54 protein-coding genes and 2 pseudogenes (1 of these 56 only partly in view) are annotated in these 55,167 nt (G+C 73.1%); 28 read left to right on the plus strand and 28 right to left on the minus strand.

The genetic code is table 11. From position 1 onward, the window contains the following. The first annotated feature begins 277 nt into the window (after window positions 1-277). The 3 genes from ABZ404_RS00005 (at window position 278) to ABZ404_RS00015 (ending at window position 4,418) form a co-directional block, all read left to right on the plus strand. Complete coding sequence (locus ABZ404_RS00005; RefSeq protein WP_358837788.1) at window positions 278-703, plus strand: nuclear transport factor 2 family protein; 426 nt, start codon at window positions 278-280, stop codon at window positions 701-703. A gap of 42 nt (window positions 704-745) precedes the next feature. Next, window positions 746-1,066, plus strand: coding sequence for a nuclear transport factor 2 family protein (locus ABZ404_RS00010; RefSeq protein WP_358837789.1), 321 nt, complete (start codon window positions 746-748; stop codon window positions 1,064-1,066). A gap of 82 nt (window positions 1,067-1,148) precedes the next feature. Continuing rightward, window positions 1,149-4,418 (plus strand): BTAD domain-containing putative transcriptional regulator, encoded by a 3,270-nt coding sequence (locus tag ABZ404_RS00015; RefSeq protein ID WP_358989873.1) that lies wholly within the window; start codon window positions 1,149-1,151, stop codon window positions 4,416-4,418. On the opposite strand, the gene ABZ404_RS00020 is transcribed toward ABZ404_RS00015, so the two are convergent. The 7 genes from ABZ404_RS00020 to ABZ404_RS00050 all read right to left on the minus strand — a co-directional run bounded on the left by ABZ404_RS00020 (window position 4,411) and on the right by ABZ404_RS00050 (window position 9,747). Further along, window positions 4,411-4,728 (minus strand): AzlD domain-containing protein, encoded by a 318-nt coding sequence (locus ABZ404_RS00020; protein WP_358837934.1) that lies wholly within the window; start codon window positions 4,726-4,728, stop codon window positions 4,411-4,413. The genes ABZ404_RS00015 and ABZ404_RS00020 overlap by 8 nt on opposite strands. Continuing rightward, on the minus strand, window positions 4,725-5,453 hold the full coding sequence (locus ABZ404_RS00025) for an AzlC family ABC transporter permease (RefSeq protein ID WP_358989876.1): 729 nt from the start codon (window positions 5,451-5,453) through the stop codon (window positions 4,725-4,727). The genes ABZ404_RS00020 and ABZ404_RS00025 overlap by 4 nt, the downstream gene beginning before the upstream one ends. After that, window positions 5,450-6,412 carry a branched-chain amino acid transaminase gene (locus ABZ404_RS00030; RefSeq protein ID WP_358989879.1) on the minus strand — a complete coding sequence of 321 codons (963 nt, stop codon included), beginning with the start codon at window positions 6,410-6,412 and terminating at the stop codon, window positions 5,450-5,452. The genes ABZ404_RS00025 and ABZ404_RS00030 overlap by 4 nt, the downstream gene beginning before the upstream one ends. Then, window positions 6,409-6,879, minus strand: a complete 471-nt coding sequence (locus ABZ404_RS00035) for a nuclear transport factor 2 family protein (RefSeq protein WP_358837450.1) — start codon at window positions 6,877-6,879, stop codon at window positions 6,409-6,411. Before ABZ404_RS00035 ends, ABZ404_RS00030 begins: the two co-directional genes overlap by 4 nt. A 48-nt stretch (window positions 6,880-6,927) precedes the next feature. Further along, window positions 6,928-8,196, minus strand: coding sequence for a DUF6421 family protein (locus ABZ404_RS00040; protein ID WP_358837449.1), 1,269 nt, complete (start codon window positions 8,194-8,196; stop codon window positions 6,928-6,930). Next, on the minus strand, window positions 8,193-8,774 hold the full coding sequence (locus tag ABZ404_RS00045; protein WP_358837448.1) for a bacilysin biosynthesis protein BacA: 582 nt from the start codon (window positions 8,772-8,774) through the stop codon (window positions 8,193-8,195). Before ABZ404_RS00045 ends, ABZ404_RS00040 begins: the two co-directional genes overlap by 4 nt. 478 nt (window positions 8,775-9,252) lie before the next feature. After that, window positions 9,253-9,747, minus strand: coding sequence for an FBP domain-containing protein (locus ABZ404_RS00050; RefSeq protein ID WP_358837447.1), 495 nt, complete (start codon window positions 9,745-9,747; stop codon window positions 9,253-9,255). Window positions 9,748-9,829: 82 nt separating this feature from the next. Between ABZ404_RS00050 and ABZ404_RS00055 the strand changes: the two genes are divergently transcribed. Then, window positions 9,830-10,399 carry a WHG domain-containing protein gene (locus ABZ404_RS00055; protein ID WP_358989882.1) on the plus strand — a complete coding sequence of 190 codons (570 nt, stop codon included), beginning with the start codon at window positions 9,830-9,832 and terminating at the stop codon, window positions 10,397-10,399. A gap of 173 nt (window positions 10,400-10,572) precedes the next feature. Here ABZ404_RS00055 and ABZ404_RS00060 read toward each other — a convergent pair whose 3' ends face one another. Further along, on the minus strand, window positions 10,573-11,856 hold the full coding sequence (locus ABZ404_RS00060; RefSeq protein WP_358837478.1) for a serine hydrolase domain-containing protein: 1,284 nt from the start codon (window positions 11,854-11,856) through the stop codon (window positions 10,573-10,575). Window positions 11,857-12,092: 236 nt separating this feature from the next. Here ABZ404_RS00060 and ABZ404_RS00065 point away from each other — a divergent pair, with 236 nt between their 5' ends. The 4 genes from ABZ404_RS00065 (at window position 12,093) to ABZ404_RS00080 (ending at window position 16,450) form a co-directional block, all read left to right on the plus strand. Beyond that, entirely contained in the window at window positions 12,093-12,521 is a 429-nt protein-coding gene (locus tag ABZ404_RS00065; RefSeq protein WP_358837477.1) for a DUF4440 domain-containing protein, read from the plus strand. A 145-nt stretch (window positions 12,522-12,666) separates the two neighbouring features. Beyond that, the gene (locus tag ABZ404_RS00070) at window positions 12,667-14,499 is read left to right on the plus strand and encodes a choice-of-anchor A family protein (protein WP_358837476.1); all 1,833 of its coding nucleotides are present in this window, start codon (window positions 12,667-12,669) and stop codon (window positions 14,497-14,499) included. A 176-nt stretch (window positions 14,500-14,675) separates the two neighbouring features. Then, on the plus strand, window positions 14,676-15,926 hold the full coding sequence (locus tag ABZ404_RS00075; protein ID WP_358837429.1) for a hypothetical protein: 1,251 nt from the start codon (window positions 14,676-14,678) through the stop codon (window positions 15,924-15,926). 59 nt (window positions 15,927-15,985) lie between these two features. Continuing rightward, window positions 15,986-16,450 (plus strand): hypothetical protein, encoded by a 465-nt coding sequence (locus ABZ404_RS00080; protein ID WP_358837430.1) that lies wholly within the window; start codon window positions 15,986-15,988, stop codon window positions 16,448-16,450. Window positions 16,451-16,493: 43 nt separating this feature from the next. Here the strand turns inward: ABZ404_RS00080 and ABZ404_RS00085 are convergent. Continuing rightward, window positions 16,494-16,661, minus strand: a pseudogene (locus ABZ404_RS00085) (transcriptional regulator); the annotation flags it as partial. Between ABZ404_RS00085 and ABZ404_RS00090 the strand changes: the two are divergent. Next, window positions 16,656-16,844, plus strand: a pseudogene (locus ABZ404_RS00090) (DUF4188 domain-containing protein); the annotation flags it as partial. The pseudogenes ABZ404_RS00085 and ABZ404_RS00090 sit on opposite strands and share 6 nt — an antisense overlap. Before the next feature lie 44 nt (window positions 16,845-16,888). Here the strand turns inward: ABZ404_RS00090 and ABZ404_RS00095 are convergent. Beyond that, a complete protein-coding gene (locus ABZ404_RS00095) occupies window positions 16,889-17,791 on the minus strand; it encodes an aminoglycoside phosphotransferase family protein (protein ID WP_358837431.1) in 903 nt (300 codons plus the stop codon). Window positions 17,792-17,952: 161 nt separating this feature from the next. Between ABZ404_RS00095 and ABZ404_RS00100 the strand changes: the two genes are divergently transcribed. From ABZ404_RS00100 to ABZ404_RS00110, 3 genes are all read left to right on the plus strand, one after another. Further along, on the plus strand, window positions 17,953-18,939 hold the full coding sequence (locus ABZ404_RS00100) for a GDSL-type esterase/lipase family protein (protein WP_358837432.1): 987 nt from the start codon (window positions 17,953-17,955) through the stop codon (window positions 18,937-18,939). 273 nt (window positions 18,940-19,212) lie between these two features. Next, entirely contained in the window at window positions 19,213-20,067 is an 855-nt protein-coding gene (locus tag ABZ404_RS00105; RefSeq protein ID WP_358989885.1) for an ATP nucleotide 3'-pyrophosphokinase, read from the plus strand. A 130-nt stretch (window positions 20,068-20,197) separates the two neighbouring features. After that, window positions 20,198-20,773 (plus strand): dienelactone hydrolase family protein, encoded by a 576-nt coding sequence (locus ABZ404_RS00110; RefSeq protein ID WP_358989888.1) that lies wholly within the window; start codon window positions 20,198-20,200, stop codon window positions 20,771-20,773. 9 nt (window positions 20,774-20,782) lie between these two features. Here the strand turns inward: ABZ404_RS00110 and ABZ404_RS00115 are convergent, their stop codons facing one another. The 3 genes from ABZ404_RS00115 to ABZ404_RS00125 are packed head-to-tail and all read right to left on the minus strand — an operon-like array spanning window position 20,783 to window position 22,330. After that, window positions 20,783-21,604: a hypothetical protein gene (locus ABZ404_RS00115; protein WP_358989891.1), complete on the minus strand. Its 822-nt coding sequence runs from the start codon at window positions 21,602-21,604 to the stop codon at window positions 20,783-20,785. Then, on the minus strand, window positions 21,588-22,178 hold the full coding sequence (locus tag ABZ404_RS00120) for a sigma-70 family RNA polymerase sigma factor (protein ID WP_358837160.1): 591 nt from the start codon (window positions 22,176-22,178) through the stop codon (window positions 21,588-21,590). The genes ABZ404_RS00115 and ABZ404_RS00120 overlap by 17 nt, the downstream gene beginning before the upstream one ends. After that, on the minus strand, window positions 22,175-22,330 hold the full coding sequence (locus ABZ404_RS00125; RefSeq protein ID WP_358837159.1) for a hypothetical protein: 156 nt from the start codon (window positions 22,328-22,330) through the stop codon (window positions 22,175-22,177). Before ABZ404_RS00125 ends, ABZ404_RS00120 begins: the two co-directional genes overlap by 4 nt. Window positions 22,331-22,815: 485 nt before the next feature. Between ABZ404_RS00125 and ABZ404_RS00130 the strand changes: the two genes are divergently transcribed. The 3 genes from ABZ404_RS00130 (at window position 22,816) to ABZ404_RS00140 (ending at window position 25,932) form a co-directional block, all read left to right on the plus strand. Next, window positions 22,816-23,982, plus strand: a complete 1,167-nt coding sequence (locus ABZ404_RS00130) for a phospholipase D-like domain-containing protein (RefSeq protein WP_358837158.1) — start codon at window positions 22,816-22,818, stop codon at window positions 23,980-23,982. Window positions 23,983-24,152: 170 nt separating this feature from the next. Continuing rightward, a complete protein-coding gene (locus ABZ404_RS00135; protein WP_358837157.1) occupies window positions 24,153-25,424 on the plus strand; it encodes a hypothetical protein in 1,272 nt (423 codons plus the stop codon). A gap of 58 nt (window positions 25,425-25,482) precedes the next feature. After that, window positions 25,483-25,932, plus strand: a complete 450-nt coding sequence (locus tag ABZ404_RS00140; RefSeq protein WP_358837156.1) for a hypothetical protein — start codon at window positions 25,483-25,485, stop codon at window positions 25,930-25,932. Window positions 25,933-26,030: 98 nt separating this feature from the next. Here the strand turns inward: ABZ404_RS00140 and ABZ404_RS00145 are convergent, their stop codons facing one another. Then, the gene (locus ABZ404_RS00145) at window positions 26,031-27,179 is read right to left on the minus strand and encodes a citrate synthase/methylcitrate synthase (protein ID WP_358989894.1); all 1,149 of its coding nucleotides are present in this window, start codon (window positions 27,177-27,179) and stop codon (window positions 26,031-26,033) included. Between the two features lie 101 nt (window positions 27,180-27,280). Between ABZ404_RS00145 and ABZ404_RS00150 the strand changes: the two genes are divergently transcribed. Next, window positions 27,281-28,504, plus strand: coding sequence for a citrate synthase (locus tag ABZ404_RS00150; RefSeq protein WP_358989897.1), 1,224 nt, complete (start codon window positions 27,281-27,283; stop codon window positions 28,502-28,504). Between the two features lie 37 nt (window positions 28,505-28,541). Here ABZ404_RS00150 and ABZ404_RS00155 read toward each other — a convergent pair whose 3' ends face one another. The 3 genes from ABZ404_RS00155 to ABZ404_RS00165 form a co-directional block, all read right to left on the minus strand. After that, the gene (locus ABZ404_RS00155; RefSeq protein ID WP_358989900.1) at window positions 28,542-30,404 is read right to left on the minus strand and encodes a M1 family aminopeptidase; all 1,863 of its coding nucleotides are present in this window, start codon (window positions 30,402-30,404) and stop codon (window positions 28,542-28,544) included. A gap of 270 nt (window positions 30,405-30,674) precedes the next feature. Then, a complete protein-coding gene (locus ABZ404_RS00160) occupies window positions 30,675-31,046 on the minus strand; it encodes a MerR family transcriptional regulator (RefSeq protein ID WP_358835403.1) in 372 nt (123 codons plus the stop codon). 26 nt (window positions 31,047-31,072) lie between these two features. Continuing rightward, window positions 31,073-31,843, minus strand: coding sequence for an SDR family oxidoreductase (locus tag ABZ404_RS00165; RefSeq protein ID WP_358835402.1), 771 nt, complete (start codon window positions 31,841-31,843; stop codon window positions 31,073-31,075). 426 nt (window positions 31,844-32,269) lie between these two features. Here ABZ404_RS00165 and ABZ404_RS00170 point away from each other — a divergent pair, with 426 nt between their 5' ends. Then, a complete protein-coding gene (locus ABZ404_RS00170) occupies window positions 32,270-34,198 on the plus strand; it encodes a helix-turn-helix domain-containing protein (RefSeq protein WP_358835401.1) in 1,929 nt (642 codons plus the stop codon). A gap of 75 nt (window positions 34,199-34,273) precedes the next feature. Here ABZ404_RS00170 and ABZ404_RS00175 read toward each other — a convergent pair whose 3' ends face one another. After that, entirely contained in the window at window positions 34,274-34,885 is a 612-nt protein-coding gene (locus ABZ404_RS00175; RefSeq protein ID WP_358835400.1) for a TetR/AcrR family transcriptional regulator, read from the minus strand. Window positions 34,886-35,190: 305 nt separating this feature from the next. Between ABZ404_RS00175 and ABZ404_RS00180 the strand changes: the two genes are divergently transcribed. Next, window positions 35,191-35,838 (plus strand): hemerythrin domain-containing protein, encoded by a 648-nt coding sequence (locus tag ABZ404_RS00180; protein WP_358835399.1) that lies wholly within the window; start codon window positions 35,191-35,193, stop codon window positions 35,836-35,838. A gap of 106 nt (window positions 35,839-35,944) precedes the next feature. On the opposite strand, the gene ABZ404_RS00185 is transcribed toward ABZ404_RS00180, so the two are convergent. Continuing rightward, window positions 35,945-36,808: an NAD(P)H-binding protein gene (locus ABZ404_RS00185; protein WP_358835398.1), complete on the minus strand. Its 864-nt coding sequence runs from the start codon at window positions 36,806-36,808 to the stop codon at window positions 35,945-35,947. Window positions 36,809-36,848: 40 nt separating this feature from the next. Then, window positions 36,849-38,429 carry an FAD-dependent monooxygenase gene (locus ABZ404_RS00190; protein ID WP_358835397.1) on the minus strand — a complete coding sequence of 527 codons (1,581 nt, stop codon included), beginning with the start codon at window positions 38,427-38,429 and terminating at the stop codon, window positions 36,849-36,851. A 232-nt stretch (window positions 38,430-38,661) separates the two neighbouring features. Here ABZ404_RS00190 and ABZ404_RS00195 point away from each other — a divergent pair, with 232 nt between their 5' ends. The 6 genes from ABZ404_RS00195 to ABZ404_RS00220 are packed head-to-tail and all read left to right on the plus strand — an operon-like array spanning window position 38,662 to window position 42,268. Beyond that, complete coding sequence (locus tag ABZ404_RS00195) at window positions 38,662-38,973, plus strand: antibiotic biosynthesis monooxygenase family protein (RefSeq protein ID WP_358835396.1); 312 nt, start codon at window positions 38,662-38,664, stop codon at window positions 38,971-38,973. Further along, entirely contained in the window at window positions 38,970-39,449 is a 480-nt protein-coding gene (locus ABZ404_RS00200; protein ID WP_358835395.1) for a nuclear transport factor 2 family protein, read from the plus strand. The genes ABZ404_RS00195 and ABZ404_RS00200 overlap by 4 nt, the downstream gene beginning before the upstream one ends. A 4-nt stretch (window positions 39,450-39,453) precedes the next feature. Further along, window positions 39,454-39,969 carry a nuclear transport factor 2 family protein gene (locus tag ABZ404_RS00205; protein WP_358835394.1) on the plus strand — a complete coding sequence of 172 codons (516 nt, stop codon included), beginning with the start codon at window positions 39,454-39,456 and terminating at the stop codon, window positions 39,967-39,969. After that, window positions 39,950-40,411 (plus strand): nuclear transport factor 2 family protein, encoded by a 462-nt coding sequence (locus tag ABZ404_RS00210; RefSeq protein WP_358835393.1) that lies wholly within the window; start codon window positions 39,950-39,952, stop codon window positions 40,409-40,411. Before ABZ404_RS00205 ends, ABZ404_RS00210 begins: the two co-directional genes overlap by 20 nt. After that, entirely contained in the window at window positions 40,408-41,184 is a 777-nt protein-coding gene (locus tag ABZ404_RS00215; RefSeq protein WP_358835392.1) for an SDR family oxidoreductase, read from the plus strand. Before ABZ404_RS00210 ends, ABZ404_RS00215 begins: the two co-directional genes overlap by 4 nt. Before the next feature lie 28 nt (window positions 41,185-41,212). Then, entirely contained in the window at window positions 41,213-42,268 is a 1,056-nt protein-coding gene (locus tag ABZ404_RS00220) for an LLM class flavin-dependent oxidoreductase (protein WP_358835391.1), read from the plus strand. 100 nt (window positions 42,269-42,368) lie between these two features. On the opposite strand, the gene ABZ404_RS00225 is transcribed toward ABZ404_RS00220, so the two are convergent. Both ABZ404_RS00225 and ABZ404_RS00230 read right to left on the minus strand, forming a co-directional pair. Beyond that, complete coding sequence (locus ABZ404_RS00225; RefSeq protein ID WP_358835390.1) at window positions 42,369-43,838, minus strand: FAD-binding protein; 1,470 nt, start codon at window positions 43,836-43,838, stop codon at window positions 42,369-42,371. A 55-nt stretch (window positions 43,839-43,893) separates the two neighbouring features. After that, complete coding sequence (locus tag ABZ404_RS00230) at window positions 43,894-44,967, minus strand: phosphotransferase family protein (RefSeq protein ID WP_358835389.1); 1,074 nt, start codon at window positions 44,965-44,967, stop codon at window positions 43,894-43,896. Window positions 44,968-45,159: 192 nt separating this feature from the next. On the opposite strand from ABZ404_RS00230, the gene ABZ404_RS00235 reads away from it, so the two are divergent. Continuing rightward, complete coding sequence (locus ABZ404_RS00235) at window positions 45,160-45,702, plus strand: flavin reductase family protein (protein WP_358989903.1); 543 nt, start codon at window positions 45,160-45,162, stop codon at window positions 45,700-45,702. 65 nt (window positions 45,703-45,767) lie between these two features. Here ABZ404_RS00235 and ABZ404_RS00240 read toward each other — a convergent pair whose 3' ends face one another. The 3 genes from ABZ404_RS00240 to ABZ404_RS00250 all read right to left on the minus strand — a co-directional run bounded on the left by ABZ404_RS00240 (window position 45,768) and on the right by ABZ404_RS00250 (window position 48,648). Further along, window positions 45,768-46,727, minus strand: coding sequence for an MBL fold metallo-hydrolase (locus ABZ404_RS00240; protein WP_358989906.1), 960 nt, complete (start codon window positions 46,725-46,727; stop codon window positions 45,768-45,770). Window positions 46,728-46,869: 142 nt separating this feature from the next. Further along, a complete protein-coding gene (locus ABZ404_RS00245) occupies window positions 46,870-47,814 on the minus strand; it encodes a zinc-binding dehydrogenase (RefSeq protein ID WP_358837537.1) in 945 nt (314 codons plus the stop codon). A 96-nt stretch (window positions 47,815-47,910) separates the two neighbouring features. Beyond that, complete coding sequence (locus ABZ404_RS00250; RefSeq protein WP_358837538.1) at window positions 47,911-48,648, minus strand: SDR family NAD(P)-dependent oxidoreductase; 738 nt, start codon at window positions 48,646-48,648, stop codon at window positions 47,911-47,913. A gap of 216 nt (window positions 48,649-48,864) precedes the next feature. Between ABZ404_RS00250 and ABZ404_RS00255 the strand changes: the two genes are divergently transcribed. Beyond that, a complete protein-coding gene (locus ABZ404_RS00255) occupies window positions 48,865-49,701 on the plus strand; it encodes an AfsR/SARP family transcriptional regulator (RefSeq protein WP_358837539.1) in 837 nt (278 codons plus the stop codon). Window positions 49,702-50,229: 528 nt separating this feature from the next. Beyond that, entirely contained in the window at window positions 50,230-51,462 is a 1,233-nt protein-coding gene (locus tag ABZ404_RS00260) for a transposase (RefSeq protein WP_358837508.1), read from the plus strand. A gap of 31 nt (window positions 51,463-51,493) precedes the next feature. Here ABZ404_RS00260 and ABZ404_RS00265 read toward each other — a convergent pair whose 3' ends face one another. From ABZ404_RS00265 to ABZ404_RS00275, 3 genes are all read right to left on the minus strand, one after another. Next, window positions 51,494-52,675, minus strand: a complete 1,182-nt coding sequence (locus ABZ404_RS00265) for a serine hydrolase domain-containing protein (protein ID WP_358837507.1) — start codon at window positions 52,673-52,675, stop codon at window positions 51,494-51,496. 165 nt (window positions 52,676-52,840) lie between these two features. Continuing rightward, on the minus strand, window positions 52,841-54,424 hold the full coding sequence (locus ABZ404_RS00270; protein WP_358989908.1) for a glycerol-3-phosphate dehydrogenase/oxidase: 1,584 nt from the start codon (window positions 54,422-54,424) through the stop codon (window positions 52,841-52,843). Next, a complete protein-coding gene (locus tag ABZ404_RS00275) occupies window positions 54,421-55,020 on the minus strand; it encodes a TetR/AcrR family transcriptional regulator (protein ID WP_358837692.1) in 600 nt (199 codons plus the stop codon). Before ABZ404_RS00275 ends, ABZ404_RS00270 begins: the two co-directional genes overlap by 4 nt. Before the next feature lie 98 nt (window positions 55,021-55,118). On the opposite strand from ABZ404_RS00275, the gene ABZ404_RS00280 reads away from it, so the two are divergent. Then, window positions 55,119-55,167: the 5' portion of an FAD-binding oxidoreductase gene (locus ABZ404_RS00280; RefSeq protein ID WP_358837693.1), read on the plus strand. Its footprint extends 1,568 nt past the window's final position; the window shows 49 of its 1,617 coding nt (coding positions 1-49); its start codon is at window positions 55,119-55,121; its stop codon lies off the right edge, out of view.

The following is a 55,167-nucleotide window of genomic DNA, read 5'->3' on the forward strand; positions in this document are numbered from 1 at the left end:
CGAGTGGCATCCGTAGGTTGCCATCGGTGACAACACTGATCCCTTCGCCTCGGACAGCTCTTGCCAATCGACGAGCAGGAAGGCCAACGCCCGCCCGCCGGACCTGCCCGGCATCCGCTCCGGCCCCGCCGGGCCGTGGGGGGCCGTGCCTCGGCTCCCGCGTGCGGAGCACGGCGGCACTTGGCCGGAAAGCGGCGAGCGACTTACGCTCGCCGCTTTCCGCGCACCACACTGGAGCCTCACGCCCAGGGAACAGTACGGACGAGGAGTTGGTGAGATGTCCACGCAGGCCGCCGAGGGCGCCGCGCAGGCCACCCGAGCCGCGATCGACGCCTATCTGGCCCGGCTCTCCGACCGGGATCTGGACGCCGCCGTGCAGGTCTTCGCCGAGTCGGTGGAGTTCAACGCTCCGGGCTCACCGGCCGTGCCGTGGTCGGGGCCCCGCACCGGGCGGGAGGGGGTCATGACGTTCTTCACCACCCTCCACGAGTACCTGAAGCCCGAGGAGTTCACGGTGACGCACATCGTGGTCGAGGGTGAACAGGGGGTGATCATCGGCCATCTCCGGGACACCGTCAAAGCCACCGGAAAACCGCTCTTGACCCCCTTCGCCGCGCATGTCACGGTCGTGGACGGCAAGATCGCCCGCTACCACCTCTTCGAGGACACCCACGCCCTGCACCGGGCCGTGACCGAGGACTGAGCCGGCGCCGGACCGCCACCCACCGCTCCAGAGAGGCACCAGATGACTCCGCCCGGCATGCCCTCCCACCCGGTCGTCCGCGCGTTCGTCGACGCGGTCAACGCCCAGGACCCGCAGGCCCTGTGGGCCGTCCTTGCCAAGGACGCCACAGTGATCGACGTCGGAACCGAACGCGATCCCCAGGCGTGGGTGGAACGGGAGCTGTTCTCCTCGCACGCCCGGATGGAGGTGGTACGGGAGTCGCCCGACGGTCTGTCGGTGACGGCGCGTTTCCACAACGACATCTGGGGGGACATCGACACCGCGTGGGAGTTCACCGTCTCCGGCCCGGTCATCCGGGGGTTCGTCACCGGCCCCGGCTGAGCATCCCCCGCCGGACGGAACCGCGCACACGCGGAAGAGGTACGCGGAACGGCAGCGGGAACAGGGAAGCAGAGGCAATGGTGTGAGCCGCACCTCGGGGCCCAGGGCTCAGCCGGCACCGAAGGAGTCGGTCCGGATCCGCCTGCTGGGCCCGGTGAGTGTGGAGGTCCAGGGCCGGCACATCGGCCTCGGGCCGCAGCAGCGCGCGCTCCTCGCGGTCCTCGCCCTCGCGCGGGGCCGCCCGGTCAGCACGTCCCGGCTCTCCGAACTTCTGTGGGAGGGGGACGCGCCGGACGGCGCGGTCAGCGCCCTGCGCACCCACGTCATGCATCTGCGGCGCATCCTGGAGCCGGGCCGGCGCGCCACCTCCGGCTTCGAGCTCCTGCTCAGCGCGGGCGCCCGCAGCAACACCAGCTACACGCTCCAGGTCGCCGACGAGCAGGTCGACGCCCTGCACTTCGTGCACCTGACCGACCAGGCCCGCAAGGCGGCGGCAGACGACGACGCCGAGGCCGCCGTCGCCCTCCTCGACGAGGCGCTCGCCCTGTGGACCGGACCCGCGCTCGAAGGCGTGAGCGACCGCAGCTTCGCGCTGGCCGAGGCGGACCGCCTGGAGGAGCTGCGCCTGGTCGCCCGCGAGGACCGGCTGGACGCGCTCGTCGAGCTGGGCCGCTACGAGGAGTCGGTGCCGGAACTGAGCACATTGGTGGCGCAGTTCCCGCTCCGCGAGCGGCTGCGCTGCCAGCTGATGCTGGCGCTGTACCGCTCGGGGCGTCAGGCCGACGCGCTCGCCTCGTACCGCGACTACTACCAGCTCCTCGACGACGAGCTGGGCATCGAGCCGGGCCGCCCGCTCAAGGAGCTCCACCAGCGCGTCCTGGTGGGCGACCCCGGGCTCGCCGCCCAGCCCTCGCCCCCGGCCGCGCCCCCGCCCGCCGCGCTCCCCGTCCCGCGCCAGCTCCCGCCGGACGTCGGCAGCTTCACCGGCCGCGCCGGGTATCTGCGCGAGCTGGACGCCCTGCTCTCGCAGTACGCCACCGGCCCCGGACAGACCCTGGTGATCTCCTCGCTGTCCGGGATGGCGGGCGTGGGCAAGACCGCCCTCGCCGTGCACTGGATGCACCGGGCCGCCGACCGCTTCCCCGACGGACAGCTGTACGCGAACCTGCGCGGCCACGCCGACGAGCCCCCGGCCACGGCCGACGACGCCCTCGGCCAACTGCTGCGGGCCCTGGGGGTCGGCGCCGGGCACCTGCCGGAGAACACCGACGAGAAGGCCGCCCTGTACCGCTCGCTCCTCGCGGGCAAGCGGATGCTGATCCTCCTCGACGACGCGGCCGGGCTCGAACAGGTGCGCCCGCTGCTGCCCGGCTCTCCGAGCTGCTTCGTCGTCGTCACCAGTCGCAACGACCTGCGGGGCCTGACCGCGTTCCACGACGCCCACCGGGTGAGCGTGGCTGCCTTCAACGACGAGGAGGCTCTCGCGCTGCTCGCCCGCGTCATCGGCGCGGACCGGGTACGCGGCGAACCCGAGGCCGCCGCCGAGGCCGTCCGGCTCTGCGGCGGCCTGCCGCTCGCCGTCCGGATCGTCGCCGCGCACCTCATCGGCGACCAGCACCTGCCGCTGGCGGAGGTGGTCCGCGCGCTGCGCGGCGAGGACCGGCTGGACGACCTGGCCCTCGACCAGGAGCAGCACACCGGCGTCCGCAGCGCCCTCGCCCTGTCCTACCGCTCGCTGCCCGCGCCCGAGCGGCAGCTCCTGCGGCTGCTCTCCCTCACCCCCGGCGCGGAGGTCTCGGCCCCGGCCGTCGCCGCGCTGGCCGGGGCACCGCCGGCCGCGACGGCCCGGCTCCTTGACCAGCTGGTCTCCCGCAGCCTGCTCCAGACGCACCGGCCCGGCCGCTTCCATCTGCACGCCCTGGTACGCCTGTTCGCCCGTGAGCGAGCCCGTGCCGAGGACCCCGCCGAGGTACGGGAGGAGGCCGTCGACCGGCTGCTCACCTGGTACCTGGCGACCGCCGAGCAGGCCGGGCACCTGCTCTACGGCACCTTCTACTCCTGGTACGCGGCGCCACCGCCCGAACCGGACGGCTCACCCACCGCGCCGCTGACCTTTACCGGCCCGCCCGCCGCGCTGTCCTGGCTGGAGGACGAGCGGGCCGCCCTGCTGGCCTGCGCCCAGTACGCCCTGGGGCACGGTCCGCGTGCCTTCGCCTGGAAGTCGGCCCTGGCCACGCACGGCCACCTCATGGAGCACGGCCAGCGCACCGCCTGGCTGCGCGCCGCGGAGACGGGACTGCGCGCCGCCGACGCCGAGCACGACGACCGCGCGCGCGCGGTGATGCACTGGAGCCTGTGCTACGTGCTGTGGGAGCTGGCCCGCCACGACGAGGCGCTGCGGCACAGCGCCCGCGCCGACGCCCTGTTCGCGCGGGCCGGACTGCCCGTGGAGCGGGCCGGCGCCGTCCTGGGGCTCGCCGCCTCCCACCGTGAACTGGGCAACCTCGACCAGGCCCAGCGCCACGCCGAGCACACCCTTGCCCTCTACCGCGACGGCGGAGAACCGGCCGGGGAGGCGTGGGCCCTGTTCCTGCTCGGCTCCGTCCGCCTGGACCGCGGCCAACTGGAGGCCGCTCAGCCGTACTTCACCGAGGCCCTGGAGCGGGCCGAGGCGTCGGGGGACGAGCACACGGTGATGCTGTCGCTGTGGGGGCTCGGCGCCCTCCACCACGCGCGGGGCGACCTGGAGGAGGCCCAGCGTCTGCTCAGCCGGGCGCTCGCCGCGCACGGCAGACTCCTTTCGACGTACGCGGCGGAGGGCGCGCTCACCACGCTGGCGGCGGTGTGCCGCGACAACGGTGATCCGCGGCTCGCCCTCAAGTACGCGATGGACGCGCTCAGCGTCACCCACCGCACCCACCGCCGGCTGGTCGAGCCGGACGCCCTCAACACCATCGGTACGGTCCTGCTGCACCTGGACGACGCGCCCGGCGCCCTGGACCACCACCGCCGCGCGCTGGACGCGGCCCGGGCGACGGGATGCCTGCGGGCGGACGCGGCGGCCTGTATCGGGCTGGCGGCGGCCCACCGGCACCTGGGCGAGAACCGCGAGGCGCTGGCGTACACCCGGCGGGCCCTGAGCACCGCCGCGCAGGCCGGGCTCAGACTCGTCGAGGGCGAGGCGCGCACCGAACTCGCCCGGGTGCACCTGGCGCTCGGCCACCGCACCAAGGCCGCGCAGGCCGTCGAGCGGGCCGTGCGGATGCACCGGGCCGCCGGACACGGGCCCGGCCTCGCCCGCGCCCTGGAGGCCGCCGCCGCCGTGCGGGGCACCGGCGGCGACCTCAGCTGACGGCACGTACCAGCGCGGTGACGACGGCGGCCACCAGCACGACGAGCGGCACGGGCGCCTTGAGCCGCCAGGCCACCAGGGCTCCGGCGAACCCGGCGAGCCGGGCGTCGAAGGTCATGCCGTGCGCGCCCGCCGATCCCACCAGCTGGGTGACGACGAGCACGGCGAGCAGCGCGGGCGTCAGGTACTCCACGAACCGGGGGAACCAGGCGGGCAGTTCGCGGTCGCCCATCACCAGCGAACCGGCGCCCTTGATGAGGAACGTGGTCACCACCAGGGCGCCGACGACGATCCACGGGTCGTTGCTCACCGGGCCTCCTTCTCCGGGCGGCTCGTCGCCATCGCCGTCCACACCACGGCGATCACACAGGCCACGGCGATGGCCGCGTCCGGGAACCCGGCCGCGGTGAGGGCCGCCGCGCACACGGCCGCGGTGGCGGCGGCCGTCCGTTTGCGGGGGGTGCCCAGGTGCGGCGCGAGCAGCAGGAAGAACAGGACGGGCGAGACGGCGTCCAGGCCGTAGGTGAGGATGTCCACGGCCTTGAACGGGCCGATCGCCCCCAGCAGCGTGCCCAGGACCCAGCCGAGCCAGAGCACCACGCCCGAGGAGAGCAGCCGGGTCCGGTCGAAGCGGCCGTCCGCGTCGCTGGCGATGGCCCAGGACTCCTCGATGACCAGCTGGGACTCGACCGCCCGGCGGGCCCGGCCGCCGCGCAGCGCGGGCAGGATGGCGAAGCCCATCACGAGGTAGCGCAGGTTCAGCAGGGTGCCCGCCACGGCCGCGGCCGCCCAGCCGCCCCCGTTGGCGATCACCGAGACCGCGGCGAACTGCGAGGAGCCGACGAAGACGAGCCCGGACATGGAGGTCGCGCCGAGCGCGCCGAAACCCGCGCCCTTGGCGAGGACGCCGAAGGAGATCCCGAACGCGAATATCGCCACGGTGAACGGCACGGCGGCCCTGGCGCCCGCCGCCCAGGCCCGGCGGCGTCCGGCGGGCGGCGCCGGGCGCGCGGGTTCGGATTCGGTGCCGGTCATCCGCTCCCGCCCGCCGCCGCCGGGGCGGCCCCGCCCACCGGGGCCGGGCCCGTGCCCTCCCGTACGGCCCGCGCGTACGCCCGCACCAGCGCGGTCGTGACGGCGCCGACCGGGTACTCCAGCGCGTCGACGGCGGTGACCGGCTGGACCTCGTACGCCGTGCCGGTCAGGAACACCTCCTGGGCACGGGCGAGTTCGGCCGGTTCCATGTGCCGCTCGACGGTCTCCAGGCCGAGTCCGCGGGCGAGCGCGAGGACTTTGCGCCGGGTGATGCCGTCCAGGACGCACTCGGGCGGCGGGGTGTGCAGGGCGCCGTCGATCACCAGGAACAGATTGGCGCCGGTGGCCTCGGCCAGCCGGCCCCGGTGGTCCAGGAGCAGCGCGTCGTCGCGGCCCGCCGCCTCCGCCTCCTGTCCGGCGAGGGAGCCGAGGGCGTACAGGGCGGCCGTCTTGGCGCGGACCGGGGCCGTGTCGGGCGCGGGGCGGCGCCAGCGTGAGGTGGCCAGCCGGATTCCGCCCGGGCCGGCGGTGAAGACCCGCGGCCAGGGCCAGGCCGCGATCGCCACATGGACCGCGGTGCCGGGGGCGACCAGGCGCAGGGTCTCGCTGCCGCGCCAGGCGACCGGGCGGACATAGCCCTCGGTCAGGCCCGCGTGGGCCACGACCTGCCGGGTGGCCGCGTCCAGTTCGTCCGCGTCCCAGGGCAGCGCGAAGCCCATCTCGCGGGCCGAGGCGACAAGGCGGAGGCTGTGCTCGTGGAGCTTGAACACCTGGCCCGCGTAGACGCGTTCGCCCTCGAAGACGCTGCCGCCGTAGTGCAGGCCGTGGCTGAGGACGTGCAGCCGGGCCTCGCGCCAGGGCACGAGCCGGCCGTCGAGCCAGATGACGCCGTCCCGGTCGTCGAGCGGCGGCGCGGCGGGCGGCCGGGCGCCGCTCGTCCCGCTCGGGGGGCCGCTCATGTGGCGAACCCCCGGTCCGCGTACGGGTAGCCCTCCAGTTCGTTGACGGGGACGGTCTCGTCCCGCCGGGACGCGTAGTAGATGCGGACCTCGTCGATCAGGCCCGCGTCGTCGAAGCGGTAGACCTCCGCTCCGCGCAGCACCTTGCCCAGGCGCGGTTTGAAGGCGGTCCACTCGCAGGTCGCGGTGCGGCTCTGCGGATCGGCGTAGACGGCGTCCACCGCCCAGTGGGAGTCGTTGGCGCGTACGTCGGCGCCCCAGCGCTCCACGACCGGGTCGATGCCCTCGATGGGGCCTGCCATCCCGACGGCCAGGTAGTGCACGACGTTCTCGGCGAGGCACCGCGCGAACAGGTCGCGGTCGACCTTGTTGCAGGCTTCGAAGTACAGCCGTACCGCGGCCTCCATGGCGGAGCGGTCCAGCGTCCGTCCGGCCGTGCGGCCCTCACCCGTGGCGTCGCTGTCCATGTCGTTCGTCTCCTCGCTCGTCGTTCCGGCTCGCTCGCACGGCCGTGTTCACAGCTCCGCCGGGGCGAAGCGCAGGGGCGGCAGGGAGGCCAGGCGGCCCTGGGCGCGCACCAGCCGCGACTGGTCGGCCGTGAAGGCGTACCGGTCGCCCTCGGCGCCCTCGCGCAGGTGCCTGCGCACCAGCTCCCTCGCCGCCGCGCGGTACGCCTCGGGCGTGGTGACCGCGGCTTCCATGGCCTCTATCGTCTCGACCAGTTCACGCAGTCCGTCGATCACGCCGTCGTACGAGAGCGACAGGCGGCTGCCGTGGTCGGCGAGGGCCCGGCGTTCGCGCAGCCACGAGTAGAGGAAGACGCCGGTGCCCGCGTCGAAGTTGCGGACCGCGCGGGCGTCGAGCGGGTAGCGGAACATCCGCTCCAGCAGGATCATGGCGATCTGTTCCTGGGCGTACGGGACGGTCTCGTCGTGGCAGGCGAGCACGGTCCTGGCATCGACCTTCAGTTCTTCCAGCACACCGATGAACCAGTTCATCTTGAGCTTGATGTGCTGATCCAGCGGCCATTGCCCCTGGTGGTGAAAGTAGTCGTGCAGATATCCCCACAGGGAGCGGGCCTGGTAGCACACCTCGGGGCGCATGCCGATCGAGGCGCGGGGCACGGATTCGGGGGTGAGGACGGCCCGCGCGGACGGCACCGCGTAGGTTTCGTGGATCCCGCGGAACTTACTGAAGAAGAAGATCGCGTAGGCCTGTTCGGCCACCTTGTCGTGGGCGGCGACGTTCTCCGGGAAGAAGACGATGCAGTTGCCCCGGGTCAGCCCTTCGCTACCGGCGAGGAGCACGGTGGCCTGGCAGTTGTTCTTGGGGTGCGGATAGCGCACGGCCAGTTCGGGCAGCGCGTCCGGCTCCTTGCGGCGGACGAGGAAGAACTCCAGCCGCCTGCCGACGGGCGGAACGCTGTTGGTGGTCTGGACGGGGGCGAGGAAGGCCGCCCAGTCGCCGTCGGCCGGGGCGGTCAGGGCGTCGCGGGAGCGGGCGAAGTGCGGCGGGGTGTCGAGCCCGGCGGCCAGCCAGCCGTCGATGTCGGCGGCCAGGGCGTCCGCCTGGCCGGTCCTGCCGTGCCCGGCGAACCAGCGCACGGCCTCGTCCCTGATGGCCCTGAGGCTCGCCCGGTCCTCCTCGCCCGGCTCCGCTATCGTGCCGTCGTCGCGCTGGCGGGTGCGGAAGGCGTCGACGCGCGGCAGGAGCCCCTGGCCGAGCCGTTCCGCCTCGCCCAGCAGTTCGTCCTGGAGGCGGTGGATGCCGAGGGTTCCGGTCACGAAGCGGCCTCCCGCAGGTGGTGCACGGTGTAGACCATCGGCACCTCGCCGAAGCTGCGCAGCACGCGCAGGCCGTGGGCCCGCGCGGCCACGACGGTGGTGACGCAGCCCTCGGTCCTGCCGTCGGCGCAGTCGATGGCCGCCTGGGCGTTGCTGGTCACCAACTGCCGCCTGCTGGCGGGCGAGATGAGGCCCGCCGGGGCGGGGTGGGTGGCCACGGTGCGCGGCTCGGCGCGTGCGCCGGGGGCGACGGCGAGCACCATCTCGTGGGTGGGCCACACGAAGGAGTCCACCATGCGGCAAACCTGGAGGTTGCCGAAGACGAGGGTGTGCAGCTCGGGGTAGACGGCGCAGGCGACGAGGGCGTGCTCGCCGTTCCTGGGCACGGTCTCCAACGCGTATTCGAGGGTCGCGTGCAGGGTCACCCGCCCCGCGCCCTCACGTCCTTGGCGCCGGAACCACTCGTGCGCCGCGGCTTCGAGATTGGTGCCGGTCGGGCCCAGGGTGTGCAGATGCCGAATCTCGCCGATGGGCGAAGGCGATAAAGAACCGGCGCCCACGCGTTCCCGCGTCACCATGTCCACTCCCCCACGTCTTCCCCCGCGGTTCCTCTGTCGCCCTCGGGCGACACGCGGGCTGTGCGTCGGTGCACGGCCGCGTCGGTGATCCTAGGCGGGGCCGCCCCGCAGCGGCCACCGCGCCCGGAGCGCACCGATCGATTTCCCACACTGTGGCCACTTCCGCCCGTTCAACGTTCCGGAAATCCGGCGACAAATGCCGTCGGGGCGGGTGCCGTTCGCGCCCTGTTCCTCCACCGAACCGGTCGGGCGGCGTACGCATCGCGTCATTCCGGGGGGCGCCCGGGGGCACACACCGGCGCAACACGCGCGTCCCGGCCACCTTCACCCCCTCCCGGGGCGGCCGGAAGCCGACGGAGCCGCTCCGGTTCGCCCTCACCGTTTCCGCGCGGCTGTGGGGATCGCCCGAAGGAGGGGCGCCCGGAGCGGCCGTCAGCCTTCCGTCCGCCCTGCCGCCGGCCCTCCGTCCGAGGGGCCGTCAGCTGTCCGTCACCTTCGCGAGGAAGGCGGCGAGGTTCACCACGACCCGCTCGATCTTCTCCTCCAGCGGGATGGTCTCGTGCAGCCGCGCGCCGACACCCGCGTCCTTCCTGCCGCGTACGTACAGCGAGCAGGCGAGGTCGTCGCAGAGGTAGACGCCCACCGAGTTGCCCTGCTGCCCGGCCCTGCCCGCCTTCGGGGCGACCATCAGGGAGACGTTGCCGTCGTGGGTCGTCAGGCAGATGGAGCACATGCTGCGCCGCCCCTGCCCGGAGGTGTGGGCGGGGGTGCGCAGGACCAGCGCCCGGGCGGCGCCCGCCAGCTCGGTGACGAGGTAGGCCCGGCCCGGGGCCTGGGGATCTCGCCAGCCGAGGTAGTCCAGGTCGTCCCAGGGGTGGTCGCCGAGGTCGCGGGGCACGGACAGGCGCTTGGCCTCGCCCTTGGTGCAGTTCACGAAGGCGGCACGGATCTCTCGTTCGGTCAGCTGCTTCATAAAGGTGAGGCTAGTTTGCCTAAAGGTGTTAGGCAAACGCATAATCGGTTCAGCCGGGAGATCGGCCGACGAGAGGAAGAGCATGGGGCGTGTGGGGCTCAGTACGGAACGTCTGACCCGGGCCGGGGCGGAGCTGGCCGACGAGGTCGGCTTCGACCAGGTGACCGTCTCGGCGCTGGCCCGGCAGTTCGACGTCAAGGTCGCGAGCCTGTACTCGCACGTCAGGAACTCCCAGGACCTCAGGACCCGGATCGCGCTGCTGGCCCTGGAGGAGCTCGCCGACCGGGGCGCCGCCGCACTGGCCGGGCGGGCGGGCAAGGACGCGCTGTCCGCGCTGGCGAACGTCTACCGCGACTACGCGCGCGAGCACCCCGGCCGCTACGCCGCGGCCCAGCTCCGGCTCACCCCCGAGGCGGCGGCCGCCAGCGCCGGCGGCCGGCACGCGCAGATGACCCGGGCCGTCCTGCGCGGGTACGACCTGAGCGAACCGGACCAGACGCACGCGGTCCGGCTGCTCGGCAGCGTCTTCCACGGCTACATCACCCTGGAGCTCGGCGGCGGCTTCAGCCACAGCGCCCCCGACACCCAGGAGACCTGGACGCGGGTCCTGGACGCGCTGGACGCGCTGTTGCGGAACTGGCCCGCGGCCTGACCCCGCCGCCCACCCGGGACGCCGGCCCCGCCCGGGCGGACGCGCGAGGCGCCCGCCACCGTCAAGCGCCCGCCACCGTCAGCGGTGGCGGGCGCCTCGCGCGGGTCACCGCACACGCGGGTCACCTCGCGTGCGGGCTTTTCACCTACGGGTCACCTCAGATACGGGTCACCTCAGATGCGGGTGTCCTCCACGGTGGGGATCCAGCGGTCCGCGTCCCGGTCCGCGTTGCCGTCGCCCGTGAGGGAGCTGCGCGGCGCGGGGGTGACCTTGGCCGGCGCCTTGGCCGGGGCCTTGCCGCAGAACGCGGGCTCCAGCGTGTTCGTCAGCCCGCTGGTGACCGTGCCGTTGTTGGAGGCGTTGGCGAAGAGCACGACCGTGCGCTTGCCGTCCCGGGTGGAGAACGTCTGCGTCTGGTAGCCCTGGACGATTCCGCCGTGGCCGAGCACCTTGCCGCAGGAGAGCGCGATCTCCCGGATTCCCAGGCCGTAGCTGATCTTCGCGGTGGGGGTGGGGAGCACGCTCGTCATCTGCCGCAGCGACTCGTCGGAGACCAGTCCGCCGGAGTCCCCGGCGAGCAGCGCGGTCATGAAGCGGTCCAGGTCACGGGCGGAGGAGACCACACCTCCCGCGCTCCACACCCAGGAAGCGGTCTGCTCGGTGGAGTCCAGCAGCGGCTTGGTGCGGTCGTCGTTGGTCAGGTAGCCGGTGACGTGCGGGCCCGCGATGGTCTTCTGCGGGACGCTGAACGTCGTCTGACGCAGCTTCAGCGGCTCGAAGATCTGCTCGCGCAGCAGCTCGGCGTAGGGCCGCCCGGTGAGGTGCTCGGCGGCAAGCCCCATCAGCACGAAGTCGGTGTTCGAGTACGAGTACGCCGTCCCCGGGGTGTACTGGAGGCCGTGCTTCACCGACATCGCCACGAGGTCCCTGGGCTCGTAGACGTTGTTGCGGATGCGCTTCTCGAAGGCAGCCGTGGTCTCCTCCCCGCTCTGTTCGAGGAGGTCGTTGGTGTGGTCGTACACCCCGGCGCGGTGCTCCATGACCTGACGGCCGGTGATGGACCAGCTCTCGGGGAGCGTCCCGGCGGGCAGGTAGTCGCGCAGCGGCTTGTCGAGGTCGATGCGGCCCTGCTCGGCGAGGCGCATCACCAGGACCGAGGTGAACATCTTGGAGTTGCTGCCGACCCGGAAGCGCCAGCCCGCGTTCATCGCCGTGCCGTCGAGGTTCGCCTTGCCCAGCGTCACCGTCCTGCTGCGCTCGGGCCTGCCGTGGTCGCGGATCACCGCGAACGCGCCCGGCGCCCCCGCGTCCACCACGCGCTGGAGCGCGGCGCGCACCGCCGCCACGTCCGGATCGGCCGGGCCCTGCGCGGCGGAGGCGCCCACCGCGCTGCCGGCCATGAGCGCGACGGACGCCGCGAGCGTGGTCACCGAGCGCCTGATCGTGATTCCAGCCATATGAGAAGTACCCCTGTTCCCCGGTGACTTGGTCAGTGCCCCGGCCTTCGTAACACTCGTACGCCCAAGATCGTATATGTCGGGTGGGCATCCGGTTGACGCATGGACGAATTCGCCGCGGCCGGTGGGCGAACGCCAGCCGCTCCCCCGCGGCCCTTGCCCGCCCACGGGCGGTCGGCGACGATCGGGGACCGGCCACCCGCCGCCTGTGGAAGGACCCCGTGGAAGGAACCGCCGTGCCCGAGTCCGTGTCCGAGTCCGTGTCCGATGTCAAAGCCGAACTCGACCAGTTGATGCGCACCTTCCTCGGGGCGTTCACCAACACCGGCGGTACGCGCCCGCGCGTCGAGGTGATCCGTGAGGTGTTCATCCCACAGGCGATGATCATCAGCAATGTCGGGGGCAGGCTCGTGGTCTACGGCCTCGACACGTTCATCGAGCCGCGCGAGAAGATCCTCACGGACGGGACGCTGACGGAGTTCTCCGAATGGGAGGTGGCGGAGCGGACCGAGGTCTTCGGTTCGATCGCGCACCGCTTCAGCGAGTACCGCAAGTCCGGCTTCCTCGACGGCGAGTGGTTCGAGGGCTCCGGCCGCAAGAGCACGCAGTTCGTCCGCACACCCGAGGGGTGGCGGATGAGCTCGATGGCCTGGGACGACGAGTAGGGCCAGGGCGGTGGCCGGGGGTGGCGATGGTCCTTTGCGGTGGTCTTCCTCCGCGACACCCACCGGATCGCGCGCACCACGACGGGGGTGTGTGAGCCTGGCCGCCGAGGGGGGCCGTCCCACTTCCGAGGAGCTGGTTGTTCCGGTGTTCCGTCTCCCACTGGCCCGTCCCGGCGCGAGATCCCTCTGGCCCCTGCTGACCGCCGCGGCGCTCTGCGTCACCGCCCTGCCCGTGACGGCCGCGGCGCTGCCCGGCGGGCATACCGTCCCCGATTCCGCCCTGGCCGCCCAGCCGCTGCCCGGCGGGCTCGGCCCCTGTGTGCCGGGCCTGTGCCCGCCGGACGGCTACCCGCCCGTCCACAACGGCCCCGTCCGGTGGCGCGACAACGGCGTCAACGTCTACGTCGGCGGCGACTTCCACGTACGGGAGAAGGCCGCCGAGGCCGAGGGCCGCGTCGTGGTGCTCGGCTCCTTCGACCAGCACAAGGCGGCGGGTGTCAGCGGTGTCTACAACGTGGGCGAGGCCGGGGTCGGCTCACGGGTCGCCCCGCCGGTCGGCGCGGACTGGCTGACCACGGGCAAAGACGTCACCGTCGCGGCCGGGCAGCGGCTGCTCGCCGAGCAGGGTGTCGTACGGCACGCGGGCGCCCTCTCCGGGACCGTCCTGGCCCGGCGCACCGTCCACGACACGGACGCGGCCCGGCCGTACACCGCGCTGCGCGGTCAGCTCGCCGACGCCAGCCAGTGCTACGCCCACCCCGGCGGAGCCACCCGGACGCCCACGGGGACGGCCGTCCACGCGGGCGGCGAGACCCTGTTCACCGGTGACGGCACCTCCATGCTCCAGGTGTTCACCGTGGACTTCGACATGCAGAGCGCGAGCGGCGGCCAGGAGGGCATCCGCTTCGCCCGTATCCCGGCCGGGGCGACGGTCCTGGTCAACGTGGTGGGGACCCACCGGACCATCAACACCTACAGCGGCACCATCGACGACTCCAGCCCGTTCAACCATCTGCGCACCCGGCTGCTGTGGAACGTCCCCGACGCGACCTCCGTCGCCTTCAAGGGGACCGGCCAGTTCCAGGGCAGTGTGCTCATCGGCAACCAGGCGTCGCTGGCGACGGTGAGTCTGCCCGGTGTCAACGGGCGTTTCTTCACGACCGGTTCTCTCACCCACACCAGCGCGCCCTCGGGCGGCGGTGGCCAGGAGTTCCACAACTACCCCTTTGACGGGAACCTGCCCGACTGCGGCACCGCGCCCGTCGAGGGCGAGGTGCGGATCCACAAGACGGACCACGCCACGGGCCGGCCGCTGGCCGGGGCGGTGTTCGAGCTGTGGGAGGAGACCAACGGCACCACCGGGCTCCAGACGTCGGGCACCCGCCCCGACACCCGCCGGGGCGACGCGTGCACGACCGGTGGCTCCGGGTCGTGCGAGCGCAGGGTGTCCCCGGGCACGTACTACTGGCTGGAGACCAGCGCCCCGCAGGGCTACGACCTGCCCTCCCCCGCCCACTTCGGGCCCCTGGTCCTCACCGGTGAGAACGCCTCGCGGGGTGTGTCGGTGACCGCCGCCAACCATCGGCACGTCGAGCCGAAGGGCTCCCTCACCGTGGAGAAGAGCGACGCCGAGACCGGCCGGCCGCTGGCGGGGGCGGTGTTCCGGCTGTGGCACGAGACCAACGGGGTCACCGGGCTCCAGACGTCGGGCGCGCACCCCGACACCCCGGTCGGCCCCGGCTGCGCGACCCCGGGTTCGGGCCGGTGCCGCTTCACGGATCTGGCCCTCGGCACCTACTACGTCCAGGAGACGGCCGTGCCCGAAGGGTATGTGCTGCCCCGCAACCCGGTCAGCGGCCCCCACCAGGTGACCGCGGCCAACGCCGCCCAGGGTGTCACCGTCAGGCTCACCAACCAGCGCGGGGAGCCCGACAAGGGAGGAAAGGGCGGCAAGGGAGGCAAAGGCGGACGCCCCTGACGCCTTCGCCCCGATGAGGGCGTGACCTGCCGGAACGGTCCGGCCCCGCGGAGCGGCCGCGCCGCCGTGTGACCCACGGCAGCGCGGCCGCTCCGGTGCGTTTCCGGGTGTGGCACATGCGTACGATCTCGGTCGGTGGGGCGGGATCGCGCTCCACAGAAGGGGAATCCATGGCCATGACCGACAGCAACGGCGTCAATCTGTCCGGAGTGACGGGCAAGCTCATCCAGACCGTCGCCCTGACGAAGAATCCCGCTCCGCAGGCGATCGCCACCGACGCCGCCAACGGACACGTCTTCGTGCTCCAGATGGAGAGCGCCGCCAAGACGCCGCTCGGGAACATGTACCTCAACCGCATCGACCGGGCCACGGGCCGGCTGACGGGCAGCATGTACCTCACGGGCTTCGGGCACGGGATCTCCATGGGGGCCGAGCCGGTCGGGACGGACACCTATCTGTGGACCGAGGTCGGTCCGGTCTCCCCCAACGACGGCGTCAGCAACGCGTTCGGTCAGGCCGTCACCCGGTTCCGCTTCGTCGACGGGGCCACCCTCGACCAGGCGGCCGTGCCCGCCGCGCAGAAGTTCTGCCCGCCGGGCGGACGCAACACCGGTCCCTCGGTGGACCTGGCCAACAACATCCTGACCATCGTCTACTTCAAGGGCAGCGTGCGCTGCTTCACCCGCTACGACCTGGCGAAGGCGGCGCAGGGCGAGTGGGTGGAGGTGGGCAGCACCTTCGAGCTGCCCGCGGGCGCGGAGACGGGCCTCACCTTCCAGGGGTACACCACCCTGGGGAGCGTCCTGTACCTGTACCAGTGGAAGAAGGACCCGGTCACGACCTACCCGGGAACCGCGTACATCACCTCGTACTCCCTGGACACCCGGACGAGGATCGACTCGCAGGTGGTCACCGGAGCCGACGGTCTGGAGCGGCGCGAGCCGGAGGGACTGGCCGTCGAGGTGGATCCCGCGTCCGGTGAGACGCGGCTGCTGTTCGGCTTCAGCGACACCGTCCCCGGGACCACTGGGCGGCGCAACGTCACCATCGGCTGGTACCCGACGCGGCCGGCGGTCGACGGGGTGAAGGTGCTGACCGACTGGGAGAACCTCACCCTCGCCGCGGGAGTCAAGGCGGGCGCGGAGGCACCGCGCGGCCGGCTGGTCGCCCTCGCCGACACCACCTACCTCCAGCTGCGCGGCACGCTCTCGGGCAGCTTCACCGCCGACACCCTGGTCGCGACGCTGCCGCAGCGGCTCTTCCCCACGCGGCCCGTACGGCAGAACACTCCGCGCAACATGTACTACGGGGTGGGTGTGTGCCGGGTCGAGGCGAACAAGCTCGGTGAGCTGTGGGCCTTCGGCGCCACCGCCGACAACGCGATCTCCTGGATCGACCTCGACTGTTTCTCGGCCGCCTGGCGATGACCGCGCCGAACCGCTCCCGCCCGCACCCACTTCCGCTCCCGCGATCCGGAGGATCGACCATGCCCTCGCGCACCACCAGCCGCCGCTCCCTGCTCGCCACGGCCCTCGCGGTCCCGACCGCGGCCGCCGGTGTGCCGCTGCTCACCGCATCGCCCGCCGCCGCGGCGGCCACCGGCGTGGTGACGATCGTGGACTGGACGGACATCGCGCTCGCCGCGGGCGTCTCCGCGAGCGCGGGCACGCCCGCGCAGGCCCGGGTGGTGAGCATCGCGGGCACCGAGTTCCTTCAGCTGCGCGGCATAGTCACCTGCGCCTTCTCCGGTGACGCGCAGCTCGGCACCCTCCCGGCGACCATCCGTCCGCCGAAGACGACCCGCGGTGTCTGCCCGCGCAACAACCACCTCGGCGTCAACGCCACCCGCGTCGAGGCCGACACGGCGGGCCGCGTCATGGTCTACGGCCCGCAGACCTCGGACCCGGTCACCTGGATCCAGCTCGACAGCTTCTCCTCGGTGCAGCGCTGACGTACGGGTGGGGCGGCGCCGGCCGCCCCGCCCCACGGGTGCGCTACAGCCCGTACCGCCGGGCCGATTCCTCCTCCTGCGCGAGGCGCGGGAGCGCCCGCGGTACCGGTTCGAAGAGGATCGTGGCGGCCACCGCGGTCTCGGCCCGCTCCGCGTCGGAGGTCTGGGCCTCCATGAAGTCCAGGTAGCGGACGGCCACTTGGTACAGCACGGGGGGCTGCGGCACGAGGCGTACATCGTGGCCAAGGGGGCGTTCGAGTCGATCCACGCGGACATGCCGCCCTTCGGTCTGGCCGCGGCGACCGGGGTGCTGCCGCTGGAGAGCCGGGTCCGTCGCGCGGCCGACCGGCTGGCCCACCGGAGCGGGGCGAACGCCAACACCTCCTCGGCGTAGGCGAGTTGACTGTCACGTCACGGGAGCACCGGCGGGGGGTGCTCTCAGCCCTCGTCCAGCACCGCCCGGATGACGTGCCGGGCGTTGGCCGCCATCGCCGGGTTGGCCGTGCGGTGGTAGGGCAGCGCGATCAGTGCCTGGGACAGGGTGCGCCCCCGGCCGCGCCTCCAGGTCGCGTCGTCCACGCCGAGCGCGTCGCGGAAGACCTCCCGGGCGTCGGCGGGCAGCAGGTTCCAGGCGGGGAAGAGGTCGCAGGCCGGATCGCCCACCCCCAGGCACCCGAAGTCGATCACCGCGGTGAGCCGGCCGTCCCGCACGAGCAGATTGCCGGGCATCAGGTCGGCGTGGAGCCACACCGGCGGACCGTCCCAGCCGGGGGCCCGCAGCGCGTCCTCCCACACGGCGAGCACGGCGTCGCAGTCGACACCCTCCTCCGGGATGCCGCGCAGCTCCTCGATCGCCGCCCGGGTCGGCCTGTCGAGCGAGGCGACGGGCCCGCCGCGGTACGCCGCCGGCGCGCCCGGCAGGGTGACGCTCCACATCGCCTCCACGAACCCGGCCAAGTCCTCGGCCAGCGCGACGGGTTCCTTCAGCGCGCCCGCCTCGGGGTGCTCCCCCTCCAGCCACCGGTACACCGACCACTCCCGGGCGAACTCCCCGCTCGGCTCCCCGGCCCCGAGTACCTGGGGAACGGCGGTGGGCAGCAGCGGCGCGAGCCGGGGCAACCACGTCCGCTCCCTCACCACGTCCTCGGCCCCGCCCTGCTCCAGCGGCAGCCGTACGACCATGTCCTCACCCAGCCGGTACACGGCGTTGACCGTCCCACCGGAGGCGAACCGCGCCACCGGAAGCCGCGCCCACCGCGGGAACCGCCCGGCGACCAACCGCCGCACGAGCGCCTCGTCGTCGCCGGGGTGCGGGCGGGGGTGCGTCTGCGCTGAACTCATGGTCCACCATCCGACCGCCGCGCGGAGTGCGGCGTCAACCAGTTTTCCCGGCCGCGGCACGTCGACAGGACTGTTGCCGGCCCCGCGCCTCACCGTCAACGGTGCCCGCGCGATCGCCCGTATCGCGGCCCATCTCGCGGTCCCGGAGAACCATTAGGGTGATGTTGATCAACCCGTCAAGAAAGGCCCCGCACCTCACCGTGACCGCCTCGCGCCCCCACGCCCTCTTCTCCTTCGGCACGCTGAGGGACGAGCGGGTGCAGACCGCTCTCTACGGCCGGCCCGTTCCCACCTCCGCCGCGTCGCTCCGCGGCTACACCACCCGGCCGCTACCGATCACCGACCCGTCCGTGATCGCCACCAGCGGCCTGGACGTGCACCTCACCCTGGAGCGCGCGTACGGCGCCGTGGTCGAGGGGGCCGTCCTGCGCCTCACCGACCAGGACCTGGCCGCCGCCGACGCCTACGAGGTCGACGACTACACCCGCCGCCGCGTCCTCCTCTCCTCCGGGGAGAGCGCCTGGGCCTACCTGGACGCGAAGCCGCTGCGCCCGGCGGCGCGCATCGTGATCGTGGGCGACAGCATCGCGTACGGGCGCTGCGATCCGCGGGGCGGGTGGGCGGCGCGGCTGGCCGCGAGCCACATCGCCGCGAACGAGGCCGACCACCGGGTCTTCAACCTGGCCATCCCGGGCAGCACCCTGGCGGAGGTCGGTGAGCAGACACCGGCGCTGCTGGGGCCCCGGCTGCCGGACACCCTGCTGGTCGCCGCCGGTGTCAACGACTCAGCCGTGCCCCTCTCTCCGGCGCCGTCCGCCCAGCCCGCGCACGACGGCCTGGCGCGCGTCGCCGACAGCCTCGACTCCCTGGCCGCCACCGCCCTCGCGCACAACGCCCGGCTCGTCGTCATGGGGCCGGTGTGGCTCGACGAGGAGCGCACCGGCGACTACGCGGGCCTGTGCTTCACCGAGGCCCGGGCACTGGAGCTGCGCGAGTCGGTACGGACGTGGTGCCTGCGGAACCACGTCGACTACGTCGACATGTGGGAGCCGCTGTACGGGAAGAGCGATCTGCTCGTCGACGGTCTGCACCCGGCGGGCGAGGGGCACGAGGCGCTCTACCAGCACCTCAGCACTGTCTGCCGCTGAACCCTCGCTCCCCACCGTCGCTCCGCGCCGTCTGCCGCCGCCGCGGACCGCCCCGCCCCGGACCGACCGCCCCGGACCGGACCGGGACCGCTCGTCAGATCGCGATCAAGCCGTCCCGCGGTGTGATCAGGACAGCATTCGCCCAGCCGGGGCCCAGGCGACAACTCGCCGCGCCTTCCTCCTGTTGGGCCTCTCGTCGGAGGCCGTCCGCCGCCCGGGGATCTCCCCCCGGGCGGCGGACGGCCGCAGTCGAGAGAGGAACACCAGCTACCGATGAACATCAGTCGTACCGTTTCCCGGGCCACGACCGCCGCCGCGCTGGCCGCGGCGCTCGGCATGGGCGCGGTCCAGGGCGCGGCCGCAGCTTCCCCGGCCGAGCGCGCGGCGACGGGCCGCACGGTCCACGCCTCCCTGTCCCCTGTCTCCGCCGTATCTCCCGCGCTCCCCGCGTACAAGGAGGACGGTGGCTGGACGGGTGACGGGCTCGCGCTCAACGCCGCCGACAACGCCCGGGTCGACGCCTTCATCGAGCGGGCCAGGAACGCCGAGCGTTCCATCAGCCCGCAGGTGAGGACGGCCGCGCTGCTCAGCGGCGCCGAGCTGATCGGGTTCGACCACCGCCTCAAGTCCCCCGACTCCCTCAAGCGCAAGGTCGCCACCTCGCTGCTCGACCACCCGGGGCAGCCGGTGAACGACGCGCTGGCCGGAATCAGCGACTCGGTCCGCTACACCCTGCAGTGGCCCGACAGCCGTTACACGGAGGGTGTCGCGCGCGCCGCCTCGGTGCTGTCCGCGTGGGGCAACGACTCCACCAAGTGGTCCAACACCTGGGCCCGTGCCAAGGGCTACAAGGCCATCAACTCCGGATGGCGCGCTCCTCGTTCGGAGCACCTCTTCGAGGTGCAGTTCCACACCCCGGCGAGCAAGCACGCCCAGGAGGTCACCCACACGCTGTACGAGGAGCAGCGCCTTCCCACGACGAGTACCGAGCGGGCGAGGGAGCTCCAGGCCCGGCAGGACGCGATCTTCGCGGCGGTTCCCGTCCCGCCGGGCGCCGACTCCCTGACCGCTCCGGCGCGGTCCGGGGCGCCCCGGCCTTCCCTGCGTCCTCAGCCCGTGGCCCCGTGACGGCAGGCTGACGGGCGGCGCTGATGGGCGGCGGCGGGCGGCGGTTTCGGGAGCGAGGACGGATTGTCAGTGCCCGCGTCCATACTCGGTGCCGCGGGAGTCGCCCGCGTGCCGTACCGAAAGGACACACATGGCCGAGGTGTTGCTGTTCCACCACGCCCAGGGCCTGACCTCCGGCGTTCTCGCGTTCGCCGAGTCGCTCAGGGCGGCGGGGCACACCGTCCACGTCCCGGATCTGTACGAGGGCCGGGTCTTCGACGACCTGGCGGACGGGGCGGCGTACGCGCAGGAGAAGGGCTTCGGCTCGTTCGTCGAGCGGGGGCGGGCGGTCGCCGAGGACCTGCCCGCCGAGCTGGTCTACGCGGGCTTCTCCCTCGGCGTGCTGCCCGCGCAGGCCCTCGCCCAGACCCGTCCGGGGGCGCGGGGCGCGCTGCTGTTCCACTCCTGTGTCCCCGTCACGGAGTTCGGCGACGCGTGGCCGCAAGGGGTTCCGGTCCAGGTCCACGGGATGGACGGGGACGAGTTCTTCATGGAGGAGGGGGACGTGGACGCGGCGCGGGACCTGGTGGGGTCGGTCCCGGACGCCGAGCTGTTCCTCTACCCCGGTAAGCAGCACCTCTTCGCCGACAGCGGTCTGCCCTCGTACGAGGAGGAGGCCGCGGAGCTGCTCACCCGGCGCGCGCTCGCCTTCCTCGCGCGCCCGTAGGAGGCACGGTCACGGCTCGCCCCCGACGCGCCGCCCCGTCGTGAAGGACGTCGGGCGCGCCCGTAGGGGGCGTTCCGGCAGGGGCGCCGGCCGGCGGCGGAGCGAGGTGCGGGGGGCGCGGGCGGTGGCCGCGTGCCTGGTCAGGGCGGTGATGTGGTCGGCGAAGTCGGGGTCGGGCAGGGGCAGGTCCAGGTCGTCGTCGACGTAGCTGAGGGCGGCGGGTATGTAGTCGAGGACGGCGTGGACCGGGTCGGGCACCGGCAGGGGGCCGGTGCGCAGGGCGCGCAGGATGCGCAGGGTGGTGGTGAGGTCGACGTCCCCGGCGCTCGCGCGGTGGGCGCTGAGGGTGTCGGTCTGGATGTGCCACCAGTCGGCCTCGGGGTGCTCGCCGAGGGCGCGGTGGTGCAGCCCCAGGCAGAACGTGGCGGCCGCGTCCCCCGCGCCGGCGGCGTACTGCCACCAGAACCGGGCGGACTCGGGGCGGCCGGCCAGATGGAGCATGCAGCCCAGGACGCGGGCGCCGGCCGGTTCGGGCAGGGCGCGGGCGAAGAAGAGCTTGAGGTCGTCGAGCGCGTCGGGGTGGATGACGAACGTCTCGCAGACGACGGTGAGGTCCTGGGCCGCGCTCACCTCGTCCAGCGGCGGCCCCGGCTCGGACAGCAGCGCCCGCCAGGCGGCCGGCAGGGGGTGCCCCGGCCGGGAGGCGAGGGCGGGCTGCGGGGCGCCGACGCGGGCGGCGAGGCGCTGCTCGGCGGCCTCGACATCGGCCCGGGTGCAGGGCCGGTGGGACAGGCGGGCACGGGCGAGCACCTGGTCAATGGGCGATGTCATCAGCGTGTCCCTCCTCGGTGGAGCGGTCCGCGAGGCCGAGGGTGTGGCGCAGGCGGCGTTTGGCGTGGCGGGCGGTGGAGCGTACGGCGGCGGCGGTGATGCCGAGGTGGTCGCCGACCTGGGCGGGGCTCAGACCGTGCAGATGGAGCAGGAGCATGACGTCCATCTGGCGCGGCGGGAGCTGGCGTACGGCGTGGAAGAGGGCGAGGCTCTCCTCCAGCTGGCCGATCGGGTCGGCGGCGCGGGCCAGGGCCACCGTCTCGAAGGCGGCCTCCTCCAGCAGCGCGGGACGCCGGCTGCGGGCGCGGGCCAGGTCGAGGGTGCGGCTGCGCAGCACACTCCAGGCGTACGCGGCGGGGTTCTCCTTGGACAGGACGACCGTCCAGATCATCAGGAGCTGTTCGAAGGCGGCGTCGACGGCTTCCTCGGCGTCGGCGCGGTGGTTGAGGACGGTCTGCGCCCAGCGCAGATAGACGGGACGGTGCATCTGGTGGAAGGCACTGAAGTCCACCGGCAGTTGCTGGTTCGTCATCGCGGGTCTGCCCGGCGCGCGGTACGGGAGGTCCTGGCTCACCGGTCTCCCTCTCCGTCCGCGCGCAGCAACTCGCTCACGCCGGTGCGGACGCCGGCGGCGGCCGCTCGCCGCAGTAACAGGGCCGCGTCGCGGCCGAACACCCGCATCGCGAGAACTGCCAGGACCACATCGCCTACCCGATCGATCGTCACGAGACCTTCGGCTCCTTCCTGGTGCACGACGGGGCCCGTCCGTCCCGCCCCCCGACGGCCCCGGAAGGCGCCGGTGCGGGCCTTCGAACAGATGACGCCCGGCGGCGCCCGAATGTGCAACCGCGGATCCCGGAAAGGTCGCCGGGCACTTGCGTTCCCGGTGCGAACATGCGTTTGCAGTGCCGTGCGTCCGCCTCAACTCCCCTGATGGAGCCGGTTCGTTACCCTCGGTAGCCGGGGCCTGACCTGCCGTGGGATCGACCGGCACCGGGGGCCGGCGCGAAGTTGCGCAAAGCGGCAGCAACGCAACGGACGGGGCCCGTGTGACGCAAGACACACGTCGTGCGAGGCAACCGATTTCACCCGGCGCCGTCGGAGCGTGGCGGGCGGCGGGCTATCGTGCACCTGCTCACAGCAGGAACGATCTCTACCGAAGCCCTTTTCGTCGAGGAGTGAGAGACATCAGACGCATATGTTCCGCCGCGTTGCTCGCGGGATCCCTCCTGGCCGCCCTGCTCGTCCCAGCCCCGGCCGCCGTGGCGGACCCGGCGCCGATGCCCACCACCGGCGCGGTCTTCAACAACCCGCAGGGCACCGCGGCCGAGCAGAACGCGATCAAGGACCACATCATCGGGGCGATCGACAACACCCAGAGCGGCCGCACGCTGCGCGCCGCCCTGTACGCCCTGACCGACACCGGCTACAGCGACGCGCTCCGGCGCGCCCACGACCGGGGCGTCCAGGTCCGGGTCGTCCTGGACTCTTCGTACTCCACCTCCACCGCGGCCACCCAGCTGGCCGCCGCCCTCGGCGAGGACATGACCCAGCCGTCCTGGCTGCACGTGTGTCCCAAGGACCGCGCGTGCATCGCGGACACGACGCTCGACCCGAGCAAGAACCACATCAACCACAACAAGTTCTTCCTCTTCTCCCGGGTGGGGGACGCGGGCGTCGCCGAGGACGTGGTGATCCAGACGTCGGCCAACCAGACCGCGGCGAACACCTCCCGGTTCTGGAACAACGCCTACACCTCGGTGGGCAACACCGACCTCTACACCGCGTACACGGCGTACTTCAACGACCTCGCCGCGGAGAAGCGCACCACCGACTACTACCGGCAGGGCACCACGTCCGGGGGCGAGAAGTACTACTTCTTCCCGCAGGCGACCGGTGACCTCATGGTCGACGTACTGAACAACGTCTCCTGCACCGGCAACACCACGGTCGGCTCCGCCTCCCACAAGACGGTCGTGCGCGTCGCCGCCTACGCCTTCACCCGCGCCGCGGTGGCGAGCAAGCTGAGGCAGCTCGCCGACCAGGACTGCTGGATCGAGGTCGTCTACAACGACACCAGCCAGCTCGCGACCCTCGGCAACCACGCGCGGATCAAGCCGTACCGGCTCCACCTCGACAACGGCACCGCCGACACCGAGGCGGACGACCTGTTCGTACACTCCAAGTACCTGCTGGTCGAGGGGAACTACGCGGGGCACCCGGACACCAAGTGGACGTTCACGGGCTCCCACAACCTCGACCTCTCCTCGCTCAGGGAGAACGACGAGGCGCTGCTGCGCGTCGAGGGCGCCACGACCCACGACGCCTACCGGAGCAACTTCCTCGCGATGCGCTCCCAGGCGACACTGACCGGCTGATTCCGGCCAGTCCGACGGTGGTGTTTCCGGACATGTCGGGCTTGCTGGTGCGCCGTTCACCGCCTGGACCGTGAACGGCGCACCACGGCTCCCGCCACGGGAACACCCATGCGACACTGACGCCGTTCCGACCACGGCAGCACCGAGGCGTGCATGAAGGAGCGGCGTCGTTGAGCGTCACCATTGAAGGACAGATAGACATCGCGGGACCGGTGGGCAAACTGCTGCACCGTCGCCCGCTCAAGAACAGCACCGTGATGCAGTCGTTCCACACCGACCCGGTGTCGGGCGACATCTTCGTGCTCCAGCTGATGCAGGGCGGTCTGACCCTCAGCGGCGAGTCCGCGCCGGTCGACTACGACACCCGCAACCGCAACGGCGACATGTGCGTGACGCGCCTCACCCGGGCGGGCGCGATCACCGGATACATGTATCTGCGCGGCTTCGGCCACGGCGTCAACCTGGGCGTCGAGAACCGCAACGGCACCATCCGGCTGTGGACCGAGACCGCGTCGCAGCCCAACAGCAGGGACGAGGGCTTCGGCACCTCCATCACCAACTTCGACTTCCGCTCGGGCTCGGTGCTCGACTACGGCTCCTCGCTCCACGCGAAGCCGTACCGCCCCACACCGACCGCGCTCTTCACCACCCCCACGATCGACCGCAGCTCCAACGAGCTCGTGCTGCGCTTCTACTCCGACGGCGCCACGCACTTCGAGCGGTACGACCTGGCCAAGGCCTCGGCGGGCGTCTTCGAGCCGCTCCAGCGCATCGAGATGCCCGCGGACCTGGGCGTGTTCCAGGGGTACGCGTCGCACCGGGGCGTGGTGTACATGCTCAACGGCGAGTCCAGCACCGCCACCCGCAACCCTCCGCCGGGCAACACCTACATCACCGCGCTGGAGTGGGCCACCGGCAAGGTTTTGGACCGGCAGTTCATCACCGCCGCGCCGGGCCTCGAATGGCGCGAGCCCGAGGGCATGCACGTGGACACCCGCAACGGTGTGACCAACCTGCACTTCGGTTTCGCCTGCGAGGACCCCGGGCCGCGCACCTGCACGCTCCTGACGATCCCCGACACGACCGAGGTCGACGGCGTCAAGGTGATGACCGACTGGACGACGATCCCCCTCGCCTCCGGTGTCACCGCCGACGTGAACCCGCCCCGGGGCCGGCTCATCAGCGTCGCCGGAACCACGACGCTCCAGCTCAGCGGAGGAGTCAAGGGCACTTTCGACGGCGACGCGGTCCTCGGCACGCTGCCCGACGCGCTGACGCCCAGCGTGGCGGCCCGCTGCAACGTGCCGCGCAACAACAACGGCGGCTACTGCGTCGCCCGGGTCGAGGCGGGTACCGACGGCGCGCTGCGCCTGTTCGGCGGGCGTGACACCAACGCCATCACCTGGGTCCAGCTCGACAGCTTCAGCGCCGTCTGGCGCTGACCGCGCCCGCAGTCCTCCCCGTCACTCGTACCAGGCCTCGTCAAGGAGACCAGCCATCATGTCCTACAACCGCCGCAGCATCCTCGGTGCCGCCTTCGCCGTGCCCGCCGCCGTCGCGGTCGCCAACCTCGCCGCCGCCTCCCCCGCGGCCGCCGCCGGCGTGGAGGCCGGCGACTGGGCCGACCTGGTCCTGGAGCCCGGCGTCACCGCGCAGACCGGCGCGACCCCGCAGGTCCGCCTCGTCACCATCGCGGGCACCACGTTCCTCCAGGCCCGCGGCATCATCAACGGCAGCTTCGCCGCCGACACCAAGGTGGCCACGCTGCCCGCCGCCATGGCCAGGCCCACCTCGTACATCCGCGCCACCGCGCCGCGCAACAACAGCGCGGGCATCAACTCCTGCCGCTTCGAGGTGAACACCGCCGGTTCGGTGACCATCTTCGGCGGCAACTCGGGCAACCCGATCACCTGGGTCCAGTTCGACTCGGTCCAGACGATCTGGCGCTGACGCCCGTACGCGACCGGGTACCGCGCCCCCGGGCGCTCCCGCCGGGCTCAGGCCCGCGCGGGAGCGCCCCGGCGCGGGCGAAGGGGGGACTCGTCTTCTCAGGGGGCGGGTACCGGCTGCGGCGGGGGCGGGCCCACATAGCGCGCCGCCGGGCGGATGATCTTCGAGTCCTCCGCCTGCTCCAGGATGTTGGCGCTCCAGCCGATGACGCGGGCCGCGCAGAACGTCGGGGTGAACATCTCCCTCGGCACCCCGCACAGCTCCATGACCACGCCGGCGTAGAACTCCACGTTGGTGTGCAGCTCCCGGCCGGGCTTGAGTTCGGCGAGGATCGCCTCGACGTGCTTCTCCACCTCGACGGCGAAGGCGACCAGCGGACCGCCGATGCCCTCGGCGATCCCGCGCAGCATCCGCGAGCGCGGGTCCTCGGTGCGGTAGACGGGGTGGCCGAAGCCCATGATCCGCTCGCCCGCGAGGACCCGCTCGCGCACCCACGCGTCGATACGTTCCGGTGAGCCGATGGCGTCGAGCGTGTCCAGGGCGCGGCTGGGGGCGCCGCCGTGGAGCGGGCCGGAGAGCGCCCCGACCGCGGCGACCAGGGACGCCGCCAGGTCCGCGCCGGTGGAGGCGACCACGCGCGCGGTGAATGTCGAGGCGTTGAAGCCGTGGTCGACGGTGGAGATGAGGTAGCGCTCGATCGCCCGGACACGGTCGGGCGCGGGCGGTGAACCCGTCATCATGTAGAGGTAGTTGGCGGCGTACGACAGGTCCTCGCGCGGCTCGACGGGGTCGAGGCCCCGGCCGAGCCGGTACAGCGCGGTGAGCAGGGTGGGGACGGCGGCGCAGGCGGCGAGCGCGTCCTCGCGGCGCCGGCCGGCGTCGAGGTCGTACACCGGGCGGAAGCCCTGCGCGGCGCCGAGCAGGGAGAGAGCGGTGCGCAGTCCGGCGAGCGGTCCGGAGGCCGCGCCGGCCGCCGCGATGCCGGGCAGCGCCTCGCTCACCTCCCGGGGCAGCCGGCGCAGGGCGGCGGTGCGGGCCGTGAAGTCGGCGCGGGCGGCGGCGTCGGGCAGTTCGCCGTGGAACATCAGGTGCCATACGTCCTCGAAGCCGCGGCTCCGCGCGAGCTCGACGGCCGAGTACTGGCGGTAGTGGTAGAAGCCCTCGCGCCCGCGGACGTCCCCGAGCGCGGTGTCCGTGACGACGACGCCCGCGAGCCCGCGGGGCACCGGCGTGGTGGTGGTCGACATCGCTGTTCCTCCTTCAATGTTGATTCGACTGTCTATGATTGACGAGAAAGCTGTCAATATTGATTGAATCAACATTGATCGATCTTGGATACGGTGGCCCCATGACGGATCAGTCGCGACTCACCACCCGCGAGGCGGCCGAACGGCTCGGTGTGAAGCCGGAGACGGTGTACGCGTACGTCAGCCGCGGCCAGCTCAGCAGCGAGCGGGCGCCCGGCGGACGCGGTTCCACCTTCGACGCCAAGGAGGTCGACGCGCTCGCCCGGCGCAGCGCCCGCCGCGAACCCGCCGTCCGCGGCGGTGAGTTGACCTTCCGTACCGAACTGACGCTCATCGACAAGGACCGCTACTACTTCCGCGGCGTCGACGCGGTCGAACTCGCCGCGGCCTACGGCTTCGAGGAGGTCGCGGAGTGGGTGTGGACCGGCACGCTGCCGCGCGGGGCCCGGTTCACCGCGCCCCGGCCGTTCCTCGACGCGGCGCGTCTCGCGGTCGGCGCGCTGCCCACGCACAGCGGCGCCATGGACCGGCTGCGGGCCGCCGCGGTCGCCGTCTCCGCCGCCGATCCGCTCCGCTTCGACCTGGAGCCCGCGGCGGTGCTCGGCTGCGCCCGGACGCTGATCCCCACCCTGGTCGGGGCGCTGCCCACGGCCGGCAGGCGGCACCGCGGCGCCGAACGGCTCGCCTGGCAGCTGTGGCACCGCCTGACCCCCCGGCTCCCCGACGAGGCGTCGATCAACGTACTGGACACGGCGCTCGCCCTGTTGATCGACCATGATCTGGCCGCGTCCACGCTCGCCGCCCGGGTGGCGGCCTCGGCGCGCGCCCATCCGTACGCGGTCGTCTCGGCCGGGCTCGGCGCGCTCGACGGACCGCTGCACGGGGCCGCCAGCGGCCTCGCCCACCAGATGCTCGCCGAGGTCCTGGAGCGCGGCGGCGCGGCCCCCGTGGTCGCCGCCCATCTGCGCTCGGGCCGCCGGGTGCCGGGGCTGGGCCACCGTCTCTACCCGGGCGAGGACCCGCGGGCCCGGGCCCTGTTCACACTGCTCGCGGAGCTTCCGCAGGCCGAGGAGGCGCTGGCCGCGGCCCAGGACGTGATCGCCACGACGGCCCGGCACACGGAACTGCACGCCAACGTCGATCTCGCGCTCGCCGTCCTCAGTGTGGCGTGCGGGATGCCCGCCGAGGCGGGCGAGACGGTGTTCGCGGTGGCGCGTACGGCGGGCTGGATCGCGCACGCCCTGGAGGAGTACGGGGAGCACCCCCTGCGGATGCGCCCCAGCGCCCACTACACGGGCCCTCGCCCGCCACAGCCGCTGCCGTGACGGGCGAGAGTGGTGCGCGCGGACCGCGCGGGCGGTGTCAGCCGTCGATGCGGTGGGTGGTCCAGAACGACGTCAGGTCCGTGGCCGTGGCGGCCTGGGCCGCCGCCTTGAACTCGGCGGTCGTCGAGACGCCGTACCAGTGCGACGTGGCGTAGTCCTTCAGGAGCTTGGCCATCGCGGTGTCACCGAGGACGCGCCGCAGGTCGTGCAGGGCGCACTTGCCGTAGCCGTAGACGACGGTGGAGTAGCGCGAGGAGTGCGCGTCCCAGTAGGCCATCGAGTTGGTGATCTTCTCGGCGGACGACGCCCAGGAGACGCTGTTCCAGCAGCCGCTGCCCGTCTTGTTCAGCGCCAGGTCGGTGGCGTAGTCGGTGAAGGACTCGTCCAGCCAGGGGCTGGTGTACTCGTCGTCGCCGACGATGCCGTAGAACCACTGGTGGCCGATCTCATGGGTGAGCGCGGTGGTGCTGACCAGGTCGAGGACGAAGCCGGGGTACTCCATGCCGCCGAACCAGTAGTTGTTGTCGATCACCGCGTCCAGCTCGCCGTACGGGTAGGCGCCGAAGCGGGCCGCGTGGGCGTCCACCGCGCTCTTGGCGGTGCTCAGCATCGACTGGGCGTCGGTGGAGCTGATGCCCGAGACGGAGTAGATGTTGATCGCGGTCCCGGCGGCCGAGGTGCCGGAGATCTTGCTGAACGGCCCCGCCGCCCAGGCGAAGTCACGGACCTTGGCGGCGGTCGCGGTGGTGACCGTACGGCCGCTGGAGCCGGGAGTGTCGACGGAGGTGCCGGTGGCGGGCACCAGCAGGGTGGTGGGGTGGTCGAGGGTCACCTTGAAGTCGGCGGCCAGGGAGTAGAACGACTCGCCGTTGTTGGTGTACGGGTCCAGGTGCCAGCCGGCCCCGTCCTTGACGGCGAGCACCGGCAGCGCGTTGCCGATGTTGTTGAACGCCCCGTCGTGGCCGAAGCGGTCGGCGCCGCTGGGGACGGTGATGCCCAGGTCGAAGCCGATCGTGGCGCTCTGTCCCTGGGCGAGCGGGGTGGGCAGGGCGATCTGCAGGGCGGTGCAGCCCACCGAGAGGGAGCCCGCGGTGCCACCGGTGACGTTGGTGACGGTGATCGGCATGGCGGAGCAGGTGCCGTGGTAGTTGTCCCACAGCCTCAGATACACCTCGCTGAGCGCGGTGGCGGAGGCGTTGGTGAAGGTCGCGCTCTCGTGGCCGGTCCACGCCGTACCGCTGGTGTTGCTGCTGAGGATGACGGTGTACGCGGGCGAGGCCGGTGTACGGGTGGAGTCACCGGGCGGGGTGGTGTCGCCGGAGGCGGTGAGGGCGACGTCGTCGACGACGAAGCTCGTCTGGAGGCTGGAGTCCTCGGTGCCGGTGAAGGCCACGTTGACGGTCTGGCCCGCGAAGGACGACACGTCGAAGGACTTCTGGACGTAACCGGTGTTCTTGTTCAGGTTCGAGTACGTCGCGAGGGTCGTGCCGCCGATCTTCGCCGTGAGCTTGTCGTACTGGGTGGACGACGTCGTCTCGGCCGTGTCGATGTGGAGCCAGAAGGTGAGGGTGGCGGTGGAGCAGCCGGAAGGGATGGTGACGCTCTGGGAGAGGGTGTCGGTGTGGGTGCCGCCGACGCCGTTCAGCCACGCGAAGTAGCCGCCACCGTGGGCGCTCTGGCCCGCGCGGTTGGTGATCAGACCGGTCTGCGACTGGCTCCACGGCGCTGTGCCGCTCTCGAAGCCGCCGTTGGCGACCACCTGGGCCGGGGTGCACGCGGCGGCGGCCCGGGGCGCCTCGTGCGGTGCGGCGGCGGCCGCGGTGCCCGGATACGAGAAGGCGGCCAGCGCGACCACGGACAGCGCGCTCGCCGCGAGGGCGGGGTGGGGGGTGGGTCTCACACGTGACTCCTTTGACGCGGCCGGGGTTCCGGCGTGCTCGGTGGCCGCCCGACGGCTCGGGTGCGCCGGAGGCGGCCGCGGACTGCGCACATCGCTCGCGCGACGGCTGCGGTGAGATTTCCTGCGCGCCTCCCCGGGGCGGTCCGGGGCGGCGGCTGCCGGAAAGCCTGGCAGATTTGACCAGGGCATGCCATCAGGGGCGGGTAAAACTGTTGCCCGGCCGGGCGGGGGTCCGTCCGCCCTGGAGAAGTCCCCCGCGCCGACGGGGAGTCAGGCCACCGGGCGGGCCCGGTCGCCGGTGCGCTCGCGCAGCGCGGCCCGCAGCCGGTCCCGGGCCCGCGTCTGGGCGGCGATGCGTGCTTCGAGGACGGCGAGCCGCTCCCGGGCGACCCGCAGCCCCCGGTCCGAGGGGGGCGCCGCGGCCACGTCACCGTCCAGGCAGGGCAGGAAGACCGCGACGTCGTCCAGGGTGAGCCCCGCGGCCAGCAGATGGCGGATGTTGCGGACCCGTACCACCGTACGGTCGTCGAAGACGCGGTAGCCGTTGGCCGCCCGTTCCGAGGTGATCAGCCCGGCCCGCTCGTAGTGGCGCAGCGCCCGCGCCGTCGTCCCGGTCGCCTTCGCCAACTCGCCGATCCGCACCCGCCCCACCTCCGGGGCAACTCCTATCACGCCACCACCGCCCCTCCGTCGACCGGGAGGATCGCCCCGGTGATGAACGAGGCGGCGGGGGACGCGAGGTAGGCGATGGCCCGGGCGACCTCCTCGGGCCGGCCGATGCGGTCCAGCGGAGTGTGCGCCCTCTGCCATGCGCGCACCGCGGCCAGCCGCTCCGGTGTCAGGCCCTGGTGCACGCCGATCGGGGTCTCGACCGCTCCGGGGGCGACGGCCACCACCCGGATGCCCCGGGGCGCCAGCTCCACGGCCCAGCCCCGGGTCAGCGTCTCCAGCGCCGTCTTGGTGGCCGCGTAGAAGGCGTTCCCGGCCCAGCCCCGCTGCCCCACCGAGGTGCTGACGTTGACGATCACCCCGCCGGACGCCTCCAGGGACGGCAGGGCGGCCCGGGCGAGCAGGACGGGCGCGACCAGGTTGGTGGCGAGCTGCGGGGCGATCCCCTCCGGGTCGAGGGCGTCGAGCGAACCGCCGCGCACGATACCGGCGTTGTTGACCAGCACGTCCAGCCGCCCGTGCAGGTCGAGCGCGGCGGCGACGATCCGCGCGGGCCCGTCCTCGGCGGTGATGTCGGCGACCAGCGGCGTGATCCCTTCCCGGCCGGCGGCGGCCTCGTGCAGGGGTTCGGCCCGCCGCCCGACGGCCAACACCCGGGCCCCCTCGTCGGCGAAGGCACGCGCGGTGGCCCGCCCTATGCCGGTACCGGCGCCGGTGACGACGACGGTCCTGGTGGACCGGGATGCGGGGGTCATGGTTGCGGTGTCCATGGCGGACATCGTTCAACCCTGCCGCCAGTGACAAGGTCAAGGGGAGCGCGGCACCGACGGCTTCCCGGCGGATACGGCCGTAGGGGCGGCCCCCGATGCCCCCGCACCGATCCCCACAGCGGCACCTAGTTCTGGCCAAAACACGGGAAATTACTTGATCGCGCCATCGCGATGAAGTCCTAATGGCGGGCGGGGGGTCCTTTCGTGGTGACGAGGAAAGCATTCGCAGAGCCGAAGAGCAGGTCAGCGGTGCCACGGCCGCCCCGCCGGGCGGGTCGCCGGGCGGGGCCCGCGTCCGGGCGGCGGTTCTTTCTCCGCCGTGGGGCGGACCGGCGAGGACAGGACACCCCCCATCACCCCCATGCGCTCCGTCGCGTCGGCGCGACCGGTGGGCGGAGCGTCCCCCTGCGCACAGTACGGAGTGAGATGTCCGAAGACACGGCCACCCTCAGCGGTGCCGTCACCTATCTGGAACTCCTGGCCATGCGGGCCTCCCGCGGAGCCTTCAGTCAACCGGCGCTCCAGGCGCGGCGGGGAGGCGCTCCCCCGCACGTCGTGGACGATCTGGAGCGGGCCGAGCAACTGGCCCTCGGGGTCGAGCAGCAGCTCGCGGACCTGGAGCGGCGCAAGAACGAGCTCGCCCTGCTCATGGACACGACCCGCGCCCTGGCCGAGCAGGACGACCTCGACTCGCTGCTCACCACCCTCGTACGCCGTACCCGGCTGCTGCTCCACGTGGACATGGCCTGGGTGCTGCTCCTCGACGGCGAGGAGGGGTCCTGCATCCGCGCGGCCGACGGGGCGATCTCCGTGCTCGGCGGGGTCGCCCGCGTCCCCGTCTGGCAGGGCATGAACGCCGTCAACGCGGTCGGGCAGTCGCCCGTGTGGACCGCCGACTGCCACCGGGACGACACGATCCCGCGCTCCGAACACATCGAGGCGGTCGTCCTGGAAGAGGGGCTGACGGCGCTGCTCGCGGTGCCGCTGCGCAGCGAGGGCAAGGTGGTCGGCGTGCTCTTCGGCGGCGACCGGGTGGCCCGTTCGTACACCGCGGACGAGGTGGCGACGCTGTCGACGGTCGCCACCTACGCCGTCGCCGCCGTGAACTCCGTGCAGGCCCTGGAGCGCGCCCGCGGCCGGGCCGCCGACCTCACCGCCGAGGTCGACCGGCTGCGCGCCCGGGAGAAGGCGCGGCGGCAGACCGCGCAGAGCGGCGGACGGCTCGTCGAACTCGCCCTCGGCGGAGTCGACGTGAAGGCGTTCACGGTCACGGCGGGCCAGGTCCTCGACGGCTCGGTCTGGCTGCGCGACGAGAACGACGACACCATGGCGCGCGACCAGGGCCGGTGGGACGACGAGCAGGAGCTGGCCGCCGCCGCCTTCACCGCCCGCGCCGAGCAGCGCGTCGTCCACCTGGACGAGAGCACCGTGGTCGCGCCCCTGCGGGCCGGCGAGGAGGATCGGGGCGCGCTGGTCCTGCGCTGCCGGGCGGGCCGTACGCCCGACACGGACCTGGTGGGGTACGCGGTCCGGGCGGCGGCGATCCTGGTCACGCTCAACCGCGGCGCCGAGTCCGCGGACCGCAAGTTCCGCGACGAGGCGCTGGACCGGCTGCTCGACGGCGTTCCCTTCAGCCGCCGCTGCCAGCGCCGGCTCAAGGGGCTCGGGCTCGATCTGAGCCGTCGGCACGCCGTGATCGTCACCCGGTTCCCGGCCGGCGAGGGGCATGCCCTGTCGACCTGGACCTCGACCTTCGTCTGGCTCCGCGGGGGCGCCAGAACGGTCCACAACGGCCACCTGGTCCTCCTGCTGCCGCACGCGGACGCGCGCGAGGCCGCCCGCGACGTGAAGCAGCGGCTGGCCAGGACCCTGGGGCGGCCGGTGGCGGTCGGCGCGGCCTCGGCCTGCGGCGGTCCCGAGGAGCTGCTCGCCGCGTACCAGGAGGCGGCCGCCTGCCTGGACGTCGTGACGATCCTCGGCAAGGAGGACGCGGACACCCCGGCGATGGCCGACGAACTCGGCTTCGTCGGCATGCTGCTGGGCGGCAGCCGTGACATCGGCGCGTTCATCGAGCAGACGCTCGGCCCGATCCTCACCTACGACGAGCGGCGCTCGACCAGTCTCGCGGCGACCCTGGAGGCGTACTTCGCGGCGGGCGCCAGTCCGACGTACGCGGCCGAGGCGCTGCGGGTGCACACCAACACGGTGGCCCGGCGGCTGGAGCGCGTCTCGCAGCTCCTGGGTCCCGAGTGGCAGCAGCCGGGCCCGGCCCTGGAGATCCAGCTGGCCCTGCGCCTGTCCAAGGTCAGCGCGTCCTTGCGGGGGCGCGCCGAGGCGGGGCAGGGGGTGCGCTGACCGACCGCGCCGACCACGCCGTCCGCGTGAGGCCCGTGCGCCCGTCCCGGTCCGTGTGCCGGGGCGGGCCCGGGTTCAGGCGGGGGCGTGCGCCACCAGGAAGTCGTCGACGACGCGCTCGACGTACTCGGCGGTGATCTGGCGTCCGGCGAGCAGCCGGCGGTACATCAGCGGGCCCGCCAGCTGGTCGACGGCGAGGTCGGGGTCGAGGTCCGCGGCCAGTTCGCCGCGCGCCTTCGCCGCGTCGAGGACGGTACGGAAGACGCGCGAGCCCTCGCGGTAGAGCGCCTCCTTCAGCTGGGCGAAGACCGGGTCGACCCCGGCCCGTTCGATGACGGCGCGCAGCCCGCGGTCGCTCACCGGGTCGTGCAGCAGGCGCCGCAGCCCGTCGAGTTCACGGACCAGGTCCTCGCGCAGGACGCCGGTCGGCGGGGTGTGCGCGGTGGAGATCCGCTCGGCGATGACGTCCCGGACCAGGCCCGAGGCGTCGGGCCAGTGGCGGTAGAGGGTCGTGCGGCCCACGCCGCTGCGGGCGGCGACGGCGACATGGGTGACCGCCGACCAGCCCTGCTCGATGAGCAGGTCGCGGGCGGCGGCCAGCGCGGCGGCGCGGCTGCGCTCGGCCCGCGGGTCGGGCCCGCGGCCCGGCGCGCCGGAGGTGCGGCTCGGCTCGGTGGGGGCGGACATCCGGCTCCGTCCTGTCGTCGTGGTGGGACGAGTGTAGGGCGCGCGGTCGGGTATCGCGGTGGCGTACGCGCAGGTCACGTGCGCCGGTGCGGCAGCACGGCCCGGCGCGGGAGCCGTCCCGGGGCCCGCTGCCGACAGTCTGCACCGATCCGGCCTGTGGAACAACTTGCCCCACATCTCGCTCTGGGGCATGCTGTTCCACAGGTACGGGACACCGTGCACCGTCGAGTGCCGGCCCGGCGTCGTCCCCCACCGCCGCGCAGACCGCAGCGCCATCCGACCCCGCATGCGAGAGGACTCCCGCCATGACCGCCACCGAGGGCCGCACTCAGCCCGATCTGACGCTGATGTACGCGACCCACGACGCCTTCCGGCGCGACCTGGCCCTGCTGGCCGCCACCGCACGGGACAACGGCACCGCGCCCGGCTCCGCGTTCCGTACCGGATGGGAGACCTTCCAGACGTTCCTGACGATCCACCACACCGCCGAGGACAAGGTGCTGTGGCCCCTGATGCGCGCCAAACTCGCCGACAGCCCGGCCCAGTTGCGGATGCTCGACGAGATGGACGCCGAGCACGAGGCACTCGACCCGCTCCTCGAAGCCGTCGAGGACGTGCTGGCCCAGGGGCGCCAGGAGCGGCTGCCCGCTCTGATCGCCGAGGTGGGCGGCAAGCTGGTCCACCACCTCGACCACGAGGAGCGGGCGGCCCTGCCCCTCGTCCTGGAGGTGCTCAGCGCCCAGGAATACGACACCTTCGGCGCCGAGCAGCGGCGGATGCTGGGGGTCAAGGGCGGCGCCCTGTACTTCCCCTGGGTGCTCGACGGCGCCTCCGAGGAGACGCGGCGCACCGCGCTCGCGGTGGTGCCGCCGCCCGTACGCCTCCTCTTCAAGGCCGTCTGGCGACCGCGCTACGAGAAGCGCACCCGGGCCTTCTCACGGGCCGCGGCCTGACCTCCGGCCCGGCCGCTCGCGGCGAGCACGACGGTGCCCGGCGTCCCCCAGGTGGACGCCGGGCACCGTGCCGTGACGAGCGGGGCCGGTTGAGGCCGGCCCGGGATCAGACGAAGTCGGCCTTGTGGGCCTCGGCCCAGTCCCGGAAGCCGCGGGCACGCCGGCCCAGTACGTTCCGCACGTCCGGGAACAGCCGCCCGCGGAAGTCGTCGCCCGACTCCAGCGCCTTGCGCAGCGCCGCCACCACACCGTCGGCGGTCGCCTCCCCGTACAGCCCCGCCATGACCGCGCGGTGCTCCTCGATCGATATCTGCTCGAAGCGCAGCTTCCTGCCGATCACCGAGCCGAGCACCGCGACCTGCTGACGTGCCGTCAGGGCTTCGGGGCCGGTGAGGGCGTAGACGCGTCCTTCGTGGCCCCGCTCGGTCAGCGCGCGCACCGCCACGTCGGCGATGTCCTCGGGGTCGACCAGCGCCTCGGGCAGATCGGCGACGGGGCTGCGCACCACGCCGTCCCCGCGCGCCGCCTCCGCCCAGCCGAGGGCGTGCGTCATGAAGCCGTTGGGCCGCAGGATCGTCCAGGCCAGGCCGGACTCCATGAGCGCCTTCTCGGCCTGGCGGTGCCACAGGCCGAGCGGGGTGTCGTTCTCCTCCTCCACCTCCGCGACCCCGAGCGTGGACAGCTGCACGATGCGCTCCACCCCCGTCTTGCGCGCGACGGCCACCAGGTTGGCGTCATGGGTGCGCTTGTTGTGGCCGAGCGACATGAGGAAGACCTCGCGTACGCCGTCGAGCGCGTCCGGCAGGGTGTCGGGCAGGCCCATGTCGGCGCCCACCACCTCGACACCGGCGGGCAGCCGGGCGCGGGAGGGGTCGCGGGTCAGGGCCCGTACACAATGGCCCGCCGCGTGCAGGCGCGACAGCACCTTGCCGCCGACGTTGCCGGTCGCCCCGGTCACCAGGATGGTCATGGTCGCAGTCTCCGTTTCAGCAGGTGGGACAGGGTGTGGATCAGTCGGTGGGACGGTCCAGGACCGTGCGCAGGGCCGCTTCGAGGCCGTCCGTGGCGGAGTCGTCCGCCGCGCGCCAGGCGATGAAGCGGTCGGGGCGCACCAGGGCCGCGCCGGAGGGCGTCACGCCGTAGCTCTTCTCCCAGCCGCTCACGCGGTGGACGGCGAGGTCGATGCCGAGCCGTCCTGCCGCGCTCTTCGCCGCGGCCTCCCATCCCGTGGCGTCGGCCCCGGCGAGCAGGACGAAGGAGCGGCCGAACAGGGCGGTGGTGGAGCCGCCCCCGTCGAGCGGTACGTACGGCGCGCGGGAGCCGGGGCGGCCGGTGGGGGCCGTGGGGTCCTCCAGGAGTTCGCCCGCGTCGCCGGGTTCCGGGACCACGGCGCCCCGGGCGCAGCGGTAGCCGAAGACCTGGACGACCGGGTCGATGGGCGCGGCGGCCGTGCCGTCGTCGAGGTCGGGGCCCAGGCGCTCGACCGTGTTGGCGAACTGCTGCTCCGCGATCATGTCGGAGACGGGCCTGCGCTCGGCGTCATGGCTGGCCAGCAGCCCGGGACCGGCCTGGCCGCGCACGGTCATGGCCAGCTTCCACGCGAGGTAGAACCCGTCCATGACGGCCGTGTTGCCGCCGAGTCCGCCGGGCGCCGGCACCACCTTCGCCGCGTCGCCCACCAGGTGCACCCGCCCCACCGTGAACCGGTCGGCGACCTCGCTCACGATCTCGGTGCGGCCCGACCCGGCCACCGTCAGCTCCAGGCCGGGCATGCCCAGACCGGTGCGTACGAGGGCGGCGCACTGCTCCTCGGTGTAGTCGCGGAAGTCGGGCTGGTCCCTGGTCATGCCGTGGATGTAGCCGTAGCGGCCGGGGATGTCCGTGGTGTAGAAGACGCCCGGAACCGGGTGCAGCAGGTGGAACAGGGCGAACCTGCGGCCCTCGGTCACCCCGCCCGCGAGCCCCGCCAGCGGGCCGCTCATGTCCGCGTCGAAGAAGACCCGGAAGACCTCGCCCAGCCGGCCCCGCCCGTGGACGCCGATGCCGAGAGCCCGGCGGGCCGGGCTCTTGCGGCCATCCGCCGCGACCATCTGCTGGGCGCGTACGGTGCGTTCGGCGCCGGTGGCCACGTCGCGCAGGAGGGCGGTGACCCCGTCGGCGTCCTGCGTGAAGGAGACCAGCTCGGTGCCGAAGGCGAGGTCGGCGCCGAGCTCGCGGGCCCGTTCGGCGAGGATGACCTCGGTGACCTCCTGGCTGGCCATCGCCCAGTCCTCGGGCGAGACATGGCCCATGCTCATCTCGCCCTGCGTCATGATGCCGCGCAGCACCGGGCCGGAGAGGGTCTCGGCGAGCGCCATGTAGAAGTCGCCGGTGCCGCCCGGTGAGGCGGCGGTGATCCGGTCGGCCACCCCGCCGATGCGCAGTGCCTCCATGGTGTGGGGGTACTGCCCGCGTGCCTTCATCACGACGGAGGTGCCGGGGTGTTTCTCGACCAGCAGCGGCCGGACGCCGTGCAGGCCGAGGAAGAGCGCGGTGGACAGGCCGGACAGGCCTCCGCCGGCGATGAGGACGGGCACGGATGCCTCGGACACGGGCACTCCCGGGTTCGGTGGACAGGACGGTGCCTTCAGCATCGGCAGCCGGGGCGGTGACCGGATCGGGGCGCGATGCCGACCGGCTGGGGGCCCGGTCGTGGCGGCGCGGCGCCGTCGTGCCACCAACGAGCCACCAACCAGGCATCAGCGGCGCGGCGGAGGGTGGAGAGCGCCCCCGGGGCCACCACCGGTGGCCGGGTGCCACCGTTCGTCCTAACGAGGAGTCTTCGTGGTCGTCTTCGTCAACAAGCTGACGCTCATCGGCAAGCCCGAGGAGCTGGAGCGGATCTACGCGCACGTCGCCGAGTTCATGGAGGAGCAGCCCGGTCTGATCCGCTACCAGCTGATCCGCTCCCAGAAGGACCCGGGCGTCTACTTCAACGTGGCGGAGTGGGACAGCAAGGAGTCCTTCGACACGGCGCTGGCCGAGCCGGAGTTCCGGGCCCGTCTCAAGGCGCTCGGCACCGTCATCAAGGGCGAGCCGCACCTGAGCGACGTCGTGGTCGAGGGCGTGGCCCGCCGGGCCGGAGCCGCCCGGTGACCCCCGACGTCGCGGCCGTGATGGCGACCGCCGGCACCCAGGTGCCCGCCGTCTCGGCGGACACGTACGCCCAGATCCTCCAGTTCTACGCCCGCCATATGCAGGTGCTCGACGCGGGCGGGGCGGAGGAGTGGGCCGAGGGCTTCACCGAGGACGGGGTGTTCGCGCAGAACGTGAAGCCCGAGCCGTGGAAGGGCCGTACCCACATCGCCACCTCCATGCGGCGCGGCATCGACCGGCTCGCCGGGCGCGGCGTGCAGCGCCGCCACTGGTTCTCCATGGTGGTCGCCGCCCCCGAGAGCACGGAGGCGGGGGACGAGGAGGCGGTCCGTACCCGGTACTACGCGGTGGTCTTCGAGACCCCGCACGGCGGCAAGGCCTCGGTGTATCTGAGCACCACCGGCGAGGACCTGCTGGTCCGGCGCTCCGGCCGGTGGCTGATCAAGCACCGCGACATCGCCCACGACGGGGCCTGAACCGGTGGCGCCCCGGGCCGCGGAGACCGCGGACGGCCGTCTCTACGACGAGATCCAGCGGTTCTACGCCCGCCAGGTGCGCCTCCTCGGCGAGGGCGACGTGGAGCGCTGGGCGCTCACCTTCACCGAGGACGCCGTCTTCGCGCAGGAGGCCCCGGCGGACAAGGTCTTCGCCGGGAACGCGCCGCCGGTACGCACCGGGCGCGCCGCTATCGCGGCCGCGGCCCGCGGGGCCGTGGGCGAGCGCCGGGCGGACGGGCGGGTGCGGCGGTATCTGATCGGGATGCTGACCGTGCGCCCCGCCCCGGACGGCGCCGTGCACACCCGTTACGACGCGGTGCTCCTCCAGACGCCGCGCGGCGGGCGCTGCGAACTCCATCTGAGCACCACCGGGCGGGACGAGCTGGTCCGTCACGACGACGGCTGGCTCGTCCGGCACCGGGTCAACTCCCATGACAGCGTCGCCGGTTCGCACACCGGCTCCGAGCAGGAGGAACACCATGGCCGATCTGACACGTGAACGGGTGGAGGCCGCCTACGCGGCCCTCATGACCGGCGACCGCAGCAAGATCACCGAATACTGGTCCGAGGACCTGCGCTTCCAGATGCCGGGCAACCACCAGTTCGCCGGCTGGTTCAACGGCCTGGACGACTACCTCCAGAAGATGGGCAAGCTGGGCGAGGCGTGCGGCGGCCGCATCCAGGCGGAGACGCTGAGCATCCTGATCAACGAGGCGGAGGGCGTCTCCGTCGACATCTACCGCCTCGACGGCTACCGCGCCCACGCCGAGGAGGGCACCGTCTCCCCGTACGAGCGGCTCCAGGTCGAGGGCGTGCACATGCTGCGCTGGGAGAACGGCCGGATCGTCGAGGGCCGCAGCGCCCTGTTCGCCGACGGTGTCACGCGCGGCAACCTGTGGTGGTCGCCGGTGGGCACCGACGGAGAGCGCACCGAGCTGTGACCGGGCCGGCCACGGGCGCGGACACGGGCCTCGCCGGGCGGCGCGTCGTCGTCACCGGGGCCGGCACCGGTATCGGGCGGGCGGTGGCGCACGCCTTCGCCGACGAGGGCGCCCGGGTGCTGGTGGTGGGGCGCGGGGCCGCCCGGCTCGCGGAGACCGCCGCCGGGCGGCCGGGGATCCACCCCTTCGCCGCCGACATCTCGGCACCGGAGGGACCGCGCCTGGTCGTCGAGGCGGCCGTGCGTGAACTGGGCGGGCTCGACGTGCTGGTGAACAACGCCGTCACCATGCGCTCGGCCCCGCTCGGCGCCATCGAGGCGGACGACACCCACCGCCAGTTCGCCACCAACCTCCTCGCGCCGCTCTTCCTCACCCAGGAGGCACTCCCCCACCTGGAAGCGGCCAAGGGCACCGTCCTCAACGTCACCACCGCCGGCAACCAGCGCGGCTGGCCCGGCCATTCCGTCTACGGCGCCACGAAGGCGGCGCTGGACTTCCTCACCCGCACCTGGGCGCTCGAACTCGCGCCGCGCGGCATCCGGGTCGCCGCCGTGGCTCCCGGCCCCGTGGAGACCCCCATCGGCGAGCACGCCGGACTCGACGCCGCCGGCATCGAGCGGATGCGCGAGCGCCAGCGCGCCCGGGTGCCGCTCGGCCGGGTGGGACGGCCCGAGGAGATCGCCTGGTGGCTGGTCCACCTCGCCCGCCCCGAGGCGTCCTTCGCCACCGGTCTGGTGCTGCCGGTGGACGGCGGCGCCGGAGTCGTGTTCTGACCACACACCCCAACGTCACGGAGTAGCAATGGAATTCGGCATCAACTTCTTCCCCACCGTCGGCCCCGAAGAGAAGCCCGCCGACGTGTACTTCGACGAGGCCCTGCGGCTCGTGGAACTGGCCGAGGAGCTCGGCTACGACCACATCAAGACCGTCGAGCACTACTTCTTCAAGTACGGCGGCTACAGCCCGGACCCGGTCACCTTCCTGGCCGCCGCGGCGGCCCGCACCAGCCGCATCAAACTGGTGACCGGCGCCGTGATCCCGGCCTTCACGCACCCGCTGAAGCTGGCCGGCAAGCTCGCCATGCTGGACAACATCTCGCGCGGCCGCCTCCAGGTCGGTTTCGGCCGGGCCTTCCTGCCCGACGAGTTCGACGCCTTCGAGCTGGCCATGGACGAAAGCCGGCCGCGCTTCCTGGACGGTCTGCGGGCCTGCCAGAAGCTGTGGGCGGAGGAGAACGTGGTCTGGGACAGCGAGTTCTACAAGTTCGGCCCGGTCACCCTGCTCCCCCGGCCCTACCAGCGCCCGCACCCGAGGATCCTGGTGGCCGCGGCCATCACCCCCTCCTCCTGCGAGCAGGCGGGGCACGACGGCCACGGGCTGCTGCTGGTGCCGTCCATCTCCAAGCGCGAGAAGGTGCAGGAGATGCTCACCCTCTACCGCAAGGCGTACGCGGAGGCGGGCCACGCGCCGGGCGGCGACGAGGTGCACCTGAGCTACGGCTGCTACCTCGCCGAGGACTCCGCCGAGGCCCGCGCCAAGGGCCGGGAGTACTCCCAGCGCACCAACGCGGTGATGGTCGACGCCGTCGCCGCGTGGGGCACCCGGCGCAGCGAGGGGTACGCCGGGTACGAGGCCATCGTCGACAAGATCAAGAAGTCGGACTTCGACAAGTCGGTGGCCGAGAACAAGACGCTGGTCGGCACCCCGGACGAGGTCACCGAGCGGCTGCGCACCATCCGCGAGTGGTACGGCGACGTCACCATCAGCCTCCAGATGATCTCCGGCAACCCGCCCTACGAGGAGACGGCCCGCACCGCCCGCCTCTTCGCCGAGCACGTCATCCCGAACTTCCGCTAGACGCAAGGCACTTCGCGCCGCGGGAGGTACGAGGAAGGGGCTCCCCCGAACACATCGGGGGAGCCCCTCTCGTATGTCCGCGCGCGGACGGGTGAGTGCGTCAGGCGCCCGACACCGAGGCCACCAGGAGCGAGGCCACGCGGGCGGCGACCGCCGCGATGGTCAGCGCCGGCGGCACCGCGCCGGAGGAGCCGTGCAGCAGCGAGCTGTCGACGACGTACAGGTTGCGCGCGCCGCGCACGCTGCCGTCGGCGGCGGTGGCCAGGCCCAGGGGGACCCCGCCCACCACGTTGCCGCCCGTGGTGCCGATGCGGTTGAAGGCGGTCCTGCTGCCGGGGGTGGCCGCGTTGAGCCGGTCCAGGGTGTGCTGGACCGCGTGGGTGGCCCGTACCGCGCGCGGGTCCTCCACGGGCCAGTTCAGGACGACGTCGTCCCGGTCGGCGTCGTGGCGGAAGGAGCCGAGCGGTTCGGTCGGCGACGCGCCGATCGTGGTGATCCACCCCTCGTCGGCGGGGGCGTCCACCCAGGGGAAGTTCAGCAGGGTCACCGGGGCGTGCGGGTTGTCCTGCCAGTCCTTGACGATGACCGAGCACGGGCCGCCCTGCGCCGGGTTGTTGGGTGCCATACCCGTCCGGGCGGTGATCACCTCACTGTTGCCGACCCGGGTGCCCACCGAGGCGTCCAGGTCCGGCAGCAGCCCCGCGGCCTTCGCGCGCAGCAGCAGCCGGGTCGTGCCGAGGGTGCCCGCCGCCAGGACCAGGTGGGTGGTGCGCACCTCGTGCCGGGCCACCGGCACACCCCGCTCGTCCAGTTCGTCGTACGCGACCAGGTGGCCCTCGCCGTCCGGGCGGATGCCGGTGACCACGCTCAGCGGACGCACCTCGACATGGCCGCTCGCCTCGGCGCGCGCCAGCACGGTGCGGTCCATGCTGCGCTGGGCACCGCTGTTCACGCCGAAGACGTTGAGCCCGGCGATGTGCGAGGCGGTCCGGCGCCCGGCCATCTCCTCGCGGATGACGTCCCAGTCGACGGCGAGGTCGACGAGGTCGTAGGGGATGCCCGCGCGCTCCAGCTGGTCCATGAAGTCGCGCGAGGAGCGGTAGAAGTCGGAGTCGAGGACGTCCTTGGGGATCGGGGAGCAGCCGATCAGCTCCCGGGCCTGCGGATACCAGACGTCGTGCATCTCCCGCTGGTCGAGGAAGTCCCCGAAGGCCCGGCGGAACAGCTCCGGCGAGGGTTCGACCATGGTGCCGTTGCTGAGCAGCGAGGCGCCGCCGACCCCGGCCGCGGCGATCATCGTCAGGCCCTCGCCCTCCAGGGATTCGAGAATGCCGGGGTAGATGTCGAGGGTCCGGTCGGTGAGCGGGGACTTCGGGCTCAGCCAGGACGCGCGGCCGTCCGGCCGGTGCTGGGTGGCGAAGGTGTCGCCGTCGGCGCGGACCTGCCAGCGGCGGCCGCGCTCCAGCACGATCGTGGCGACCCCGGCCTCGGCGAGCCGCAGGGCCGCGATCGATCCGGCGTAACCGCTGCCGACGACCAGGGCGTCGGTGCGGTGCTGATGGGTTTCCATGGGACGGCCTCTCTCGATGGATCGGAAAACAGGTGCGGAGTGGGTGGGGCGGGGCTCAGCCCAGCGGGCGCAGGGTGCGGGCCAGCAGGTTGGCGGCGTTGCGGGCGAGCGGGACGTCCGCCTCGGCGGCGACCAGGCCGTGCTCGACCAGGAGCCGGCCGACCCGGGCGGCGATCAGGGCGAACCGGAAGCCCGCGAACACCTCGTACCAGTCCAGGTGCGCCGCGACGGGCCGCCCGGCGAGCTCCTCGTAGCGGCGGATGGTCTCCGCGCGCCCGGGCAGCCCGGGCAGCCGGGGCGCGCCGACGCCCTCGCTGAGGTGGCGGTCGAGGTAGAGGTACCAGCCGAGGTCGGCCTCGCCGGGGCCCAGGAAGGTCATCTCCCAGTCCAGTACGGCCACGGGGGTCACCCCGGAGAACATCAGGTTGCCCAGGCGCGCGTCGCCCCACAGCAGGCTGGGCCGCTCCGGCTCGGGCGGCAACCCGTCCCGCAGCAGGGCCAGTGCCTCCCGAACCGGGACGCTGTCCGCGCCACCGAAGTGGTCCATATGGGCTTCGTAGTAGTCGAGTTGGGCGCCGAGCCCGTACGGTCCGTGGGCCGAACCGCGCAGGTCGTCGAGGCCGAGGGCACCCACGTCGAGGCGGTGGACGCGGTGCAGTGCCTCGACCCCGCCCCACCACACCGCCGCGCGGCCGGCCTCGTCGAGCGCGGCCACCGGTCCGCCGTCGCGGTGGTACGAGGGCAGGTCCGGCGGGACCCAGCCCTCGACGCGGTCCATGGCGTAGAAGGGCGCGCCGAGCAGCCCCGGGTCGGGTTCGAAGCCGAGGACGCCGGGCACCGGCACATCTGTGCCGCGCAGCGCGTCCAGGACGCGGTACTCCTCGTCGAGCCGGGAGCCCGGCATCACCCGGTAGCGGGTGGGGGCCACCCGGACGACCAGGCGGCGGTGCCGCTCGGCGCCCGCCGGGCCCCACTTGGTGTCGACCAGCAGCGTCTCGTGGGAGAAGCCGAGGCCCTCGGGCACCTCGACGCGGACCTGGAGGTCCGTCGCCCGCGGCAGCCGTTCGGCGAGCCAGGTCGTCAGATGTTTCCGGGTGAGTTCCGGGTCACGTTGCTGGGGCACGGGCATGGCCGGCTCCTCCATCCATATACGGGTGTTCCCCATCGTCGAGGGGGCCGATGGGGACCGGATGGAGGATCACGGCGCGGCCGGAGGTCGCCCGACGGGCTCATCGGCGGCGCTGCATCCGGCTGAGACCGGTTCCCCAACCGGGGCCGCCAGCATGGCCGTTGACCGCAGTACACCATTGGGGAGGTCGACATGTCCTGGGCACCGCCTGTGGGGGCGTTCGTGGAGCCGCAGCTGTTCCGGCACATACTCGGCCACGTTCCGAGTCCCGTCACCGTGGTCACCGCCGCGACGGCGGCCGGGCCCGCCGGACTCGTGGTGGGGTCGTTCGTGTCGGTGTCGCTGGAGCCGCCGCTCGTGGGGATCTTCATCGACGAGAAGTCCGTCAGCTGGCCGCCGATGAGCGAGGCGGGTTCCTTCACCGTCAACATCCTCGCCCACGACCAGCAGGAGCTGTGCGCCCGCTTCGCCAAGAGCGGCGGCTCCGGTGACACTGCGGGCAAGTTCGCGGGTCTGACGTGGTGGGAGTCGCCGCACGGCAATCCGGTGCTGCCGGGAACCACCGCGTGGCTGGACTGTCTGGTCCGCCAGGTCCAGCGGCTCGGCGACCACTTCTTCGCCGTCGCCGAGGTGGTGGGCCTGGGGGTGGACGCGGCGCGCCCGCCGCTGGTGTTCCACCGGGGCGCCCTGCACACCGTCGCCCCCTCCGGCGAGGGCACGGCCGGGCGCGGCTAGCAACCGTACGCGTACGGTTTCCGCCCCGCCGGCCGGACCGGCGGGGCGCGACCGTATGCGTACGCTCAGGCCAGACAGGCCAGGACGTCACCGCCGCCCAGCCGGGCCATCTCGCCCATCACCGGCGCCGAGCGGATCTGGGTGTCCACCGGCCGGCCGAGCGCCTCGGAGTAGGCGCGGTGCAGGTTGGCCACCAGCCGCTCCGGGTCGCGCAGCTCCGCGTACGCGCCGAGCGGGGTGTCGCGAGCGGCCTCGAACGGGGTGAGTCCCGCGTCGATCCCCTGGGCGGCGACCTTCTGGAGCCAGCGCAGATACGCCTCGGCCTCGTCCAGCGCCTCGGGCCCGGCGACCGGCCCGTGCCCGCCCACGACGGTCCGCGGCCCCAGCGCCCGCAGCCGGGAGATCGCCTCCAGGGAGCCCAGGACCGAGCCCGCCAGCAGGAACGGTGTGCAGCCGGGCATCAGGACGTCGCCCGCGAACAGCACCCGGTGCTCCGGCACCCACACCACCACGTCGTTGCCGGAGTGCGCGGGGCCCACGTACATCAGCTCGACGGCCAGCTCGTCGACGTACACCGTCAGCCGGTCCTCGAAGGTCACCATCGGCAGGGAGCGGGCGAGGTCGCCGAGGTCGCCCCAGGGGGTGGCGGGCCAGACGTGTTTGAGGCCCTCGCCCTTCTCGGCCATCTCGGCGCGGGTGCGGGTGTGGGCGATGACGGTGGCGTGCGGGGCGGCGACGGCGTTGCCGAAGGTGTGGTCGCCGTGGTGATGGGTGTTCAGGACGGTCCGCGGCTCGGCGCCGCCGCGTTCGAGGGCGGCGGCGCGCAGCGCGCGGGCCCTGGCCTCGGTGGCCGCGGTGTCGACGAGGGCCACCGCGTGGGGGCCGGCGAGGATCCCGGCGTTGTTCAGGCACCAGCCCCCGTCGGGCTGGACGTAGGCGTAGATCCGGTCGGCCACCTCCTCCACGCGGGGCGGCGGGACCCGGGAGGGGCGGCTGTCGTGGGGTGTCGTGGATGGCAGGCTCATGCCGTCCACGGTGGCCGCGGCCCCTGGAGGGCGGCAGGTGCGCCGATGCCCGGCGGCTGGAGGAGGGGTGTCGCCGGAGGGGCCGGGGCAGCCGGAAGGGCCCGGCGGTCCGCACACACCGCCGGGCCCGGGAGGTGCGGCCTCAGAGGGTGAGGACGACCTTGCCGTTGGCCTGCCGCCGGCGCAGCGCGTCGAGGGCCGGCTGGGGGTCGTTCCAGGAGCCGACCGCCGCGACCTCGGGTGTGAGCCGCCCCCGCGCCACCAGCCTTACCAGCGAGGCGAGGTCACGGCCGACGTCGCGCCGGGTCACCTCGTCGAAGAGGTGGAGGTAGGCGATCCGCAGTCCGGGGCGCGCATGGCCCCAGTCCAGCGGCAGCCGCAGCTCCTCGCGCACGGTGTTGCCGTAGCAGACGACCGTGCCGCCCGGCCGTACGCGGCCGAAGGCGCCGGTGAGCACCTGGCCGCCGACGCTGTCGACGAGGACGTCCACCACACCATCGGTGGCCCCCTCCTCGTACGTCTCGACGGTGTGCGCGCCCAGCGCCCGCAGGCCCTCCGCGCGGCCCGGGGAGCCGACCTGGGCGGTCACCTCGGCGCCGGCCGCGGCGGCGAGCTGCACCAGCATCCGGCCCACTCCCCCGCCCGCGCCGGTGACCAGCACGGACCTGCCGAGCAGCGGACCGGCGTACTCAAGGGCGTACAGCGCGGTCAGTCCGGCCACCGGCAGGGCGGCGGCGGCGGGCCAGTCCAGATCCGCGGGCACGGGGGCCAGCCGGGAGGGCGTCAGGGCTATCCGCTCGGCCCAGCCGTCGCGTTCGGCGAGCGCGGTGACCCGGGTGCCGGCGGCCGGTCCGCTGCCGTCGGCGGCGGCGCGCAGGACCGTGCCCGCCACGTCCCAGCCGAGCCGGGAGCCGGGCGGGAGCTGTCCCATCAGGGCGAGCTCACCGCGGTTGACGGCGATGGCGCGCACCTCCACGAGGGCCTGGTCGGGGCGTGGTTCGGGCTCGGCGACCGAGTCGAGGCGCAGGGCGGGGTCACCGCAGACGAGTGCCTTCACGAGGCCCCCGCCCACTTCGCTCGGGTCCATGGGGACATGAGTGCCGTTCTCCTTCGGTGAGAGGGGATCGCTGCCGGGATGCCGTAGAGGATGGGGGTACGAGGTCGTGGCGGGGGCACCCGCGGGTCACCACCTCAGTCCGCCGTTGACCTCCAGGACATGGCCGTTGACGTAGTCGGAGCCGTCGTCGGCGAGGAAGAGCGCGGCGTCGGCGACCTCGTCGGCCCGTCCGGCGCGCCCGGCCGCGATCTTGCCGCGGTAGTAGTCCCAGACGGCTTCGTTGCGGGCGAGCTGGCGCCCCATGCCCTCGTCGATGAAGCCCGGGCTCAGGCAGTTCACCGTGATGGGTTTGCCCGCCAGCTCGACGGCGACGACGCGGGTGAGCATCTCGATCCCCGCCTTCGACGCCGCGTACGCCGACGAGCCCGGGGCCACCCGGGTCGCCAGCGCCGACGACAGGGTGATGACGCGGCCCCCGCCGTCGCGCACCAGGTACGGAAGCGCCGAACGCACGGACAGGAACGTACCGTTGAGGTTGGTGGAGATGACGTCCGTCCAGTGCGCGGCGTCCAGCCCCTCGGCGGGACCGGCCCGGCTGACGCCCGCGCCGGCCACCAGGACGTCGAGGCGGCCGTACGCCTCGTAGGTGCCGCGCATCAGCGCCTCCACCGAGTCCGGGTCGCGGACGTCGACGGGGTGGTAGGCGAGGTCGCCCTCGCCCACCGGCGGCAGTTCGCGCCCCTCGTCGGGCTCGCGGGCGGCGCAGACGACGCGGCACCCTTCCTTGGCGTATGCCTGGGCGATCGCATACCCCAGGCCTTTGGTGCCACCGGTGACGATGGCGACCTTCCCTGCGAGTCGCACGTGTGCCTCCTCGGGGATCGTGTCGACGGGCTCCGACGGTACGGAATCCCGAGGGAGGCTGACTGAACTCCCGATGGGGGGCCGCGATGGCGCGAGTTGACGGATCCTGAACTCTCCTGGGAGAGCCTGGCGGGCCCCGGGGATAGTCTCGCTGAACAACGGGGCCGCCGGTTGCCGACGGTTTCGCCAAGCCGGAAGAACCAACGAGAGGTCGTCATGGAATTCTCGGTGCTCGGTTCGCTGCGCGTGCGGGAAAACGGTCAGGATTACGCCCCCACGGCACCCAAGCAGCGTCAGCTCCTCGCGCTGCTCGTCTTCAACGCCAATCAGGTCGTCACGGTCGGCACATGTATCGAGGAACTATGGGGAGAAAGCCCTCCGGATACCGGGCTTTCCACGCTCCAGTCGTACGTCCTCCAGCTCAGGCGCATCCTGAAGCGTGTGCCGCGTATCGGCAGCCTCAAGGCGGCGCGTGAATTGCTGCAGACCCGGGACGGCGGATATCTGCTCACCGTGCATCCCGGCGGACTCGACGTGGAGCGCTTTCACGAACTGGTACGCGAGGGCCGGTCCGAACTCGGCAGAAACGATGCCGTGGCCTCCGAACTGCTTTCCGCCGCACTGGGTCTGTGGCAGGGTTCGGCGCTCTCCGACGTCCAGGCCGGATCCGTATTGCGTATTCATCTGGCGGGTCTGGAGGAAACACGGATCAGCGTCCAGGAACAACGTATCGACGCGGATCTCCGGCTCGGCAGGCACCATGACCTTCTGGGTGAACTGAGCGCCCTGTGCGCGCTCTATCCGACGCACGAGAACCTGCACGCCCAGTTCATGCTGGCGCTGAGCCGTTCCGGCCGGCGCACCCAGGCGCTGGAGGTCGTCCAGCGCCTGCGCAGGATGCTCGGCGACGAGCTGGGGCTCGAACCGTCCCCCCGGATGAACCGCCTCCATCAGGCGGTGCTGGCCTGCGATCCGGTGATCGACGCCCCCAGCGAGACCGTCCCGCTGCTCTCGCTCGACCTGCTGGCCCACAGCGGAGCCCGCTCGGCCTGACTCCCGCCACAAACGCCCGGCCGCGAAGACCCCATGGTCTTCGCGGCCGGGCGTTTCGACGTCCGCGCCGGGTGTTGCCCCCCCGACGGGTACGGCCCGGGGCCGCGCGCCGCGGTCCGCGGCCGGCAGCGATGGTGAAACCTCCACCGGCCCTCCTTCGCGGTGTGTCCTGTGTGGCCGGACCACACCTCCCCCGCGCCCAACCAGCACTGTGACACCGCCCCTCACCAGGGACTTCACCGCACGGAAGGAGCCGGCCGGCCGGTCCTTTACCGGGCCGTGCCGTTTCCCGTGGTGTCCGCCACCACCTCGGAACGCCACGTGTGACATGTGTCTCCGGCAGGAAGCGGAGGCCACGAGATTGGAAGCGGCGGAAGGGGGGTCACCCCCCGTCCAGGGGTGGTCAGAGGGTGTCCCCTCACCCTTGGCACGCGAGCGCGCCAAGAGCATCGTTGGAGCCGGAATCAAGTGGTTCGCCGCACCGCGCGGACCTTCCTCCCACTCATTCCAAAGTCCACGGGGGACTCGATGAATGCCGCTGCACAGACACTGGAGAACTGTCCGCCGGACGACGACTGCCACCAACGCGCCGCACCCGCGGGCTGGGACGAGCGGGTGCTCACCGAGGTGAGCACCGTACTGTTCGCCTCCCTGCGCCGCAGCGACCAACGGCTGCGGGGCCTCGCGTATCTGCGCGGTCTCCTCGGAGCCGAGGGACGCCGCTCCATCCGCAACATGGCGGCCCTGCTGGGTGGTTCGGCCACCGAGCAGAGCCTGCACCACTTCGTGAGCGACTCGACCTGGGACTGGGTCCCGGTGCGGCGCTCCCTGGCCCGCCACATCACCCGCCTGGACCCGCCGTTGGCGTACGTGGTGCGACCCATGGTCATCCCGAAGACCGGGGAGAACTCCGTCGGGGTGGACCGCCAGTTCGTCTCCGAGCTGGGCCAGCTCGTCAACGCCCAGCAGGCGGTGGGGGTGTGGTCCGCCAACGAGCGCATGAGCGTGCCCCTCAACTGGCGGCTGCACCTGTCGTCCTCCTGGCTCGACGACCGTATCCGGCGCCGCCAGGCGTCCATCCCCGACGACCTGGGCGACCGCACCCTGGGCGACTGGGCGGTGGAGGCGGCCGTGGAGACGGCGAGCGACTGGGGGCTGCCGCGGCGCCCGGTCGTGCTGGACGCCCGGCACATGGACCTGGCCTCCACCGTCGCCGCGTTCCGGGCCGCGGGCGTGCCCTTCCTCGCCCGGGTCGGCGGAGCGGTCCGGCTCACCGTGACCGACCCGGCGCCGCACGGGCGCACCCCGGAGCTCCGGCAGGCCGTGCAGATCATGACCGCCGCCCGGGACCGGATGCGCCCGGCCCCGCTGCCGGGACGCGACCTCGGGAGCGGGGGGCCGACACACCTCACCACCAAGATCCGCGTCCGTCCCTCCCCCGCCGTCCAGCAGGTGGCGGGGCCCGGCGAACTGGTCCTCCTGGGCGTGGCGGAGGGCCGTCGGCAGGGTCCCGTGGAGTTGTGGCTCACCGATATGACGGAGACCCGGCTGCCCACCCTGATGCGGCTGACCCGGCTCGTCCGGCGCGCCGACCACGACTTCCGCGAGACCACCGACCGTCTGGGCATCCGGGACTTCACCGGCCGCTCGTACGCGGGCTGGCACCGCCATGTGACGCTGGCGTCGGCGGCGCACGCGGTGTCGGTGCTGGACGGGGACGAGCCGGGGCCGAGGGAGGCGGAGCGGGGGCGTCAGGACTGACCGGCCGTCGGCCCGTGGCGTGACCGGCTCCTCAGTGGCGCAGCAGGGCGCACGCGAAGTCCTCCTGGACCTTGCGCAGGTGGTTCAGGAGGGCGGGCTTGAGGCTCTTGCTGGTCTGGGTGGTGATCGAGAAGGTGAGGGACTTTTTGCCGTCCGGTGTCGCGGCGGCCAGCTGGGTGTATCCGGCGGTGTTGCCGGTGTGGCCGTAGAGCACACCGCAGCGGGTGGCGTAACGGAACAGGGCGAGTCCGGCCGAGTTGACGCCCGGGCCCGCCGGTTCGGAGGCGGCGCCGGGCAGGAACCTCAGCTGCTCCTTGCGGGTGTGCGCGGAGAAGAGGCCGCCTCCGGCGTAGCCGCGGATGAAGCGGCCGAGGTCCTTCGGGGTGGACACGACGGCGCCGGACGCCCAGACGCCCGAGGTGTCGAAGAGTTCGGTGACGTCCTCGGGCGGGGCGGGCGGGTCGACCGCGTAGCCGTGCAGGGCGGGGCGGGGCAGCCGGTGGCCGTGGGGCAGGCTGGTGTGCTCCAGGCCCAGCGGCCGGTACACGAGGCGCTTGAGCAGGTCCTCGTAGCGGCGGCCCGTCGCCGCCTCGGCCAGGAGGGCGACGGCGATGTTGTCGGAGTTGGAGTACTGGTAGCGGGTGCCCGGCCGGAAGGCGAGCGGCTCCCCGGCGGCGAACTCCAGCAGTCGGCGCGAGTCGAAGACGTGGTGGGGGTCCTCGGTCAGGATCGCCCGGAAGTCGGGCGAGGCGGTGAAGTCGGGGAGTCCGCTGGTGTGGTGGAGCAGTTGGCGCAGGGTGACCCGGTGCCAGGCGGCGGGCAGCTCCGGCAGGCGGCTGCCGAGGGTGGTCTCCAGGGTGAGCCGGCCCTGGTCGACGAGGCGCAGAGCCACGGCCCCGCTGAACGCCTTGGCGATGCTGGCGATCCGCATGTGGTCGGTGGGGCGGGGCGGCTGCCCGGTGCGGACGTCCGCGACCCCGGCCCGGTAGACCTCGGTCCGGTCGCCCCGGGTGAGGACCGCGATGACTCCGGGCGGTCCGCCGGACGCGCCCACGAGCCGGTCCAGGTCCCGTTGGAGCGTACGGTCGTGCGGGGCGGGAGGTGTCTGCGCGGCCTGGGCGGGCCGGACGAGCGCGCCGGCCGACGCGGCGGCGAGGAGAGCGGCTACGGCCAGCGGCAGCCGGGCGCGGCGTCCGGGCGGGTGTGCGACCACGTGGGTACCTCCTGAAGGCATGGCGGCGGCCGGGTCCGGCTCGCCCGTCCCCCCTGACCCAGCATCAGACGCCGGACCGCCGCACGCCTTCGCGCTGCTCCATCCGGCCCAGGGCCGCCCACGCCCGGCATCCCCGGGCCCGAGCGGAGACCTCCCGGGGCCGGCTCAGGACCCGGCGGGCTCCTGCGCCGCCGCGTCCAGCGCCTCGCGCGCCGCGTCGAGTGCGGCGGCCCGGTCGGCGGGCACCAGGCCGACACGGGTGCGCCGGTCCAGCAGGTCGGACGCGTCGAGCGCGCCCTCGTGCCGGACCGCCCACCACAGTTCGGCCCGGGTGGTCTCCACACCCTCGGCCACCGGCTCCCGCATCCGGGGGTCGGCCTCGCCGAGCGCGTGCAGGGCGGTGGCCTCGGTGCCGTACCGGGCCAGCAGCCCGCGCGGTACGGGCAGGGCGGCGAGCTCGGCGGGAGCCGCGGCGCCGACCAGGGGCAGCCGTGCGGTGCGGCAGGGCGCGGCCTCCATGCCCCGGGCGGCCAGGGCGGCGTCGAGGGCGTCCTGGGCCATGCGCCGGTAGGTGGTCAGCTTGCCGCCGACGATGGTGACGACGCCCTCGCCCGACGTCAGCACCGCGTGCCGCCGCGAGATGTCGGAGGTGCGGCCGCCCGTCGTGTCGCCCGGGGCGTCGTCGAGGAGCGGTCGCAACCCGGCGAAGGCGCCCACTACGTCGTCGCGGTGGACGGGGGTGTCCAGGGCGGTGTTGAGGATGTCGAGCAGGAAGCCGATGTCGGACTCGGGGGGTGTGGGTTCGTCTTCGAGCGGTCCGTCGACCGGCTCGTCGGTGAGCCCCACGTACACCCGGCCGTCGCCCTGCGGCAGCACCAGCACGAAACGGCTGCTCTCGCCGGGGACGGGGATGTGCAGTCCGGCGGTCAGTCCGGGCAGGGTGGTGCCGCGCAGGACCAGGTGGGTGCCGCGCGAGGGGCGCAGTTTCACGCCGTCGACCAGGTGGTCCGCCCAGACACCGGTGGCGTTGACGACGGCCCGGGCCCGGATGGTCAGCTCCTGCCCGGTCAGTTCGTCGCGGACCAGGGCGCCCGAGCCGCTGACGGACAGGGCGCGGGTGCGGGTGAGGATGCGCGCGCCGTGGCCCGCGGCCGTGCGGGCGATGGCGGTCACCAGCCGGGCGTCGTCGGCCAGTTGGCCGTCCCAGGAGAGCAGCCCTCCGTACAGGCCGTGCGGGCGCAGTCCTGGCGCGGTGCGCAGGGTCTCGACGGCCGAGAGGCGGCGCGGGCCGGGCAGGGTGCGCCGCGCGGTGCCCGCCGAGACGCGCAGCAGGTCACCGGCGCGCAGCCCGGCCTGGGCGAGCGCCGCGTTGCGCCGCGAGGTCAGCGAGGTGAGCGGCAGCACGAACGGCTGCGCGCGCACCAGGTGGGGGGCGGTGCGCTCCATCAGCACCCCGCGCTCCACCGCGCTCTCGTGGGCGACGCCGAGCTGTCCGGAGGCGAGGTAGCGCAGTCCGCCGTGGATGAGTTTGGAGCTCCAGCGGGAGGTGCCGAACGCCAGGTCGTACGCGTCGATCGCGGCGACCGACAGACCGCGCGAGGCGGCGTCGAGAGCGGCTCCGGCGCCGGTCGCGCCGAGGCCGATGACCAGGACGTCGACGGTCGTCCCGGCGGCGAGACGGTCGAGGTCGCGGGAGCGGCGGGCGGCGGTGAGGGAGAAGGAGTCCGAGCGGGGTTCGGTACGGCTCATGGGGCGAGGGTCCTCTCGAGGATGTGCCGGAGCTCGTCGTAGAACGCTTCGTCGGCGAGGTCGGGGTCCGCCGCGTCGGTCATGGTCTGGAGCGAGAGCGCGAAGGACTGCATCACCAGAAAGAGCGACCGGGCCTGGCGCAGCGGATGGTCCGCGCGGACGGATCCGTCGGCGTGCCCCTGTTCGAGCGCCTCCTGGACGAAGGCGAGCAGCGCGTCCTGGCTGGCGCCGCGCCGGTCGAAGAGGTACGGCAGCAGCAGTTCCGGGTCGACGTCGAGGATCTTGCGGAGCAGGGGGTGCTCCCGGAAGGCGCGCAGCCCCGTCACGAGCCCCTCGACCAGCTGCTCCCGCACGGGGCGGGTGGTGTCGGTGCGCGGGGCGTCCCCGAGGGTGACCGACACCCACTCCCGTGTCATGACGTCGCCCACCAGGGTGCGCACATCGGGCCAGCGCCGGTACAGGGTCATCCGGGAGACCCCGGCCCGGCGTGCGACGTCGGTGAGGGTCGTCCGGCGGACGCCGACGGCGAGCACGCAGTCCCGGGCGGCGTCGAGCACCGCCTCGTCGTCCCGACGGTTGTGACGAATGGGCTTCATCTGTCACAGTGTAACGACGGAACGGGCGACGGCAAGCCGCCCCCCACGCCGTGGGACCGGAACAACTGCGCGACGAAGCGGGTGATCAGGTGGGTTCGGTGGACATGCTGTGGAGCGGCTGGGGCGATCCGGCCAAGGCGGCGCCCC

Origin of the sequence: Streptomyces sp. NPDC005878, from assembly GCF_040629815.1 — a bacterium.
Classification (GTDB): domain Bacteria; phylum Actinomycetota; class Actinomycetes; order Streptomycetales; family Streptomycetaceae; genus Streptomyces.

Excerpts from the sequence above, each read along its gene's own strand:
- ABZ404_RS00140 (WP_358837156.1), top strand. The coding sequence starts at position 25,483 with ATGTCCTACAACCGCCGCAGCATCCTCGGTGCCGCCTTCGCCGTGCCC.
- ABZ404_RS00185 (WP_358835398.1), bottom strand. The coding sequence starts at position 36,808 with ATGACCATCCTGGTGACCGGGGCGACCGGCAACGTCGGCGGCAAGGTG.
- ABZ404_RS00005 (WP_358837788.1), top strand. The coding sequence starts at position 278 with ATGTCCACGCAGGCCGCCGAGGGCGCCGCGCAGGCCACCCGAGCCGCG.
- ABZ404_RS00110 (WP_358989888.1), top strand. The coding sequence starts at position 20,198 with ATGGCCGAGGTGTTGCTGTTCCACCACGCCCAGGGCCTGACCTCCGGC.
- ABZ404_RS00175 (WP_358835400.1), bottom strand. The coding sequence starts at position 34,885 with ATGTCCGCCCCCACCGAGCCGAGCCGCACCTCCGGCGCGCCGGGCCGC.
- ABZ404_RS00075 (WP_358837429.1), top strand. The coding sequence starts at position 14,676 with ATGACCGACAGCAACGGCGTCAATCTGTCCGGAGTGACGGGCAAGCTC.
- ABZ404_RS00050 (WP_358837447.1), bottom strand. The coding sequence starts at position 9,747 with ATGAAGCAGCTGACCGAACGAGAGATCCGTGCCGCCTTCGTGAACTGC.
- ABZ404_RS00245 (WP_358837537.1), bottom strand. The coding sequence starts at position 47,814 with ATGGACCCGAGCGAAGTGGGCGGGGGCCTCGTGAAGGCACTCGTCTGC.
- ABZ404_RS00105 (WP_358989885.1), top strand. The coding sequence starts at position 19,213 with ATGAACATCAGTCGTACCGTTTCCCGGGCCACGACCGCCGCCGCGCTG.
- ABZ404_RS00060 (WP_358837478.1), bottom strand. The coding sequence starts at position 11,856 with ATGGCTGGAATCACGATCAGGCGCTCGGTGACCACGCTCGCGGCGTCC.
- ABZ404_RS00100 (WP_358837432.1), top strand. The coding sequence starts at position 17,953 with ATGTTGATCAACCCGTCAAGAAAGGCCCCGCACCTCACCGTGACCGCC.
- ABZ404_RS00260 (WP_358837508.1), top strand. The coding sequence starts at position 50,230 with ATGAATGCCGCTGCACAGACACTGGAGAACTGTCCGCCGGACGACGAC.
- ABZ404_RS00045 (WP_358837448.1), bottom strand. The coding sequence starts at position 8,774 with ATGGTGACGCGGGAACGCGTGGGCGCCGGTTCTTTATCGCCTTCGCCC.
- ABZ404_RS00010 (WP_358837789.1), top strand. The coding sequence starts at position 746 with ATGACTCCGCCCGGCATGCCCTCCCACCCGGTCGTCCGCGCGTTCGTC.
- ABZ404_RS00150 (WP_358989897.1), top strand. The coding sequence starts at position 27,281 with ATGACGGATCAGTCGCGACTCACCACCCGCGAGGCGGCCGAACGGCTC.
- ABZ404_RS00210 (WP_358835393.1), top strand. The coding sequence starts at position 39,950 with ATGGCCGATCTGACACGTGAACGGGTGGAGGCCGCCTACGCGGCCCTC.
- ABZ404_RS00165 (WP_358835402.1), bottom strand. The coding sequence starts at position 31,843 with ATGGACACCGCAACCATGACCCCCGCATCCCGGTCCACCAGGACCGTC.
- ABZ404_RS00095 (WP_358837431.1), bottom strand. The coding sequence starts at position 17,791 with ATGAGTTCAGCGCAGACGCACCCCCGCCCGCACCCCGGCGACGACGAG.
- ABZ404_RS00145 (WP_358989894.1), bottom strand. The coding sequence starts at position 27,179 with ATGTCGACCACCACCACGCCGGTGCCCCGCGGGCTCGCGGGCGTCGTC.
- ABZ404_RS00180 (WP_358835399.1), top strand. The coding sequence starts at position 35,191 with ATGACCGCCACCGAGGGCCGCACTCAGCCCGATCTGACGCTGATGTAC.
- ABZ404_RS00025 (WP_358989876.1), bottom strand. The coding sequence starts at position 5,453 with ATGACCGGCACCGAATCCGAACCCGCGCGCCCGGCGCCGCCCGCCGGA.
- ABZ404_RS00225 (WP_358835390.1), bottom strand. The coding sequence starts at position 43,838 with ATGGAAACCCATCAGCACCGCACCGACGCCCTGGTCGTCGGCAGCGGT.
- ABZ404_RS00035 (WP_358837450.1), bottom strand. The coding sequence starts at position 6,879 with ATGGACAGCGACGCCACGGGTGAGGGCCGCACGGCCGGACGGACGCTG.
- ABZ404_RS00240 (WP_358989906.1), bottom strand. The coding sequence starts at position 46,727 with ATGAGCCTGCCATCCACGACACCCCACGACAGCCGCCCCTCCCGGGTC.
- ABZ404_RS00235 (WP_358989903.1), top strand. The coding sequence starts at position 45,160 with ATGTCCTGGGCACCGCCTGTGGGGGCGTTCGTGGAGCCGCAGCTGTTC.
- ABZ404_RS00220 (WP_358835391.1), top strand. The coding sequence starts at position 41,213 with ATGGAATTCGGCATCAACTTCTTCCCCACCGTCGGCCCCGAAGAGAAG.
- ABZ404_RS00080 (WP_358837430.1), top strand. The coding sequence starts at position 15,986 with ATGCCCTCGCGCACCACCAGCCGCCGCTCCCTGCTCGCCACGGCCCTC.
- ABZ404_RS00055 (WP_358989882.1), top strand. The coding sequence starts at position 9,830 with ATGGGGCGTGTGGGGCTCAGTACGGAACGTCTGACCCGGGCCGGGGCG.
- ABZ404_RS00030 (WP_358989879.1), bottom strand. The coding sequence starts at position 6,412 with ATGAGCGGCCCCCCGAGCGGGACGAGCGGCGCCCGGCCGCCCGCCGCG.
- ABZ404_RS00115 (WP_358989891.1), bottom strand. The coding sequence starts at position 21,604 with ATGACATCGCCCATTGACCAGGTGCTCGCCCGTGCCCGCCTGTCCCAC.
- ABZ404_RS00170 (WP_358835401.1), top strand. The coding sequence starts at position 32,270 with ATGTCCGAAGACACGGCCACCCTCAGCGGTGCCGTCACCTATCTGGAA.
- ABZ404_RS00255 (WP_358837539.1), top strand. The coding sequence starts at position 48,865 with ATGGAATTCTCGGTGCTCGGTTCGCTGCGCGTGCGGGAAAACGGTCAG.
- ABZ404_RS00275 (WP_358837692.1), bottom strand. The coding sequence starts at position 55,020 with ATGAAGCCCATTCGTCACAACCGTCGGGACGACGAGGCGGTGCTCGAC.
- ABZ404_RS00270 (WP_358989908.1), bottom strand. The coding sequence starts at position 54,424 with ATGAGCCGTACCGAACCCCGCTCGGACTCCTTCTCCCTCACCGCCGCC.
- ABZ404_RS00230 (WP_358835389.1), bottom strand. The coding sequence starts at position 44,967 with ATGCCCGTGCCCCAGCAACGTGACCCGGAACTCACCCGGAAACATCTG.